Origin of the sequence: Pseudacidovorax sp. RU35E (genome assembly GCF_900156165.1) — a bacterium.
Lineage (GTDB): Bacteria > Pseudomonadota > Gammaproteobacteria > Burkholderiales > Burkholderiaceae_C > Xenophilus.
In genome coordinates, this window is record NZ_FTMY01000019.1 from 1 (window position 1) to 55318 (window position 55318).

Annotated in this window: 56 protein-coding genes and 1 pseudogene (1 of these 57 cut by a window edge); 20 read left to right on the top strand and 37 right to left on the bottom strand. The window is 63.4% G+C overall.

The genetic code is table 11. From position 1 onward, the window contains the following. Positions 1 to 590: 590 nt before the first annotated feature. From BXA03_RS25000 to BXA03_RS25015, 4 genes are all read right to left on the bottom strand, one after another. On the bottom strand, positions 591 to 1463 hold the full coding sequence (locus BXA03_RS25000) for a TIR domain-containing protein (RefSeq protein ID WP_076511894.1): 873 nt from the start codon (positions 1461 to 1463) through the stop codon (positions 591 to 593). A gap of 77 nt (positions 1464 to 1540) precedes the next feature. Next, the gene (locus BXA03_RS25005; protein WP_076511895.1) at positions 1541 to 1873 is read right to left on the bottom strand and encodes a hypothetical protein; all 333 of its coding nucleotides are present in this window, start codon (positions 1871 to 1873) and stop codon (positions 1541 to 1543) included. Positions 1874 to 1935: 62 nt separating this feature from the next. After that, complete coding sequence (locus BXA03_RS25010; RefSeq protein ID WP_076511896.1) at positions 1936 to 2796, bottom strand: Kiwa anti-phage protein KwaB-like domain-containing protein; 861 nt, start codon at positions 2794 to 2796, stop codon at positions 1936 to 1938. After that, positions 2793 to 3335: a hypothetical protein gene (locus tag BXA03_RS25015; RefSeq protein ID WP_076511897.1), complete on the bottom strand. Its 543-nt coding sequence runs from the start codon at positions 3333 to 3335 to the stop codon at positions 2793 to 2795. Before BXA03_RS25015 ends, BXA03_RS25010 begins: the two co-directional genes overlap by 4 nt. Positions 3336 to 4061: 726 nt before the next feature. On the opposite strand from BXA03_RS25015, the gene BXA03_RS25020 reads away from it, so the two are divergent. The 5 genes from BXA03_RS25020 to BXA03_RS25040 all read left to right on the top strand — a co-directional run bounded on the left by BXA03_RS25020 (position 4062) and on the right by BXA03_RS25040 (position 8643). Beyond that, on the top strand, positions 4062 to 4475 hold the full coding sequence (locus BXA03_RS25020; protein ID WP_234983833.1) for a complement resistance protein TraT: 414 nt from the start codon (positions 4062 to 4064) through the stop codon (positions 4473 to 4475). Positions 4476 to 4546: 71 nt separating this feature from the next. Next, complete coding sequence (locus BXA03_RS25025; protein WP_076511898.1) at positions 4547 to 5512, top strand: DUF932 domain-containing protein; 966 nt, start codon at positions 4547 to 4549, stop codon at positions 5510 to 5512. 197 nt (positions 5513 to 5709) lie between these two features. Further along, positions 5710 to 6729 carry a YqaJ viral recombinase family nuclease gene (locus BXA03_RS25030; RefSeq protein ID WP_076511899.1) on the top strand — a complete coding sequence of 340 codons (1020 nt, stop codon included), beginning with the start codon at positions 5710 to 5712 and terminating at the stop codon, positions 6727 to 6729. 323 nt (positions 6730 to 7052) lie between these two features. Beyond that, on the top strand, positions 7053 to 8021 hold the full coding sequence (locus BXA03_RS25035; protein WP_076511900.1) for a recombination directionality factor: 969 nt from the start codon (positions 7053 to 7055) through the stop codon (positions 8019 to 8021). A 319-nt stretch (positions 8022 to 8340) separates the two neighbouring features. Next, complete coding sequence (locus tag BXA03_RS25040) at positions 8341 to 8643, top strand: hypothetical protein (protein ID WP_076511901.1); 303 nt, start codon at positions 8341 to 8343, stop codon at positions 8641 to 8643. Here BXA03_RS25040 and BXA03_RS25045 read toward each other — a convergent pair. Then, positions 8627 to 8959, bottom strand: coding sequence for a helix-turn-helix domain-containing protein (locus BXA03_RS25045; RefSeq protein ID WP_076511902.1), 333 nt, complete (start codon positions 8957 to 8959; stop codon positions 8627 to 8629). The two genes, BXA03_RS25040 and BXA03_RS25045, sit on opposite strands and share 17 nt — an antisense overlap. Positions 8960 to 9112: 153 nt before the next feature. Here BXA03_RS25045 and BXA03_RS25050 point away from each other — a divergent pair, with 153 nt between their 5' ends. From BXA03_RS25050 to BXA03_RS25060, 3 genes are all read left to right on the top strand, one after another. Beyond that, positions 9113 to 9322 (top strand): hypothetical protein, encoded by a 210-nt coding sequence (locus BXA03_RS25050; protein ID WP_076511966.1) that lies wholly within the window; start codon positions 9113 to 9115, stop codon positions 9320 to 9322. Positions 9323 to 9330: 8 nt separating this feature from the next. Beyond that, the gene (locus BXA03_RS25055) at positions 9331 to 9657 is read left to right on the top strand and encodes a hypothetical protein (protein ID WP_143476459.1); all 327 of its coding nucleotides are present in this window, start codon (positions 9331 to 9333) and stop codon (positions 9655 to 9657) included. Between the two features lie 68 nt (positions 9658 to 9725). After that, positions 9726 to 10886, top strand: coding sequence for a J domain-containing protein (locus BXA03_RS25060; RefSeq protein WP_143476460.1), 1161 nt, complete (start codon positions 9726 to 9728; stop codon positions 10884 to 10886). Positions 10887 to 10896: 10 nt separating this feature from the next. Here BXA03_RS25060 and BXA03_RS27085 read toward each other — a convergent pair whose 3' ends face one another. From BXA03_RS27085 to BXA03_RS25095, 9 genes are all read right to left on the bottom strand, one after another. Continuing rightward, positions 10897 to 11082, bottom strand: coding sequence for a hypothetical protein (locus BXA03_RS27085; protein WP_143476461.1), 186 nt, complete (start codon positions 11080 to 11082; stop codon positions 10897 to 10899). Further along, on the bottom strand, positions 11022 to 11480 hold the full coding sequence (locus tag BXA03_RS27605) for a helix-turn-helix domain-containing protein (RefSeq protein ID WP_076511905.1): 459 nt from the start codon (positions 11478 to 11480) through the stop codon (positions 11022 to 11024). Before BXA03_RS27605 ends, BXA03_RS27085 begins: the two co-directional genes overlap by 61 nt. 17 nt (positions 11481 to 11497) lie before the next feature. Further along, positions 11498 to 11647: a hypothetical protein gene (locus BXA03_RS26950; protein WP_159444755.1), complete on the bottom strand. Its 150-nt coding sequence runs from the start codon at positions 11645 to 11647 to the stop codon at positions 11498 to 11500. A gap of 281 nt (positions 11648 to 11928) precedes the next feature. Then, positions 11929 to 14460: a DNA ligase D gene (ligD, locus tag BXA03_RS25070; RefSeq protein WP_234983834.1), complete on the bottom strand. Its 2532-nt coding sequence runs from the start codon at positions 14458 to 14460 to the stop codon at positions 11929 to 11931. Positions 14461 to 14468: 8 nt separating this feature from the next. Continuing rightward, a complete protein-coding gene (locus BXA03_RS25075) occupies positions 14469 to 14654 on the bottom strand; it encodes a DUF3606 domain-containing protein (protein ID WP_076511907.1) in 186 nt (61 codons plus the stop codon). A 400-nt stretch (positions 14655 to 15054) separates the two neighbouring features. Beyond that, a complete protein-coding gene (locus BXA03_RS25080; RefSeq protein ID WP_076511908.1) occupies positions 15055 to 15459 on the bottom strand; it encodes a RidA family protein in 405 nt (134 codons plus the stop codon). After that, complete coding sequence (locus BXA03_RS25085) at positions 15449 to 16588, bottom strand: DSD1 family PLP-dependent enzyme (protein WP_076511909.1); 1140 nt, start codon at positions 16586 to 16588, stop codon at positions 15449 to 15451. Before BXA03_RS25085 ends, BXA03_RS25080 begins: the two co-directional genes overlap by 11 nt. Positions 16589 to 16638: 50 nt before the next feature. Beyond that, complete coding sequence (locus BXA03_RS25090; RefSeq protein WP_076511910.1) at positions 16639 to 17628, bottom strand: tripartite tricarboxylate transporter substrate-binding protein; 990 nt, start codon at positions 17626 to 17628, stop codon at positions 16639 to 16641. 36 nt (positions 17629 to 17664) lie between these two features. Then, positions 17665 to 18330, bottom strand: a complete 666-nt coding sequence (locus BXA03_RS25095) for an HAD family hydrolase (protein ID WP_076511911.1) — start codon at positions 18328 to 18330, stop codon at positions 17665 to 17667. A 71-nt stretch (positions 18331 to 18401) separates the two neighbouring features. On the opposite strand from BXA03_RS25095, the gene BXA03_RS25100 reads away from it, so the two are divergent. The 5 genes and pseudogenes from BXA03_RS25100 to BXA03_RS25125 all read left to right on the top strand — a co-directional run bounded on the left by BXA03_RS25100 (position 18402) and on the right by BXA03_RS25125 (position 22888). Beyond that, a complete protein-coding gene (locus BXA03_RS25100; RefSeq protein ID WP_076511912.1) occupies positions 18402 to 19343 on the top strand; it encodes a LysR family transcriptional regulator in 942 nt (313 codons plus the stop codon). 165 nt (positions 19344 to 19508) lie between these two features. After that, positions 19509 to 19785: pseudogene (locus BXA03_RS27390) on the top strand (transposase); the annotation flags it as partial. A gap of 727 nt (positions 19786 to 20512) precedes the next feature. Continuing rightward, positions 20513 to 21400, top strand: a complete 888-nt coding sequence (locus tag BXA03_RS25110; RefSeq protein ID WP_255377230.1) for a tripartite tricarboxylate transporter substrate-binding protein — start codon at positions 20513 to 20515, stop codon at positions 21398 to 21400. Positions 21401 to 21870: 470 nt separating this feature from the next. Further along, on the top strand, positions 21871 to 22215 hold the full coding sequence (locus tag BXA03_RS26775) for a hypothetical protein (protein ID WP_143476462.1): 345 nt from the start codon (positions 21871 to 21873) through the stop codon (positions 22213 to 22215). 232 nt (positions 22216 to 22447) lie between these two features. Then, positions 22448 to 22888 (top strand): PAS domain-containing protein, encoded by a 441-nt coding sequence (locus BXA03_RS25125; protein ID WP_076511915.1) that lies wholly within the window; start codon positions 22448 to 22450, stop codon positions 22886 to 22888. A 492-nt stretch (positions 22889 to 23380) separates the two neighbouring features. On the opposite strand, the gene BXA03_RS25130 is transcribed toward BXA03_RS25125, so the two are convergent. From BXA03_RS25130 to BXA03_RS25140, 3 genes are all read right to left on the bottom strand, one after another. Beyond that, a complete protein-coding gene (locus BXA03_RS25130) occupies positions 23381 to 24082 on the bottom strand; it encodes a carboxymuconolactone decarboxylase family protein (protein ID WP_083716524.1) in 702 nt (233 codons plus the stop codon). A 49-nt stretch (positions 24083 to 24131) separates the two neighbouring features. Continuing rightward, positions 24132 to 24599 (bottom strand): (R)-mandelonitrile lyase, encoded by a 468-nt coding sequence (locus BXA03_RS25135; protein WP_234983842.1) that lies wholly within the window; start codon positions 24597 to 24599, stop codon positions 24132 to 24134. A 67-nt stretch (positions 24600 to 24666) separates the two neighbouring features. Next, positions 24667 to 25092: a (R)-mandelonitrile lyase gene (locus BXA03_RS25140; RefSeq protein WP_076511918.1), complete on the bottom strand. Its 426-nt coding sequence runs from the start codon at positions 25090 to 25092 to the stop codon at positions 24667 to 24669. A 93-nt stretch (positions 25093 to 25185) separates the two neighbouring features. On the opposite strand from BXA03_RS25140, the gene BXA03_RS25145 reads away from it, so the two are divergent. From BXA03_RS25145 to BXA03_RS25155, 3 genes are all read left to right on the top strand, one after another. Then, positions 25186 to 26091: a LysR family transcriptional regulator gene (locus BXA03_RS25145; RefSeq protein WP_076511919.1), complete on the top strand. Its 906-nt coding sequence runs from the start codon at positions 25186 to 25188 to the stop codon at positions 26089 to 26091. A 218-nt stretch (positions 26092 to 26309) separates the two neighbouring features. Then, positions 26310 to 26864, top strand: coding sequence for a hypothetical protein (locus tag BXA03_RS25150; protein ID WP_143476463.1), 555 nt, complete (start codon positions 26310 to 26312; stop codon positions 26862 to 26864). A 98-nt stretch (positions 26865 to 26962) separates the two neighbouring features. Continuing rightward, complete coding sequence (locus BXA03_RS25155; protein WP_076511920.1) at positions 26963 to 27457, top strand: hypothetical protein; 495 nt, start codon at positions 26963 to 26965, stop codon at positions 27455 to 27457. Between the two features lie 277 nt (positions 27458 to 27734). On the opposite strand, the gene BXA03_RS25160 is transcribed toward BXA03_RS25155, so the two are convergent. From BXA03_RS25160 to BXA03_RS25185, 6 genes are all read right to left on the bottom strand, one after another. Beyond that, complete coding sequence (locus BXA03_RS25160) at positions 27735 to 28763, bottom strand: amidohydrolase family protein (protein ID WP_076511921.1); 1029 nt, start codon at positions 28761 to 28763, stop codon at positions 27735 to 27737. After that, positions 28747 to 29340, bottom strand: coding sequence for a carboxymuconolactone decarboxylase family protein (locus BXA03_RS25165; protein ID WP_076511922.1), 594 nt, complete (start codon positions 29338 to 29340; stop codon positions 28747 to 28749). The genes BXA03_RS25160 and BXA03_RS25165 overlap by 17 nt, the downstream gene beginning before the upstream one ends. Before the next feature lie 2 nt (positions 29341 to 29342). Next, positions 29343 to 30221, bottom strand: a complete 879-nt coding sequence (locus BXA03_RS25170) for a beta-keto acid cleavage family enzyme (protein ID WP_076511923.1) — start codon at positions 30219 to 30221, stop codon at positions 29343 to 29345. An 80-nt stretch (positions 30222 to 30301) separates the two neighbouring features. Next, positions 30302 to 31321: a Bug family tripartite tricarboxylate transporter substrate binding protein gene (locus BXA03_RS25175; RefSeq protein WP_143476464.1), complete on the bottom strand. Its 1020-nt coding sequence runs from the start codon at positions 31319 to 31321 to the stop codon at positions 30302 to 30304. A 1-nt stretch (position 31322) separates the two neighbouring features. Further along, on the bottom strand, positions 31323 to 32150 hold the full coding sequence (locus BXA03_RS25180; RefSeq protein ID WP_076511924.1) for an SDR family NAD(P)-dependent oxidoreductase: 828 nt from the start codon (positions 32148 to 32150) through the stop codon (positions 31323 to 31325). A 20-nt stretch (positions 32151 to 32170) separates the two neighbouring features. Then, positions 32171 to 33946 (bottom strand): flavin-containing monooxygenase, encoded by a 1776-nt coding sequence (locus BXA03_RS25185; RefSeq protein WP_076511925.1) that lies wholly within the window; start codon positions 33944 to 33946, stop codon positions 32171 to 32173. 197 nt (positions 33947 to 34143) lie between these two features. On the opposite strand from BXA03_RS25185, the gene BXA03_RS25190 reads away from it, so the two are divergent. Further along, the gene (locus BXA03_RS25190) at positions 34144 to 35055 is read left to right on the top strand and encodes a LysR family transcriptional regulator (RefSeq protein ID WP_076511926.1); all 912 of its coding nucleotides are present in this window, start codon (positions 34144 to 34146) and stop codon (positions 35053 to 35055) included. 389 nt (positions 35056 to 35444) lie between these two features. Here BXA03_RS25190 and BXA03_RS25195 read toward each other — a convergent pair whose 3' ends face one another. Further along, entirely contained in the window at positions 35445 to 36419 is a 975-nt protein-coding gene (locus tag BXA03_RS25195; protein WP_076511927.1) for a Bug family tripartite tricarboxylate transporter substrate binding protein, read from the bottom strand. Positions 36420 to 36719: 300 nt separating this feature from the next. Here BXA03_RS25195 and BXA03_RS25200 point away from each other — a divergent pair, with 300 nt between their 5' ends. Beyond that, positions 36720 to 37712, top strand: a complete 993-nt coding sequence (locus BXA03_RS25200; RefSeq protein ID WP_076511928.1) for an Ldh family oxidoreductase — start codon at positions 36720 to 36722, stop codon at positions 37710 to 37712. Positions 37713 to 37729: 17 nt separating this feature from the next. Here BXA03_RS25200 and BXA03_RS25205 read toward each other — a convergent pair whose 3' ends face one another. From BXA03_RS25205 to BXA03_RS25235, 7 genes are all read right to left on the bottom strand, one after another. Continuing rightward, positions 37730 to 38092, bottom strand: a complete 363-nt coding sequence (locus tag BXA03_RS25205) for a cyclophilin-like fold protein (protein WP_076511929.1) — start codon at positions 38090 to 38092, stop codon at positions 37730 to 37732. A gap of 20 nt (positions 38093 to 38112) precedes the next feature. After that, positions 38113 to 39306, bottom strand: coding sequence for an arabinose transporter (locus BXA03_RS25210; protein WP_076511930.1), 1194 nt, complete (start codon positions 39304 to 39306; stop codon positions 38113 to 38115). A 119-nt stretch (positions 39307 to 39425) separates the two neighbouring features. Further along, positions 39426 to 40598 carry an MBL fold metallo-hydrolase gene (locus BXA03_RS25215; RefSeq protein ID WP_234983837.1) on the bottom strand — a complete coding sequence of 391 codons (1173 nt, stop codon included), beginning with the start codon at positions 40596 to 40598 and terminating at the stop codon, positions 39426 to 39428. A gap of 322 nt (positions 40599 to 40920) precedes the next feature. Further along, positions 40921 to 41664: an SDR family oxidoreductase gene (locus BXA03_RS25220; protein WP_076511970.1), complete on the bottom strand. Its 744-nt coding sequence runs from the start codon at positions 41662 to 41664 to the stop codon at positions 40921 to 40923. Positions 41665 to 41785: 121 nt separating this feature from the next. Further along, entirely contained in the window at positions 41786 to 42295 is a 510-nt protein-coding gene (locus BXA03_RS25225; protein ID WP_234983838.1) for a cyclophilin-like fold protein, read from the bottom strand. 20 nt (positions 42296 to 42315) lie between these two features. Continuing rightward, a complete protein-coding gene (locus tag BXA03_RS25230; protein ID WP_076511931.1) occupies positions 42316 to 43539 on the bottom strand; it encodes an MFS transporter in 1224 nt (407 codons plus the stop codon). After that, a complete protein-coding gene (locus BXA03_RS25235) occupies positions 43539 to 44570 on the bottom strand; it encodes an alpha/beta hydrolase (protein WP_076511932.1) in 1032 nt (343 codons plus the stop codon). Before BXA03_RS25235 ends, BXA03_RS25230 begins: the two co-directional genes overlap by 1 nt. Positions 44571 to 44839: 269 nt before the next feature. Here BXA03_RS25235 and BXA03_RS25240 point away from each other — a divergent pair, with 269 nt between their 5' ends. Both BXA03_RS25240 and BXA03_RS25245 read left to right on the top strand, forming a co-directional pair. Then, positions 44840 to 45745: a LysR family transcriptional regulator gene (locus BXA03_RS25240; protein ID WP_076511972.1), complete on the top strand. Its 906-nt coding sequence runs from the start codon at positions 44840 to 44842 to the stop codon at positions 45743 to 45745. Positions 45746 to 45831: 86 nt separating this feature from the next. Then, complete coding sequence (locus tag BXA03_RS25245; protein ID WP_076511933.1) at positions 45832 to 46644, top strand: IclR family transcriptional regulator; 813 nt, start codon at positions 45832 to 45834, stop codon at positions 46642 to 46644. A gap of 2 nt (positions 46645 to 46646) precedes the next feature. On the opposite strand, the gene BXA03_RS25250 is transcribed toward BXA03_RS25245, so the two are convergent. The 6 genes from BXA03_RS25250 to BXA03_RS25275 all read right to left on the bottom strand — a co-directional run. Further along, entirely contained in the window at positions 46647 to 48878 is a 2232-nt protein-coding gene (locus BXA03_RS25250; protein WP_076511934.1) for a PQQ-dependent dehydrogenase, methanol/ethanol family, read from the bottom strand. A gap of 202 nt (positions 48879 to 49080) precedes the next feature. Further along, positions 49081 to 51414 (bottom strand): xanthine dehydrogenase family protein molybdopterin-binding subunit, encoded by a 2334-nt coding sequence (locus tag BXA03_RS25255; protein WP_076511935.1) that lies wholly within the window; start codon positions 51412 to 51414, stop codon positions 49081 to 49083. Further along, positions 51411 to 51878 (bottom strand): (2Fe-2S)-binding protein, encoded by a 468-nt coding sequence (locus BXA03_RS25260; protein WP_076511973.1) that lies wholly within the window; start codon positions 51876 to 51878, stop codon positions 51411 to 51413. Before BXA03_RS25260 ends, BXA03_RS25255 begins: the two co-directional genes overlap by 4 nt. 280 nt (positions 51879 to 52158) lie before the next feature. After that, complete coding sequence (locus tag BXA03_RS25265) at positions 52159 to 54168, bottom strand: TonB-dependent receptor domain-containing protein (protein WP_083716516.1); 2010 nt, start codon at positions 54166 to 54168, stop codon at positions 52159 to 52161. Positions 54169 to 54284: 116 nt separating this feature from the next. Then, a complete protein-coding gene (locus tag BXA03_RS25270) occupies positions 54285 to 54593 on the bottom strand; it encodes a high-potential iron-sulfur protein (protein ID WP_076511936.1) in 309 nt (102 codons plus the stop codon). A 60-nt stretch (positions 54594 to 54653) separates the two neighbouring features. After that, on the bottom strand, positions 54654 to 55318 hold the 3' portion of the coding sequence (locus tag BXA03_RS25275; protein ID WP_076511937.1) for a Bug family tripartite tricarboxylate transporter substrate binding protein. It continues 346 nt past the right edge of the window; the window shows 665 of its 1011 coding nt (coding positions 347–1011); the start codon falls outside the window, past its right edge — the gene reads right to left on this strand; it ends in the stop codon at positions 54654 to 54656.

Here is a 55318-nt window from a genome sequence, read left to right on the forward strand (position 1 = left end):
TTGCTCGTCTGTGAATCTGCTCTTGCGCATCGCGCTTCCTCTCGGTTGCGCGGATTTTCTCTAGTGCCATGGTAAGGATCACGGGGAGCAGGTCACTGCCAGGTTGGATGCTGTGTACGTCGGGATCTAGCAAGCGGCGAGCGTAGATCCTGACATAGCCCGCAAACGATCGCAGAGGCCCTCCTTGAGGCGGGGGGGTTAAAGAGGCCGACGTGCGGTGCCGTCCTCCCCTGAGGGCGCAGTTGGGGGGTGCGGCGCTGGACGAAAGACGAAGCATCCGCGGGCTGATGCCGTACTCGCCGGAGTGCAATCCGATGTGTGCAGGTGACCGCCGACGCGCCTAGGAGGCAGAACAAGCGCAACTTGGCAGCTAAATTGTGGAAAGCCAAAGTCAATGGTGTCATCTGACCCGCGACCACTATTGCCCAGCGTCCCCAGCGATTAGCCTGACGCGACACCGCCCACAGTAGCTTCAGCAGCCCGCGCTGCACCCTTCTCAATGTTGGACGTGCTAGTCCAAGCGGGCTTTTCGAGCGCGTTCCTCCTGAGGGAAGACTTCGTCACGCGCACTGGGCAGCCGCAGCCGGTGGCTAAAACGGAATGTCGTCATCCATGTCGTCGAAGCCGCTGGACGGCTTCTTGGGCGGACGAGGCTTGAGCATCTCGGTGATACGGGCCTCGTGCTTCAAGAACGCGTCCATGCCATCCTCGGTCGCCGCATAGGCGAAGAATTCGTAATCCCCGTTGTAGCTTTGCTCGATGGTCTTGGCGACGTATCCCAGGCGGTCGAGCTTGATTGCGCTGATTGCCAAGGCGTGGCTCTGGCAGCTTTTCAGCTCGCGCTCGATCTGGTCGAAGGAGCGGCCTATTGGGCTGCTCACCTGGCTCTTCACGCATTCCCCGAGAAACATGAGGTCGACGTCTCCCAGGCGGTAGTCCGGCGGATTCGCCACGTGCCTTAAAGGACGCGCGGTCTCGGTGAAGGGAGCGCGGTCGATGGAGCCAATCTCCTTGATCCGGTCCCGGATCAACTTGCAGGCGTAGTTGAGGGCGGACTCCAAGTCGCCATCCGGGCGGTCCGCCGCATAGTCCGCGGGGTTCATGCCCACCAAGTCCGACGGCAGGTGCATGTCGAGGCCGCGCGGCTTCACGATGTAGCACCGCTCCTTGCCGATCGAGCCGATAAACAGGCCCATCTCGAACACTACGTTGTCCCGGGCGATCGCCTGTTCGTGCTTGCGGATGGTCGCCAGGTCGTCCGGGGTGAACACGAAGACGGCGAAGTCGATGACCGACGACTTCTTCATCAGGTCGTCCACCGACTGCGAGCTCAGCTTGAACGTGCCCGAGCGCCAGATGGTGCAATGCGCCTCGTGCTCCAAGTTCGCGTTGATCGCGTCCGCGATAGGCAGGCCCTCCACGGAGGAGGCGATGAAGACTGCGGGCTTGGCGCTTGCGTTCATCCAGATTGGGCCCAGGCTGTTGCTATGGCAGCATTGTCCTCGGTATCCGCGGAGCCTCGCACCGCTTCGCGCTCCCGTTAGCCTGGCTTCGCCCAGCCGACGTCGCGGAGCGCGAGGCCGAGGGCCCGCGGGCTCGCGAAGACGCGCGCGCTATCGTCGGGATAGGGAGCACCGCTCATTGACTGGAAGAGCCGACCTCTACGGGTGCGCGTGACCGGGTCGAAAGAATTCTCCCGAAACACCCACACGTCTTGGCCGGCGCGCGCTCCCGCGGGGAGCCCCGCCCAATCCTCCGGCGTTTCGATAAGCTTCGCGAGGGTGATCGTCGGCAGCGGCGAGACTAGGCGGTCCGGCATGGAGCCCGCGCCCTCGTAGACCAGCCCTGTGTTGTCGTCGATCCCCAAGAACATGGTGGGTTGCTCCTCGCGAATCTGGTGGGGGAGTGCGGGCCGGCCAGCGCCCCCAGCTGCCCTCAGTCGGCCACGCGCTTGGAGTTGGACAGGAAACGCGTCTGCGACAGCGTGGACTCGTAGTAGTCCTCGTCGAGGAATCGCAGCAAGCGCAGGAGCTCGGTGCGATTGGTCGGCAACACGATCTTGCCGTTCTGGGTTTGGACCGGCACGTCGAAGGCCTGCGCGGCGGTCGCGATCGTCTCCGCGCTGAACTTGTCGAGGACGCCCGACTGGGCGATCAGGGCGATCTTCTTGCGAATGAGTTGGTGCGCGGAGCTCAGGAACTGCGGCACGTCGGGGACGTGGAGCTTCTCGTGGGCAGCGAACGCCGTCATGTCCTCGTTGGTCGCCTCGTTGAAGTAGTCCGTCACCTCGAAGACTCTGCGCAGGAAGTGGAAGCTCTGAAATTTAAGCGTGCTGCCTTCGAGGACCGCCAGCAGCTTGGTGTCCAACGTTAGACCCGCGTCGCTCATCTTCTGGAAGGTGTTGCCGCTGTAGAAGATTGCGAGGCCCTTGGTGGCGATCAGGCGCCGGGACTCGAAGCACTGGATCAGGATGCGCTCGAACCCGTCGAGCTCGTGGCTGGCGAAGAGGGCCTTCACGGCGTCCAGCGAATGCTCCGCCGGATCGAACTGGTCGACGCCGACCGGGTTGGCCACCGCGTCGGCCATGCCGTCGACGTCCTCGAAGTTCTCGATTTTCAGCAGCTCGCCAGGCTCGGGGGAATACCGGCCGTCGAAGGCCACGACTTCGTGGATGCCGTTCAAGAAGGCCTGGTGCTGCGCGGCGAAGACAGCTTCTATCTCCGTTTGAAGCGCTTGAGTCAAGGGAAAGCGCACGATCCGCGCGCCCGGGATCTTGGTCAATGCGAACAGGTTCATGCGCCTCTCGCCTCCGTTGTGTTCTTCGCTTCGAGTATTCCATACTCACTGAGCTGCACCACGCGCGAGATCGACAGTGCGTTGTTGATCTTGCGGCGCGTGATCAGCAGGAAGGTGATCCCGTCGGATGTCTCGACCTCGTAGAAGTGGAAGCCAAAGAGGCCCAGAACCGGGTTCACTTGGATTGCGTGTGTGCTCCACAGCACGAACAGGAGCAGGGCGGCGGCCAAGCCCCATGCCCCCAGGTCCGCGCTGACTTCGCCTTTGAACAGCAGCGGCAGCGCGTACGCCACGAAGAAGCCGATGACCTCCTTGTCCGCGCTCTTGGCTTTCTTGATGGTGATCGGCAGCCGCTCGAGACGCGCGCGGGCGTTCTCTACGATCCACAGGGCGAGCGCGCCCATAAGCAGGCAGCAGCAGAACGCGATGAACGCCCAGCGCAGGTTCTGGTCCTTGACCGCGAACACGTAGGCCACCGAGATCGACAAGGGGGCGATCGCTGTGAGCGCGAAGACGATGCGGACGAGGTTGCCTAGCACCGGCGCGGGCCAATCTTGCTGAACGCTGGTTGTTTCATTGCTGCATCGTAGCGGGAGGATCGTCGCTGTCCCCTGACGGCGCGAGCCTAGCCGCCGCGGCTGCCTCTTGCTCCATGTTGCGCAACGTTTCGGTCTGCCAGATGTAGGTGGCCGCCTTTCGAGCTCGGAGACCGCGGCCGTGCGCCATCGCTGTCCGAGGCGCTAGGCGCACCTGGCGATCCATTCCGACGGACATAGGGTCGAGGGGCTAACGAAACTGTATGAAGATACAGTATAGAAAACTCACCGGGTGCGACCTGCGCTCCCCACCCAAGTCGCTCGCGAGCACTCCGAGCAGCCCGAATCTGTGACAGCGAATGCGATCGCGCCGGCGATGCGTCCTGCGGCGGTCGCTCTCAGTGGCGGTTAACAGGGTGCCGACTCGGGCAATGTCGACAACACCTCGAGGCGTTGGCCTCGCAATGGTGCGCAGCTCAATGACTGCATAGATGCCGAGACCGCGCACTTCACATCCTCCACCGACTGACTGCAACCGCTGCGTAGCTGTCCTCCAACAAACTTCTCGCTGATCCTAAATTCTTTCAACCACATATGTCGTTGATGAGCAGGCGCCCGTAATCGCCTGACTTTCACCAAGCCCCAGCTCGCTTTGGAGCGAGCTGGGGCTTTTTGCCGTCTGGTCGGTTGCTCGAAGCAGTCAGGCCCTACCCCTCAACGAACCTGCCTATGCCATCCACTTCAAACCTGTACGACGATGACGAATCCCTGTTCGACCGCGCTGCCAGCATCTCTTCGTCGGCGCCCATGTGCCCTTCATGCGGTTCGACCCGCCTGTCTTCCCGCGACCTCGGAAAGAAGACTGGTGCCGCCATCGGCACCATCGCCGGAGCCGCTGGCGGCATGTCCGCCGCGCTCTCGGGCGCCGTCGCCGGTGCCCACCTAGGCATGAGCCTCGGCGCCGAAGCCGTTCCTTCCATGCCTCCGCTCGGCGCCGTCGCAGGCGCGATCCTGGGCGGCCTGAGCGGCGGCATCGCCGGCTGCGCCGTCGGCGCCGCCCTGGGCGAAGCCATCGACGGCGCCGTCCTGAGCAACTGCCGCTGCCTCAGCTGCGGCCATGTCTTCTCTCATCCCAGGGCGTGACGCTGGCTTCTACCCAGCCCGCGCCCGCTCATCACCTCTCCTCACCACCCTCCACCTTCAGATCAACGCCCATGGCACACCTCCTCCAACAAATGGCCTACGTCGGCCAAACCCCCTGGCATGAACTCGGCAACCAACTGCCGCCCAAGCAGCCCATCGAGGTCTGGGCGCAGCAGGCTGGCATGGACTGGACCATCTGCGCGACGCCCGTGCGCTACATGGCCGAGCAGGCCGGCGCCCTCGGCTCCATCATGACCTTCGACGACCAGAAGGTGCTCTACCGCAGCGACACCAAGGCGCCGCTGTCCGTCGTCGGCGGCCGGTACCAGGTCGTGCAGCCGCGCGAAGTCCTGGAGTTCTACCGCGACCTGACGGAGGTCTCCGGCTTCGAGCTCGAGACCGCGGGCGTCCTCAAGGCCGGCCGCAAGTTCTGGGCGCTGGCGCGCACCGGCAAGGAATCCGCCCTCAAGGGCAACGACACCGTCAAGGGCTACATCCTGCTGGCGACGTCCTGCGACGGCACCCTGGCGACCACCGCCACGCCCACCACCATCCGGGTCGTGTGCAACAACACGCTGTCCATCGCCCTGCAGGGCGCGGTGAACGCCGTCAAGGTGCCCCACAGCACCAGCTTCGACGCCCAGGCCGTCAAGAAGCAACTCGGCATCGCCGTCTCTAGCTGGGATGCCTTCATGTACCGCATGAAGACGCTTTCCGAGCGCAAGGTCAAGACGCACGAGTCGCTCAATTACTTCCTGAAGGTCATGTGCCAGGCGGACGGCCATGCCGAGCCGCAGGCCCTGACGAACGAGCGTGCCCTCAAGAAGGTGCAGGAGCTCTACGAAGGCAAGGGCCGCGGCGCCGAGCTGCAGGCCGCCAAGGGCACCGCCTGGGGCCTGCTGTGCGCGGTGACGGAATACGTCGACCACGAACGCCGGGCCCGCAGCCAGGAATACCGCCTGGACAGCGCCTGGTTCGGCCAGGGCGCCGGCATCAAGCAGCGTGCACTCGACGCTGCCCTGCAACTGGTGGCCTGAGCATGCCGCAGTCCTCATCCCCTCCGACCTTCCGGCGACGACCCGGATCACCGCCATCACGGCACCCCGACGGCACAAAGCCCCGGCTCCCCACAAGGGACCGGGGCTTTGTGCTTCTGGGCGTCGGCGCGCGGCGGGGGATGCGGCGACTTGCCTTCCTTTTTTCTGAACCTTTCTTTCAACCTAAGGAGAACCCCATGGCAGAAGCCCATCGGGCGGGCGAGCCATCGGCCCGCGCCCGCCCTGCGCTGCGCCTGGTGAAGCCGCAGGATTTCCGCAAGCTGGACCGCGCCCAGTGGCTCGACGTGCGCAAGCAGGGCATCGGTGGCTCGGACGCCGCGGCCGCCATCGGCCTGAGCCCATACATCTCACCGCTGGAGCTCTGGCTCGACAAGACCGGCCGCGATGCCGAGCTGCCGAAGGTCGACCCCAACGACGAGACCAGCCCCATGTACTGGGGCACGCTGCTGGAGCCCATCGTGGCGGCGCACTACACCCGGCGCACCGGACACAAGGTGCGGCGGATCAACGCCGTTCTGCAGCACCCGGAATACCCCTGGATGCTGGCGAACCTGGATCGCGAGGTCCTTGGGGCGCCGGATGTCCAGATCCTGGAGTGCAAGACGGCCGGCTACCACGGGGCTCGCCTCTGGGAAGACGGCGTGCCTGAGTACGTCCAGCTGCAGGTGATGCACCAGCTCGCCGTCACCGGCAAGCAGGCGGCGGATGTGGCGGTGCTGATCTGCGGGCAGGAGCTTCGCATCCACCGGATCGAGCGCGATGAGGAACTCATCGCGAAGCTGATCCAACTGGAAGGCCGGTTCTGGTGGCACGTGGAGACGGAGACGCCCCCGCCAGCGGACGGGTCCGAATCCGCCGCCCTGGCGCTCAAGGCTCTCTGGCCGCGCGACAGCGGCACGGTGCTGGACCTGGCGGACGACCTGGAGTTCGGCGGCGCGTTCGCCGACCTCCTCGCGCTGCGGCAGACCATCGCCGAGGCCGAGCAGCAGCAGGAGATCCTGCGCCAGCGGATCCAGCAGCGTATGGGAGAAGCCACGGTGGCCCGCTTCGACGGCGGGGAAGTCCGCTGGAAGCGCAGCAAGGACGGCACGGCCCTGGACGTGGAGCGGCTCCTGACCGACCACCCTGAGCTGCTGGCGGACTATGGCCTCCCCAAGGCGGGCACCCGCCGGTTCACCGTCAAGGAGCGGCAATGAACACGTCCATCGGCGCCAGCCCACTGGAGTTTCTGACGGCCTATGCACTCGTGCTCGGAATCGGCGTGGTGCTGGGCTACCGCCTAGCGCTGCGCCGCTCACCGCCGCTCTGACTTCCTGTCCATCACCGCCTGCCTCGGTGAAGGCCGCCCTCTGCCGCGAGGGATCGCAGCAGCCCGCCCCAGCGGATTGAAGGGGCGGGCCCGCGCAAGGCGGCACCAGCGTTTTCCGAGTTTTCCAGAGTTTCCGTGACCGGTCTTCCACGGTTTCCGGCCTTCTTTCCTCGGTTTCCCCAACTTTCCTCAATTTCCCAAGGACCCCACATGCTCAAAGGACTGGCCCTCACGCCGCCCGTCATCGGGCGCATCGCCATCGGCAAGGTCGTCATCAAGGACGGCAAGCGCTTGCCCGAAAAGGACGACGAATTCACCATCACCACCCAGGTCCAGCGCCAGGGCGGCTGGGTGCTTCACCCTCTGGACCAGCAGCTGCGCGCCAAGCTCGCCGAAGGCCTCAAGACCGACGGCGACAAGGAGGTCGCCAAGAAGGAGGCCAAGCTGCGCGCCATCCCCGTGCGCTTCCTCTTTGACGACCCGGACCTCAACCTGCGCGCCAACTACAGCGTCTTCGACCGGGCCACGGGCCGACCGCTGTGCGTCGGCAACGGCCAGACATGCAAACGGGCCACCGCGTCCGGCATCCAGGCCCTGCCCTGCCCCGCGCCGGAAGGTTGCGAGTTGGGCGCCAAGTCCGGCTGCAAGCCCTACGGGCGGCTGAACGTGCGTATCGGCGACGAGGACGAACTGGGCTCGTTCATCTTCCGCACCACAGGCTTCAACAGCATCCGCACGCTGTCGGCGCGCCTGAAGTACTTCCAGGCGCTGTCTGGCGGGCACCTGTCCACGCTGGCGCTGGAGCTTCGGCTGCGCGGCAAGTCCACCACGCGCTCGCACCGCACGCCGATCTATTACGTAGATCTGACGGTGCGCGCGGGCAGCAGCCTGACGCAGACGCTGGAGGCAGGACAGGCACTCTGGCGCCAGCGCGAGGAAGCAGGCTTCGACCAGGAAGCCCTCGACCAGGCAGCGCGGGGTGGTTTCGCCGCCGGGGCGTTCGAGGAATCGCAGGAAGACGGCGCGGCCGTGGTGGACGAGTTCTACCCGGACGCATCGACCACTGCGGCCCCCTCGGGCACCAGGCAAGCGAAGCAGGCGCCGCCGCCGTCCCTGGGCGAGCGGATGGACCGGCTGCTCTCCCGTTCGGAGACGCCCGATGCTCAACCCGGCGGATGACCACGTACCGGCGCAGCTCCTGCACCGGTATGTGCCGGGCCTGCGCTTCGACACCACGTTGGCGCTGGAGCAGCCCGGCACCAGGGCGCCACGCCGACTCTCAGGCCGTGACCCCTGGGATGAGGTGGACGCCGTCAGAGGTCTGCTGACCGCTGCTACCGCATTTCTGCGGATCCCACCGAGGCGCCCGCCGCGCTGGACGACGACCGACCCTGCCGATCCCCTCAGCGTTCAGGCGCTGGCAGCCCGCTGGCTGCCGGAGCTCGACTGCAGTTGGGAGTCTGAGCCGCCACGCCTGAGTCCGACCAGCTTCCGAGCCATGCTGCTGTGCCTGCACCACCAGGACGGCGTCCGCTGGGCGCTGGTCACCGGCGAGGAATGGCTGTCTGGCCGCCAGGAGCGCCCTCGGGCACTTCTGGTGCTGGACGCCCTGCTGCCCTCGCCCTGGGCCACGGGCTACAACGCCCGGCTGGAACTGCAGCCTAGATCGGCACGCGCCCTCGGCCTGCGCGCCAACCCGCTGAAGCTGCCGCTGGCCTACCGCGGCATCGACGGCATGGCGTTGGCCGTCGAACTGAAGGGGACGCTCCGTCTGGAGCACCGCCTCACGACTGCGACTTAGCGCGGGGCCGCCGCTCGGCCGGGTAGACGCGCGCCTTGCGCGGCGCCCGCGTCGCCGTCTCGTCCAGCCCGCGCAGCTTCGGCAGCGCGGGATCGAGCAGCTCGTGCGGCAGCGTGTCGATGGCCTTGGCCAGCCGCTCGATGTTGTCGATCGAGATGTTGCGCTCCCCGCGCTCCAGCGAGCCGATGAAGGTGCGGTCCAACTGCGCCTCAGCGGCCATCGCCTCCTGCGACATGTCCTTGCTCACCCGCACGAGCCGCACGTTGCGGGCGAACACCTCGCGCAGGGTCTTCGGGGGCAGCTTGGCTTGCGGCATCGCGCTGATCGTCCAGCGCTGTTGCGTTTGAATACACTGTGTTTAAGTACCATTTAAAGTCAACGAAAGGCTGGTCTTTCTGCACTTTCACTCTTGCTCCCCGTCGTCCTCCCTCACCTTCCGTCAACAACCCTTCACTTCACCTGCACCACCATGACCCTCAAAGGAAAAATCTTCTCCGGCTACGGCGCCATCGGCCTGCTCTTCTGGGCCTACTTCGTTCTCGTGGACGGCCATCGGGCAGCCTTCGCTTTTGGCAAGGCCCTCGTCTGGCCCCTCACCATGTTCCCCGCCCTAGGCGCCTTCATGGGCGTCGTCGTGCTCTTTCTCATCATTGGGGCCATCGTCCTGCTCTACCGGTGAGCGACGGCATGCGACGCACTGTCCTGACTGTCGCCGCCCTTGCGGCGGCCGTGCTCGCGGCAGGCTGCTCCAGCGATGAGCGCCGCTTCTACGAGGCCTACAAGTGCGCCAAGGTGGCGACCATGATGGCGCGCCCTGCCGAGGCCGCCATGGCAACGGCCCGGATCGCCGTGCTCATCCAGACCAAGGACGTCAGCAACATCAGCATGGCGCGCATGGCGCAGCGGCTGGACGACGACCTGGCGCTGCACCGGCTCAGTCCATCGGGCCAGGCCCGCGCGCTGCTGGATGTCTACGACTCCGGCACCTGCACCAAGCTCTACGCGCCGTCATAAAGCCGCTCGCCCACCCTGGTTCGTCCGGGGTGGGCGAGCGTGCTTTGTCTCTTCTCTTTTTTTGCGTCATGAACCACTACGAAGTTCTTGGGGTGCGGCCCACGGCGTCGCCGCAGGAGATCGAGCTCGCCTATCGGGCGCGGCGCACGCAGTACCACCCGGACAAGTATCCGCAGGCGGACGAGGCCACGGTGCGATGGGCGACCGAGCAGATGCAGCAGGTCAATGAGGCCTTCGAGACGCTGTCGGACGCTGATGCCCGGGCACGGTACGACGCGGGGCGGCAGGCCGAGGGAGGCAGGGCCACCGACGCTCGGCCGCAGAGGCCGCCGAAGCGGGAGGCAGCCGCTGCGCCGGCACCAGCGCCAGCCCCCGCGCCCGTATCGCTCGCGGCCTTGCTGAAGCAGCGCCTGGGCGGGGTGACGTTCACACGGGTCTACCTGGCGCCTTACATCCCGCCCAAAAAGCTGACCGGTGCGGGCAGCAGCATCGTGCTGGGTGAAGGCGATGACAAGGTGCTCGTGCTGATCGACGCGACCGTCTTCGGCGGTGCGAAGGAAGGCATCGTCCTCACCGAGGAGGGCATTCACTTCAAGGAGCTCGGCTCGTCCGCGCAGCGGCGATTCTGGGAGGACATCCGGGAAGTGGAAGTGCGCGGCACCAAGGTGCTGGTCAACGGCAGCGCGATCGCCGACTGCACGATGTGCGAGAAGCGCGAGCTCCTGCAGGTCTTCGGGGTAGTGCGGGAGTTCCTGCTGGCACGGCATGCGGCGACGAGCTCGCCCGCCCGGACGGCCGAGATGATGCGGCGGGCGCAGCAGTCGGACACGCCCTGGACAAACCCGGTGGTGTGCCAGGAGATCTTCAACATCGCCAGGCAGAGGGTGCTGCAGCTGTCGGACCTGATGGAGCCGTTCGAGGCCGAGTACGGCGAGGAAATCCTGAACCGGGAGGAATTGGCGGAGTTCTTCGCGACGGCCGGTGCGGCGATTCAGGATCCGTCCAAGGCGCAGCGGGCTTTTCAGTTTTTGGTCGACACGGGCTCGCTGTGCGAGCTGGCCATCGAGTGCGCCGAGGAAGACCAGCCGCCTTCAGATCGCGATGCGCTCAATGGTCCATTGCAGGAGCCTCAGGCAGTGCGCCATCTGCGGCAGATTGTTCGGGGCATCGTAGAAAGTAGAGACCAGAACCATCGATCAGCCCAGGCACGGCAGTTCTTCGACCGGTAGCGCAGGCGTCCTAGTCGTCGCCTGCGTCGACCAGTTCGCGCTTGAGCTCGCTCACGGGCTGGGCGTAGACGCAGTTGTAGATCGTCTCGTGCGACACGCGGTAAGGGTGCCTCTGGAGGCAGAGGCTCGCCAGTGTCAGGGCAATCTGCTCGGGCGACCAGCGCAGGCCCAGGCAATGACGGATGACACCGAACATGACGCCCTGGGGATCGAGCTTGCGGGCGGGGCGCCCCCGCGCCTGCAATGCTGGCAACGGCTGCGCGCAGTGGTGCTGGCGTAGCCTGAGAAGTCGGCGTTGCGTTGCAATTCACGGCTGACGGTGGACGGCGAGCCTTGCAGACCTTGCGCGATGGCACGCACGCCCAGGCCCTGCTGGCGCGACTGACCAGCGTCACACGGTCTTCGGGCTGGAGTTGGCGGTATCTCTTCGAGGCAAGTGGCATCTTCTGACCTTAGCGGGGAGCAGGTGCTGCACTTCAGGTTTGAATCCGCCGATTGATGAGTAGACCTATTTGATTCGGTCGCCTGGTCCAAAGTGCGCCCGCAGGCGAAGGAGCGGTGGATGGCGGGCCTCTCGCGCAAGCACGACTGCATACGAGAAGCGGCGTGCCTCAGCCGCCATCCATGTATCGCCGTACGATGTCGAACTCATTGCCCTCAGACCAGCATGCGTTGAAGCATCCCAGGGCAGATGCATCAAGCGTAGCCAGCACCCGGCTGCGGCCGAGTCGAAAGCTGACGCAGTAGTCTCGTCCGGTCATGGCCACTCTCCAAGAGTGCGAGGTACGGCGCTGCTCACGGGCCGCCACGTCAGGACAAATGCAGGTCTTGTTGCTGGCTTGCTGATCTCATGCAGGACTTGTAGTGTTGGGATCGCCGGTCCGTGTCAGACTTTCCTCGCGCGGCTTGCGGAGCAACGCTGTTCAAGAAGGTCGACAAGTTGGCGCGCAGCATCAAGGCTGGAGCGCTTTCCGCAAGGAGCTTTTCCAAAGTCGAGGCGACACAAGGAGGTCGCTCAGACAGTCCTCTTGAACAACCCTCTTCACCGGTGTGCAGCAGCCAGTATCTTGGCCGCCTGCGCAATCGCCTGCCGGCTCTTCCAGTACGCCGCCCACGGATCGCTCTTCTGAAACGACAGGTACTCCCGCGTCGTAAGCACGGTCCACTGTGCACCGCTCTTCACATCGCCGAGTTGCTCCCAGGCGATGGGCATGGACACGCCCATGCCCGGTCTTGAACGCGCAGAGAAGGCCGCGGCCGTGGTCTGTCCATGCCCGTTGCGCAGATAGTCGATGAAGATCCGGCCCCTGCGGTTGCTCGGTCCGCTCTTTGCCACGAAGCGCTGCGGGATCACGCGTGCCATGTGCGCCACGACGTCCAGCGAGAACTGCTTAACGGCGTCGAAGGCCAGACGGGGCTGGATCGGCACGACCACATGCAGGCCCTTGCCGCCCGAGGTCTTGAGCCAAGCCTCGAGCCCCAGCTCCTGCAACAAGGTCCGGGTCAGCAGGGCCGCTTCCTGCAACTCGGCCCAGCTCACGCCCTCCCCCGGGTCTAGGTCGAACACGATCCGGTCCGGCCGGTCGATTTTTCGGGCGGTCGAATTCCAGGTGTGGAACTCGACGGTGTTCATCTGTGCCGCCGCCACCAAGGCCTTTGCGCTGTCCACCACGAGCAGGGCCGCATGCCCGGGCCAGAGTTCGGGGTCGAGCTGGCCGAGGCCGGGCACGCGTGTCTCTGGATGCTTCTGGAAGAACAGCTGCCCGGTCACGCCTTGCGGTGCCCGCACCAGGGACACCGGCCTGCGCGCGAGGTGGGGCAGCATCCACTCGGCCACGCTCTCGTAGTAGCGCACCAGGTCCACCTTGCGCAGGCCCGTCGAGGGGTCGATGACGCGCTCCGGGTGCGTCACCACCACAGGCGTGGTCAACTTCGCCTTGCGCGGCCTGGCCGTTTTTTTCGCCGGCTGTTCGATCCCGATGTCCTGCGGCGGCTTGTCGGCGCGCACGCCCTTGAAGATGGCATGACGCACGTGCCGCTCGGGCGTCCATTCGGCGAACGCGACCTCGACCACCATCTCGGCACGCACCCACTGCTCGCTGCCGGCCGTGCGCCGGGACCAGCGCCCCGGCTTCACTGTGCCAGGGTCGACCGCGGGCGTGTCGGTCGCCAACACCTGAAGCCTGTCATAGAGCACCCGTGCCGTCGCCGAGTCGAAGCCAGTCCCGACATTGCCCACGTATCGCAGCGCATCGCCCTCGTACACCGCCAACAACAGGCCGCCCACCGCATTGGTCGTTCCGCCTCGCACCGTGTAGCCCACCACCACGAACTCCTGCCGCTTCTGGCACTTTAGCTTGAGCCACGTGTCGGAGCGTTCGGACACATACGGGGCCCGCGGATCCTTGAGGATCAGGCCTTCGAGGCCCAGCTGACAGGCCGCACCCAGCAACTGCGAGGGCTCGGCATCCAGGGCTTCGCTGAAGCGCACCCGGTCGGAGCCTCGCTCCTTCATGAGTTCCTTCAGCACCACGCGGCGGCTTCGGAGCGGCACGGCGCGCAGGTCCGTGTCGCCCACATAGGGCAGGTCGAAGACGAAATAGGTGATGGCTTCGCCCTTCGCGCTGTCGATGGCGTTCTGCAGCGCGTTGAAACTGGGCACGCCCTGGCTGTCCGCGACCACGATCTCTCCGTCGATCCAGGCATCGACCAGGCCCATCGCATCGACGGCATCGGCAAGGCTCTGGAGCTTTTCCGTCCAGTCGTGGCCATTGCGCGTCAAGAGTCTGCTGCGGCCTTGCTCGATGCGGGCCAGCAGGCGGTAACCGTCGAACTTGTTCTCGGCGATCCAGTCGCCCTCCGGCACCTGCTCGGTGAGCCGGGCGAGTTGCGGCGCGAGGGTCTTGGGCAGCTTCCTGATCGACAGCGCATTGGTGAGGTCCGGCGCTTCGTCCTTGCGGGGCGGCGGCGCTCTGGGCTCACGCTCTTCGACAAGCCCCAAAGGATGCGCGACCACGCTGTCCGGCAATGCGGTGACGACGTCGTAGTCGGTGGAAGAGCGTGCCCAAGCGTCGCCCTTCTTCTTGAAGAGCATCCACTGGTCCTGCTTCTTCTCCCGCGGCTTGGAGATGCGAACCAGCTCCCAGAGGCCGGCCAGCTTCTGGCCGTGCAGTCGGAAGAGGATCTTGCCCACCTCCAACCCCTCCCGAGCGTCGCCAACCGGCTCCCAGGTGCCCCGATCCCAGACGATCACCTCGCCAGCGCCATACTGCTTGGCAGGAATGCTGCCCTCGAAGCTGTTGTAGCCAATTGGATGGTCTTCGACCTGGATGGCCATGGACTTCACCGCGGGGTCGTAGGAGGGCCCCTTGGGCACGGCCCAACTCAACATTACCCCATCAAGCTCTAGCCTGAAGTCGTAATGCAGTCGGCTCGCCCAGTGCTTCTGGATGACGAAGCTCAGCGCCGTTGAAGCGCCCTGCTCCTCCTGCCCACGCGGCTCGGGCGTCAGGGCGAAGTTCCGCTTGGCGGTGTACGCCTGCAGCCCGCGCTTCTGGCGCATGGGGGCGGGCATGCGCGGCTCTAATTCTTCTCTGCGCTCAGGTACTGCTCGACGTTCTTGGCTTCAGGACCCACAGCCTTCACCGCCGTGCGCAACTGGTCCGGCGTTACGCCGAACTTTTTGGCCCAGTCATGGACTTCATAGTCCTCGTGGATGTTGATGCGGCTGCGGTCCTGCCCATGAGCTTGCGTGCGGTCGTCAGACATAGTCATCTCCTTTGGATCTGAAGAAGACCATGCGTCCCGTCAAGCCGCAACTGCGGCAGGCAGATCTTGGTGCGCGCCCCGTCCTACAGTCCCCGATCACCAACTCCGCGTGAACATCCTCATAGCCGTGGGGCCGCTTTCACGCAACAAACACCGGTGATGCTTGGTTCATGGTTCGACCTGTCCTGCTGCGCCGTCAGCGCGATGCGTCGATCCTAGCCTCGGCGCCCCGTTCCGCACGTGGGAGCACCCGACCCTTACACAGGTCCCACCCCAGCCCGAACTGACTCAGGGCAGATAGCGTTTGGCAATTCTGGCTTCAGATCGAGGAAGGCTTGGACGGGATTTGCAGACCATCCAAGCATTCCCGATGCTGATTAACCAATCCGGCCGGCCGGCATCAGGCTAATGCCAGCGCGATCGCCTCGATCTCGACCTTCAGGCCGAAATGCAGCGCGCTCGTGGGCACCACAGCCCGCGCCGGGCGCGAGGCACCGGCCCATTCGGCGTAGATCGCATTGAAGGCCGGCCAGTTGCCGATATCGTCAACATACACCCGCACCTGCAGCAATCGGTCGATGCCGCTGCCCGCGGCTGCGAGCGTTGCGGCGAGGTTGGCGAGCGTCTGGCGTGCCTGCATCTCGAAGGGCGCATCAGTAAGGCGGGTGCCGTCTGGTTTAACCGGCAACTGGCCGGAGACGAACACCAGCCCGGCCCCCACGCTCGCTTGGCTGTAGTGGCCACCGGGCAGCGCGAGCGCCGGCACGTCGATGGCGCGAAGGTTGGTCGTTGCATCACCAGCCATGGAAGCGGCTCCAGGTCTGGACCGTGCCGTCCTCGGCTAGGGCGTGGTATTCGGGAAACTGCGCGCCGGTAGCACAGGCGTGGTTCGGCAAGATGCGCAGGCGCGTGCCGATCGGGAAGCGTGTGGCGACGTCAGGCTCGGGCGTGCCCTCGCGCGACACGATGCCGTGTTCCTGGTTGGCGCTAGACAGCAGGTAGCCCGTCAGGGGTTCACCATCGACCGTGCAGACCTGGCCGTAGCAGAAGTCCTGCCCCATGCGGGCGGTGCCACGGTCGCGGCTCATGGCCATCCAGCCAGCGTCGACGATGGCCCAGCCCTTCTCGGCCTGGTGGCCGATCACGGTGGTGAGCACGCTCAACGCGATGTCGTCGGTGCGGCACACGCCGACGTTGTGCATTACGAGGTCGAAAAACACGTACACGCCGGCGCGTAGTTCAGTCACGCAGTCCAAGCGCGTGGCCCCCAGCGCGGTGGGCGTGGAGCCGACGCTGACCACCGGGCAGGGCAGCCCGGCCGCGCGCAACCGCTCGGCCGCCTGCACGCAGCCGGCGCGTTCCTGCTCGGCCAAGGCACCGAGCGCGGCGGGCGTGTTCAGTTCATAGCTCGACCCGGCATGGGTCAGCACGCCGCCCAAACGCATGCCGCCGTCATGCAGCACGCGGCCTATGTCGAGCAGGGCATGTTCCCCGGGGCGTATGCCGGAGCGGTGGCCATCGGTGTCGATCTCGATCAGCACCTCGAAGGCCTCGTCGTGGTGCCGGCCAAAGTCGGCGATGGCCCGCGCGCCGTCGAGGCTGTCGGTGATGATCTTCAGGTCGCAACCACGCCGGCGAAGCGCCAGCGCATGTTCCAGCCGGTGCGCCGCCATGCCGACCGCATAGAGGATGTCGGTCACGCCTTCGGCGAAGAACTGGTCGGCCTCTTTCAGCGTGGACACGGTGATGCCCCGCGCGCCGGCCGCGATCTGCGCGGCGGCCACGGGGGCACACTTGGTGGTCTTCACGTGTGGGCGGAAGCGCACGCCCAGCGCGTCGGCCTGCTGCTGCATTCGGGCGATGTTGCGCTGCATGCGCGGCAGCGAAATGATCGCGGCGGGGGTGTCGAGGGTGTCGAGGGATGAGAAAGGCATGGGTCGGGTCGGATGCACAGCGTGCCGTGGGGTGGTGCGAAGAAGCGTGCTCAGTCCAAGTACTCGCCTTTGGCCTTAAGCGCCGGCACGTCGTCGCGCAGGCCGATCGCGATGCGTTGCGCGATGGCGGCCGAGGTCGCGTCCGCCGGCCTGGGCAGCTCGACGCCCACACCCTGAAGCTGGCGGATCAGTCCCGCCTCGCCGACGGCATTCTGCAGGGCCTGGGTCAGCGTAGCGAGCACGGGTGCGGGCGTGCCGCGCGGCGCGAACAGGGCGTTCCATGAACGCACGTCCAGCGGATAGCCCGCCTCCGTGGCCGTACCGGTGCGGGGCAATGCGGCGAGGCGGTCCTTCGACAGCACCGCGATCGCCTTGATGCGGCCGCCCGCAACCTGCGGCAGTGCGGTGGTGGTCTGGTCGCACATGAAGTCGGTCTGGCCGCCCATTAGATCGTTCATCGCCGGTGCCACGCCTTTGTAGGGCACATGCGTCGCGGTCTGTTTGATCGACGAAAGCAGCATCACGCAGCCATAGTGCGAGATGGAGCCGACCCCAGCACTGCCGTACGAGGCCTTGTCCCGGTTCTTGCCCAGCCAGGCGATGAACTCCTGCAAGGTGTTCGCGGGCAGGTCGGCCCGCGCGAGCAGCAGCATCGGGGCGCTGCCCGCGGGGCCCACGGGCACAAAGCTTTCCACCGGATCGTAGGCCAGCTTCTTGTAGAGCGCGACATTGGCTACGTGGGTGCCGATCCCGCCGAAGGCAAGGGTGTATCCGTCAGCCGGCGCCTTCAGTGCCTTGGTCAGGCCGATCACACCGTTCGCGCCGCCCAGGTTCTCGATGACGATGGGCTGGCCCAGATGGTCGGCCATCTTCAGCGCCACCGCACGGGCAAGTGAATCGCTCGGCCCCCCCGGGGGGAAGGGCACGACGAGCGTGACGGGCCGGTTCGGGAAGGTCGGCTGCGCCGATGCGGCGCAGCCGAAGAGAGTGGCAGCGCCGGCCGCCACCAAGGCAAGTACGAACCGAGTGCGACGAAACATGGCTATCTCCAGGACAGGATGAAAAGGGATGGTGGTTCAGGCCGGCGTATGCCCGAAGGCGCGCAGCCATGGCAGCACTGGCGCCAGCGTCGGCGCTTCCTGCTCGGCCATGGCGGCGCCCTCCGGCCGGGCCAGGCCCACGCGGTTGTGCCAGAAGGTCCGAAGGCCGATTGCCGATGTGCCAAACAGGTCGTAGCCCGAGCCGGCGACGAAGGCCGCTTCGTGCGGTGCCACATCCAGTTGCTGCAGCGCCAGCCGGTAGGGCCGCGGATCGGGCTTATAGAAGCCCGCGGCCTCGGACGTGACGACGACATCCCAGTCGACGCCGAGCAGTGCGGCGGCGCGGCGTCCCAGCCGTTCGGAGCAGTTGGTGACCACGGCTAGCTTGCAGTTCGGGCGCAATGCATGAAGGAGGTCGATGGCGCCACTCCACGGCGGCAACGCATCCCAGTGCGCCTCGAGCGCTTCCGGCGCTGTCGCCTGGAGGCCGACCTTGCGTGCCGCGTCCTGCACCAGTTGCTCGTAGGGCACGTAGGCGCCGCAGCCGTAGGTCAGGCGCAGGTATTCGGCGCGCCATGTGCGGCCGGCGGCCTCGGAGCCGGCGGCGGCATTCCAGACGGTCCATGAATCGAGCAGCGCCGTGAGCAGATCGAACAACACGGCGCGGGGGTAGGCAGGGGGTATCGAGTCAGAGGCTTGCATGGCGCTGACTGTAGGCAGGAAGGCAGCCTCTGTGGTTCACTGTACGATCATCTATCGTTAAGCTGCGCTGAATGATCCAGATCGAAGACCTGCAGCTCGCGGCAGCCCTGCTGCGCGAACCTTCCCTCAGCGCCGCGGCGCGCTCGCTTGACGTCACGCCGCCAGCGCTGTCGATGCGCCTACGCAAGCTGGAAACGACCCTGGGGCTGGTGCTGGCCACACGCACGGCGCGCCGGCTGAGCCTCACGTCGGAGGGCGAGCGCTTCGGCCGCGAAGCGCAGGCACTGCTGGCGCAGCTCGACGGCCTGCGCGATTCGCTGCAGCGCGACGACCAGCGCCTGACCGGCACGCTGCGCGTGGCGGCACCCTTCGGCTACGGGCGTGCGCGGGTCGCGCCGCTGCTCGCGCGCTTCGCGCGACTACACCCGGGCCTTCGCGTGCAGCTCGACCTGCGCGAGACGCCTTGGCCCGACAAGCATGACGCCGACGCGATCGTGCACGTCGGCGTAGTGCGCGATTCGTCGTGGGTGGCGCGCACGCTGCAGTTCAACGCACGCTGGCTGTGTGCCAGCCCGGCTTACCTGCGGACGCACGGTGCGCCGAAGACGCCGCGCGACCTGGCGTACCACGCCTGCATATCGATCCGAGAGAACGACGAGGACGTGACTTTGTGGCATGTACGCCCTGGCCAAGGGTCGACAGGCGGCCGCGGCGAGACGCTGCGCATCCAGCCGGCCTTCGTCACCAACGACGGCAGCGTGGCCCGCCACTGGGCCGAGCAGGGCCTGGGGCTAGTGCTGCGTTCCGAATGGGACGCAGCCGAGGCGGTGGCAAGCGGATCGCTGGTCCGTGTGCTCGCTGACTGGGACTTCGAAAGCGCGCCAGTCGTGCTGCTGGTGCCCTCGCGCAAGGGCCGTACCGCGCGGGTCCAGGCGCTAGTGGCCTTCATGGAAGAGACGGTAAAGCCAACACTTGGCGGTAATCCCCAGAGCTTGCGAAAGCCCTCGGAATGAACCGTGGTCAGTCCGCCCTGAACAACCTGCGAGCCGTTGATCTTGCGCAAAGTGTGCGGCTGGGTGGGCGCGGGATTTGCAAAATAGAGGCTCAGCAGAACCCGTTGTCCTGCAAATTCCTCCGAGGAGTCCAAGGGACCCAAAACCTTCGCACGAACGGCCGAGCTGTTCCGTTCCAGGGCTGGAAGAGCAGATTAACATGAAGCACCACCGGTCAGGCTGGCGGCGCTGATCGACCGGCCGGGATCGAGCGCGCGTTCGCGGTTTCGTTCACCTCCGGGCGCAGCCGCCCCACGTTGTCGTCGCGCCTAACGCTGGGCTACTGTACCTGCAGCACACCTTCGCTGCTTCCGATGAGGCCCTGTTTAACACCTTGGTCGAGAACCCGTACTGGCAGTTCTTCTGTGGCGAAACCTACCTGCAGACGGAGGCACCCATTGATCGTGATTGCCACTAATCAATGAGAACGCTAGACTTTTGAATGGCTGAACTAGCATCGTTTGCTGCGCTAGACACTTGGCGCGTGGAAGGGACGTCGCCCAGTGTGAAGGACTTGTGCTTATTGGCTGCGTTGTTGGCGAACGGCGCGACTGGCGGGCCGGGGGGCACGAGATGGCGAATCGCGGTCCGAAATGAGGCGGGGCAGGTCTACCGAGTCGTGTTAATTGAAGGCCAAGGCCAGGCCAGGAGCTTGGCCGCGCTCCTGAACGACCTGGGCTTTGTGGAGCGACCAGGTCCTGAGGCAGCGCTCATGTTCGATTGCGTCGCCACATATTGGCCGGCTCCGTATTCCACTGCCTTGCATCTGAAATAGAAGCCCAACGCTTATCACCTTTGCGCAAAGCATCTTCTTTCCAGGGATTTCACGAGGCCTTCACGACGTGTCGTAGAAGGGGCTACACGCCAAGGAACGGGGTGGCGGCACGGCGTTACTTAAGCGAGCGCTGCGAAGGTTCACTTCTGCGTCTTCGCGCAACGCTGTAAGTGCCAACCGCGCCGGCAGCTTCTTCCCCGAAAGTGCTGCAATTGCATGGCGCGCCCTTCGGCCACGCGGGGCGACGGGCCCTGCTGTGCATTGTCAGCCTGCCGCTGGTTGCCGTGGCCGTACTGCCCGCCGTCGCGGCAGCCTCGACGCATCGGGTCGACTCACCCGCCTGACGGACAAGACGTTGTCCCAGTCGACCAAGACGGCCATTAGGGTTTCGGCAGTGTTCGCGGGGGTGCCCATCCATGTTTCTGTATTTTTGGAATTGACTGTTCCGGGCAGTAATGCATTCAGAGCGTCCGCGGCTTGCTTGGTAAGCATGACCAGCCGAGTCGCCACGCGGCTTTACTCAACTGCATTCAGCGCTAGGCTACGTTTTGGACCGCTGCACGAAACCTTGGACTTTTGTTCCTATGCTAGAACGCGCGAACTTGTGGTCGTCAGGGATGGAAGCCCGTCAGGGGCGAGGCAAGTTGAAGGCGCCGGTGGACAAATTGCTGCGCAGATACTCAAGGGTGCCCCCGCCGATGGCAGGACCTACTTGCTGTCCAACGACCACACAATCTCAATCATTCCCCAAGTCATGAGAAACCCGGGATTCGACCCGGCAAAGGACTTTGTGCCAGTCGCCGGCTTTGCAAACAGCATAAATGCGCTGGCGTTGCCTGCTGGCAATCAGGTATCAACCGTGGCCGAATACCTAGCATGGGTGAAGCGGCAGCTTGGTGCTCGCAGCTCCATGGGAATTCCGGCTCCTGCATCAATCCCGGAGTTTCTCGTGCGAGGGCTGTCCGCCAAGTATCAAATTGACCTCCAGCCGGTGCCCTATCGAGGCAGCAGCCCAATGATCGTAGACATGCTAAGCAATCAAGTTTCTGCAGGGATTGGTGCGGTCGCCGACTTCATTGAGCACCAAAAGGCGAAAAAGATTCGCGTCATTGCCGTAATAGGGCGAGAGCGACAGTCATTGTTTCCCGATGTGCCGACCTTCAGCGAACTTGGAATTCCTGGACTCGAGGACCTCCCTTATTACGGCTCTTCGCACCGCGCGGGACACCGTCGGCGGCAGTAGACCGCTTCGCGGCGGCACTTGCCAAGGTGCTGTCGGCGCCCTCGGTACGTGATCGAATCTCCGCTATGGGCTGTCTTCCCGAATTCATGGATCAAAGTCAGTTTGGCGACCGCGTGAGAACCTACACGGCGCAATGGGCCCAGACGATCAAGGCGAGTGGGTATCAACCACAGTAAAATCTCTTTAGTCCGCCCTTATAGGGGCGCCTCCCGGAATGCAAGAACTCCTGTTTGTGATGAATCGGGAGGCAGGGCTGCGGTCTCGTGTTCGGCCTGTCGCGCTCACCCTACGATCGGTGCCCGGCTCGACCGCCTCAAGCTTGAGCGCCCAGCTGAATGTCCTTCTTCTCTCCATGAGCCAGCTACCGCTTCATCTTCCACCTTCAAAAGGCGTCCTTTAAACCTGCGATAGCCCAAGCCCTAGGACCAGAACTAGCTTTACCTCGCCTTAGCACGTTACTGAACCTAGTCATGCCCATCGAACGCTTGGACTGGACCTGGGCCGCCTGTTTGAGCCTGAACGAATTGGTCCTTCGCGCGCATCATGTGTTGACTTCCCAATGCGCGGGCCAACTGCCGTGTCGCCTCAACACGTCTGCGAACCTCCCTCAAAACCTCGCTGTCCTGCGATTCGAGGAACAAGGCCTGGAAGTCAGAAGCAAAGCTCTCAACCCGCTGCAGAACACCCTGCTGTTGTCCGAAGGAAAGCTCGGCCATAACACTTTCAACTACGACGCGCAGCGCCCACACGCTCACGCGCGCATGCTCCTGTTCACCTCGGTCCAACATTTCTTGCGGCATGTTCTCTCGTTATGACAACTATGTGTTGGACAACGATTCTCTCTCACCCATCCGAGTCGATGTGGATGGCGCCACGAAGGAAACTTCCTGATCGGGTCGGAGCCTAGACAGCGCCGTACAGCGCGCCAGCAACCACCAGTGCGCGACGTCGGCGTTCACAGTTTGAGCGACAGAGGTGGTCGCCGTGACTGTTGATCTGCATGGACTGGGCTCGTAAGAGCGGCTAGATGTACCTGACAATCGGAGAATGAGCCAGCGAGCACTTGGCGCGAACATCGCCACCCTTTCCCTAGAGCAGCGCGAGGAACAACTGCGGCTCGCCATAGAGGCGGCCGAGGTCGGACTTTGGGACGTGGACGTGCCGACGAACACGCTGTATTGGCCTGCTCGTGTGAAGGCCATGTTTGGAATCTCCTCCGACGCCATTGCCACGATGGACGACTTTGCGACGTGCCTTCATCCAGACGATGTCGCTCGCGTGTTGAGGGCGTTCGCAGAGGCTCAAGATCCAAACTTGCGGACCATATATGACGTCGAGTACCGCACCATCGGCAAGGAAGACGGGCGTGAGCGCTGGGTGGCAGCGAAGGGCCGGGGGCTTTTCGACGAGAACGGGATCGATGTCGACCGTGCGTTCACGGCCATTGATATTGAGAGCGCTCATGTTGGGGTGCAATTGGGCAAATGAAGTTGTTCCACAAAGGCGCCGAGATCTTCGGTGGCCAACAGCGACCGGACGCACACATACAGCCTCCCGCCTTCGACGATGTCGGGGTGGCGGATCTGCATGTCCGTCACTAAGACCGCGACCACACTGGGCCAGCGACAACTCTATCCAGCGAGTCGGTCACTGAATAGTTGGCAAATTGCGCATGGCTCTATTAGCGGCGCTCATCAATTCTGAACCGCGCACTTCTCGATCAAGCGAGTGTCGGCGGCTTGTCGAGCTTGGTCGGTCAGTCGCAGACCTACGCACCGGTGGCGTTGTTGGCTGCAAAGGCGATCGCCGCCGCCACGTCGCAGATCCGGGGTTCACCGATACCCCCGCCTTCGTTGGCGTCATGTCGTGGAAGATCGGCATCAACGCAGCCACTGCGCCCATCAATCACTTTGCTGCGCGCGGCATGCGGACCAAGGATGCGCCCGGCTGTGCAGCTCGCCAGCACTCTCTGTCGCTGGGCTAAGGCTCCTGTCGGGTGGCGACCTGCCGCGCCAAGGCGCCTCGGGCCCTCGCAGCAGATGCAGCGTCAACGCGGTCTGCAAGCACCTGCGTCAGCTGGGTCAATTGGCTCACAGTGAGCCCCACGTTCATGCTGAAGCCCATGTGCGCCTGCAACTGCGAGTCGGCACCCGGCAACGCTGACAGCATGCCCACGGTTGCCAGTTCGCGACTTTGCCAGTCGAAATTGTCGCGTTCGAAGATCGCGCCGAAAAGATGGCTCTTCAGGTACTGATCCATAGCGGGCGCAAACTCATAAATTGCTCCGGTCGCGGGACCGCCCAGCAGCCGCATCTGATTCTCTGTGCCTGCAGCCAGTAACGCGTCGCCCGTCGGGATTGGGCGCGTTGGCTCCCGCCCCGGCTCATCCCGCATACCGCGTTGCTTGCGCGCCTCGACGACTTTCATCAGCTCGGTCAAGGCGTTCAGGCTGCGCGGGAAGCCTGCATACGCGTACACCTGAATCAGCACTTCCTTCGCGTCGTTGACGGTCATGCCAGCATCCAGCCCCTGGTTCAGCGCCGTTGCGAGACCGGCCATGTCGCCAGCAGCAGCGAACGCTGCGATTGGGACGATGGCTTGCTGGCGCGTCGAAAGCGGCTGCGATGCAGGTTCGCGCTGTACCGTCGACGAAGCCTGCGCGGCAGCCGGCGAGTGCTCCATCATCGCCACGCTGCCGATCGCGAGGCCGAATGCAAGTTGCAGGATGCGCTTAGCGTGATGTGTACTGTTCATCGCTGACCTTCTCCATCCATTCCACGTTCTTGCCATCGAACATTCCTGTCACAGCGAGGTGCGTCATGGCCACCCCGGGCGAAGCACCATGCCAATGCTTCACACCCGGCGGGCACCACACCACATCGCCAGCGCGCAGTTCCTGAATGGGCTTGCCCCATTCCTGCGTCCGGCCCACACCTGAAACAACGACCAGCCGCTGCCCGGCCGGATGGGTGTGCCACGCAGAGCGCGCGCCCGGCTCGAATGTGACGTAAGCACCAGCCGCGGTAATTCCGCTGCTGGCCGGCCACAGTGGATCAACCCGGACACGGCCCGTGAACGTCGCATCCGGGCCCGGCACGGATGGCGTGGAGCCAGCGCGGACGATCTGCTGCGTACTTGCAGGTCGAGGGGAGTCGGCGGCGTCGGCGTTACAGGCCTGCACCACGACAAGACCTGCGATGAGCGGACCAAGGTATGGATTCAAATCGGACTCCTGGTTACTTTGAAGCTGCTTCGACAAGCGCAGGTCAACCGCGCATTGCGCTGCTGACCGGCGGGCCCTTGAAGTACTCGTCGTCGGTGACGTGCGCCAACCAGTCGACGTTGCGGCCATCAAGCGCCTCTGCTACCGAGATGTGGGTCATTGCCGTCGTAGGCGTCGCACCATGCCAGTGCTTGTGGCCGGGCGGACACCAGACGACATCGCCTGCGCGAATCTCGACAATCTGCTCACCTTCGCACTGGGTCCACCCGCAGCCCGCCGTGACGATCAAGGTCTGGCCAAGAGGGTGGGTGTGCCAAGCCGACCGAGCTCCGGGTTCGAAGGTGACGCTGGCGCACGATGCGCGTGCCGGCGGCGGTGGGTTGTTCAACATGTCAATCCGGACCGTGCCGGTGAAGAATTCGGCTGGCCCCTTGACGGATGGCTGCGTGCCGGGTCGGGTAAGTTTCATTGGGTGTACCTGTGCATGGCTTCCAATGTATTGATGCGCTATGCGGATGAGAAGACTGCAAAATCGGGATGCACATGTGCAAACCAATCACCAATGGCCAAAGTCAACCTGAATGACCTTCAGGCTTTCGTGTTGGTTGCGCGCGAGCGAAGCTTTACCCGTGCCGCCGCCCAGTTGGGGGTATCGCGTTCGGCGTTGAGCCACGCGATGCTCGCACTGGAGGCGCGCCTCGGCATGCGCCTGCTCACCCGCACCACGCGAAGCGTCTCGACAACCGAAGCTGGCGCTCGGCTGCTCGCCACGGTGGCGCCGCGTCTGGAAGAGATCGAAACAGAGTTGGGTCAGCTCAGTGCGATGCGCGACAAGCCCGCCGGCACTGTGCGCATCACGGCACACGACCATGCCATTGGCACTGCGCTATGGCCACGCTTGATGCCCTTGCTCAAGCAGTATCCGGACCTCCGACTGGAGTTCAGCGTCGACTACGGCTTCACCGACATCGCGGCCCAGCGCTTCGACGCCGGCGTGCGTGTCGGCGACCGCATAGACAAGGACATGATTGCCGTACGCATCTCGCCTGATCTTCGGATGGGGGTAGCGGCATCGCCTGCCTATCTGAAGGGCAGGACGGCGCCGAAGAAGCCGCAGGATTTGACCGAACACCAGTGCGTGAACCTGCGCCTGCCGACGCGCGGCAACCTGTACGCGTGGGACTTCCAGAAGGGCAAGAAGTCGATCAATGTGAAGGTTAACGGTCAGACCGTGTTCAACAACACGGCGCTGATGCTTCAGGCGGCAGTCGACGGCATGGGCTTCGCCTACGTGCCTGTCGACCTGATGAAGCCACACATCGATACAGGCCGGCTGATCCCGGTATTGGAGGACTGGTGGCCGCGCTTCCCGGGGTATCACCTGTATTACGCCAACGGGCGGCAGACCGCCCCGGCGCTGGCGTTGGTGGTTGACGCATTGAGGTATCGCGACGCTTCCCAGCGCTAATCTTCTGCACATCAGCAGCCGCCCTCTATGGCAGGCCTCTCCCTCATAAGCGATTGATTAGGTTGACTAATATGCGCTAGTTGGACCAGATGGGTAGTCAGGTCGCCGTTCACGCCACTAGGATGCAAAACCAGAGTAGATATCGAAGCGCCGAGCTTTGACCAAAACACCTTGCGTCGCAGACACGCAGCATCCCACCTGACAACGGAGAGATATGAATGGCTAACACTGATTGCACGCGCATTCAATCCAACGATCGAGTGTCTCGCGATCGTCGATGCCTGATCCTCGGCACGGTAGGACTGGTAGCTCTTCTGCCAGCAGTCCCTGCATTCGCGCATCATGGATGGCCTGGTTTCGATACCGACCACCTCATGTACGTCGCGGGCGTGGTCTCGTCAGAGGGTGTGTGGGGCAATCCGCATTCGCTGTTCGATGTGACTCTGGCTGCGGACCTGCCTGCCCGCACTCCAAAACTCCCGATCCCAAAAGAGCTCCAAGATCCAGAAGACAGCCGTCGAGTCAGCGCGGCTCCTTCGTACACAGGCCAGCACAAGAAGTTGCAGATCATCATTGCGCCGCCTGCTTGGTCCGGCAAGTGGGGCCTGGGCCGCGCGCTGAAGGTCGGCGAGCGCTTTCAGGCTGTCGGATACATCAACCGGAGCGACGACGGTCTCTTTCGGCCAGTTGTGTTTTGGTATGGGGACGACGCCGTGCCGGTGAATCAGGTGCTTGGAAACACGCTTCCGGTCCGAGCGCCGCTGCCGAGATGAGGCTTTCGGCGCATATGGTAGGCACCGCCGAATCATAAGCGGCAGTGACATGACGTACAGGTTTGTCAGGTTGACGCAATACGCAGGATCGATGGTGTATGCCTGATGTTCTCAATGCGTTGTTGAATGTGCTGCAGGGGTCCGCACTTGGAGAGGTCATACGGGGCGCCGAATACCTCTACCCGGTGCTCGAGGCCGTCCACATTCTCGGGATAGCCCTGCTGGTCGGACCAGCATTCGCCTTCGATCTTCGGTTGCTGGGATTCGGGCATCGCGTGGTGTCGGTAACCACGGCCGCACGTTGTCTACTTCCGGTTTGCCACTTCGGCTTTGTGGTGGCCGTTACCACGGGAATTGCACTTCTGAGCGCGCAGGCGACCGTGGTCGCTGGTGCTGGAGCCGCTCCGTGGAAATTCGGCCTATTGCTCGTTGCTTGCGTCAATGTGCTGGTGTTCCACAATGGCGTCTACCGTCGCGTCGGTGAATGGAACAATGCCGCATCTGCTCCGATCGCTGCGCGCGCTGCGGGGGCAGCATCTCTTGTCTCGTGGACTGGCGTCATCTTCGGAGGCCGGCTCCTCGCCTACACCTGACGGCGATGCTGCTCCGCCAAATAAGGTGGCCGGCTACGTTCCTGCCAAGTGCAACCAAACCTGTAGGCCGCCGCCGGTTTGAAAGATACTCTTTCAAGGTGCAAGATCAAGCCAGAGGTAGTTTATGGAGCGAAGACAGACAGTCGGCAGCGCCTTTGAGCTCTAGGCAGTCAAACTGGTCACTGAGCGTGGAACGTGAATCTGCTCTTGCGCATCGCGCTTCCTCTTTGCCGCGCGAATCTGCTCTTTTGCCGTGGTACGGATCTCAGGTAGCAGTTCACGCCAAGGCTGGCAGCCGATAGAACGTGCATGCACTGCGCCAAAACAGGTCCGCCTTTTCTGCCGGGCTTGCGCTCATCGCCAACCGTTTGAACGCATTCCAGCCCTCGACATAGGCATAGCCAGTTCTGTCAGCAGGGAAATTGCTCTCGAACATGCACCGCGACGACCCAAAGGCATCAATGCATTCTTCCATCCACGGACGCCAAGCACTCGCCAAGTCAACCGACAGGGGCACATCATCGCGCCTGTCAGGAGCTAGGCCGGACTGTGGCATTCCCAGACCACCGAGCTTGACCATCACGTTAGGACACAACGCAAGCTCGCGCAGTGCGGCGCTCCACAGGCGGAATACCTCGGCAAGCCTTCGTTCATAGCGTCCTCTTCCCAGGATGCCTCCGCAATGGTTCAGAACGATCGGGGTGTCAGGAAATGCACGGGCAAGCGCCGTGAGGCGAGGTATCTGATGGAAGTACAGCCACGCATCGAAGCTCAGCCGAAACGGGGCCAGGTAGGAGAACCCAGCCCGAAACTCGGTCTGGTCGAGCAGATCCTCACTCGTCGGATAGGCCGGGTTGAGAAACGCAGGCTCGGGGTCCCACGCCGCAACGTGCCGGATCCCCCTGAAGCGCCCGCCGCTTTCGCCTGGCCCTCCAGCCGCAGCGAGATGGGCTTCCAACACGCTCCGAACATCGTGCCCAAGGCGCAGGTCCGCCTCGCCAACAATCGCAGCACAGGCTCGGATCGGCCCGTAGGTCCCGCTGGCGCACATTGCTGCAACACCGTTCGCGAACTCTGTTTCGCCCACGGGTTTGAACCTCTCGTCCCCGTCTTGGCGCAGCATGGCGCGCGCCTGGACATAGACCGTCGCCCGCACGCCATGACCCGACCCCACATCGGCCAATAGGTCGTCGAGCAGATACCTCAGTCCGGGCCGGTCATAGAGATGGTGGTGCGCATCGACGATGGGCTGATTGGGTTCAAGCACCATCTCCTTGCACGCGGTGCGCTCAGCCGGCTGCGTCATGCGGCCGTGGACTTCCTGGGAAGTGTGGGTCCTGAAGTTCAGGAGCGACGCTCTCTGGAATGCCCAGCTCGAACGCATTGAGCGTCAACGCGACAAGGCAGTAGTACCCGAGCACGCTAACGAGTTCGACCATGCCCTTTTCCCCCAACTGAGCGGTTCCAGTCTCGTAGAGGTCCTCACCGATCCTGCCGTTCGTCAGCAAGGCCAAGGAGACTTCGTACACGGCACGTTGCCGGTCGCACAGAAGATTTGGCGAGCGACGGGCGGCGATATCGGCAATCACGCCGGCCTCCAGCCCGGCCTTCAGGGCCAGGGCCTTGTGCGCCGTCCATTCGTGGTGGGACGTCCAGTGGCGCCCGCATACCAGAATCGCGAGTTCGGTAAGCCGCGGCTCCAGCGAGGTCTCGAAACGCAGAAGTTCGCCGAGCTTCTGCCCGCGTCGCGCCAACTCGGGGTTGCGGAGCCAGGCAATCATCGGCGCGGGAATCTTGCCCCGAGGCCCGGAGCGCGCTTCCGCGCACACCATGGCCTGCTCTGGGCTCAGGTCCGTGTCGGGTATTGGCTTCAGTCTTGGCATTTCTATTTCCTCGACAGGCCCAGGAGTTCACGTGTCTGAGCGGGAGTCGCAACCACTGCGTCCAGCTCTTCTACGATGCGCGCCGCTCGATCCACCAGCGAGGCATTGCCGGGCGCGAGTTGTCCGCGGGTCAGGTACAGGTTGTCCTCCAGGCCGACGCGCACATGGCCGCCCAACAGCACGGCCTGCGCCACCATCGGGAACTGGTGCCGCGAAATGCCGAATGCGCTCCAGCTAGCGCCTGGTGGAAGCAACTGCCGCATCGCCATCAAGGACTCGACAGAAGCAGGAGCCCCCCACGGCACGCCCAGGCAAAACTGAAACCAGAGCGGGCCGTCCAGCAGTTGCCGGTCGTACAAATGCCGTGCATACGCCGCATGCCCGAGGTCGAAGATTTCGAGTTCAGGCTTGACGCCTGCTGCGCGGATCGCTGCGGCCATTTTCTCCACGCCCGCAGGCAGGTTGAGAAAGGCGTGGGCACCGAAATTCATCGTCCCGATATCCAGGCTGCAGATGTCCGGCCGCAGTTCGAGCACATGCTCCATCCGCTCTTCGGACGTTGCCATGCCGGCAATCGCGTTCCTGTTGGGGTCGGCCTCATCAGGCACATACCGGCCGCCGGCGCCGGTGGTCAGGTTGATCAGGACATCGCTGCCGACGTCACGAATCCGATCGACGACCTCGCGGTACAGCCGCAAGTCACGGCTGGGCTTTCCCGTGTCAGGGTCACGCACGTGGATGTGGACGATGGCCGCCCCGGCGGCGCGGGCGGCCAGGGCTTCACTCGCAATCTGTGCGGGAGTCACCGGCACGTACGGGCTGACTCCGGTGGTGTCTCCGCCTCCGGTCAGGGCGCAGGAAATGATGGTGGGTTGGCTCATGGGGTTCCTTGCTAGATCGTCGCGCAGTTCTCCAGGGCCGCAAGAGACGACCCGCCGAAGTGGACTGCTGCGGGGTGTCTCTATTCGATTGTTGCGCCGGCCTCGCGGACCGCTACAGCCCACCGCGTGATATCGGACCTGATCGTCTCGGTGAACTGCTCGGGGCTGCCGCCGGTGGCGGTTGCCCCTTCGGCTGCAAGCCTTGCTCTCAGTTCAGGCTGTTTCAGCGCGTCGTTGACGGCTGCCGAGAGCATCTTGACGATCGCTTCCGGCGTACCTGCAGAAGCAAGCAGCCCGAACCATGTGTTGGCCTCGAAGTTTCCGAAGCCGGCTTCTGCCATGGTCGGGGCCTCGGGCAAATCCACCGCACGGCTGGAGGCCGTGACTGCAAGCGCCCGCAGCCTGCCGTTGCGGATGGCCTGACGCACGGACGGGACCGACGTGAAATAGCTGTCCACGGTCCCGCTGATGACGTCGATCAGCGCCTGGCTGGCGCCTTTGTATGGAATGTGCCGAAGTCGGACCTTCGCGGTGGTCTGAAGCTGTTGGCCTGTGAGGTGGCCGAGCGAACCATTGCCGGATGACGCGAAGCTCACGGAGTCAGGAGCGACCTTCGCTGTCGCCAGCAGGTCCGACAGCGACTTGTACGGCGACGCGGCCGGCACGACGATGACCATGGGCGCAGTGGCGACCGAGACGATGGGCGCGAGATCCCTCAATGGGTCATAGGGCAGCTTCGCGTAAAGCGAGGGATTGATTGCCAGATTGCTGGTTTGCCCTAGCAGCAGGGTGTATCCGTCGGCGGCGGCCTTGGCAACGGCATCCACTCCCAGGCCGCCACCCGCGCCGGGCCGGTTCTCCACCACGAACGTCCATCGATGCGTCGATGCCAGCCGCTGGGTCATCTCTCGCGCGATGATGTCGGTGGCACCTCCCGGGGGGAACGGAACCACCACACGGATGGGTTTGCTCGGATAGTTCTGTGCGTAGGACACGCTGCCCGAAGCCAGCGACGAGATGGCGACTAGAAGACCGGCGATGAGCGCTCCGGTCCCCTTGGCACGCAGGCGCTCAAGCGAAATTGATGCGACATGCTTCATCTCATGCTCCTGGACGCGCTGCCGTCATTCCACCATCCACGACCAGTTGGGTCGCCGTGATGTAGCCGGCCTCATCGCTGGCGAGGAAAAGCACCGCATTGGCCACGTCCCAGGCATCACCCATCCGCCCCATGGGCACACTGGCGTGCCGCGTGGCGATGAGTGACCGCGCGTCCTGCGCGCCGAGTTGCTTGACCAGCCGATGCTCGACAAGAGGGGTATGCATGGTGCCGGGGACGACGGTGTTGACCCTGATGCCCTTCTTGACGTAGGCGATCGCGGTCGAACGGCTGAATGCGAGGATGCCTGCCTTCGATGCGGCGTAGGCGGCGCTGACGCGCCCCCCGACCTGAAAGCTCATGCAGCCGATGCTGGACACGTTGACGATGGCGCCGCCTTTGCCGCTTTGCGCGAACTGACGCTCCATCACTGGGAGCACGTGCTTGCACCCCAGGAAGGCGGTCTTGAGGTTGAGATCCAACTGGGCATCCCAGGTTTCCTCGCTCATGGACACAGGATCGCCGGGGACGCTACCGCCCACGTTGTTGACCAGGATGTCGATGCGTCCATAGCGCCGCACGCAATCCTCCACCGCAGCCTGAACCTCATTGCTGCGGGTCAGGTCGCACGCATGCCCGCTCCACGCCGTCAGTCCCTCCTGCTGCATCACCGCACCGGTATCCTGCAGCGCTTGCTGATTCACATCGACGCCATAGACCGTTGCACCCTGCCGCGCCATCAGCACTGCGGTCGCCTTGCCATTGCCCCAGCCTTCGCCGACTGAGCCCGCGCCGGCGACGAAGGCAACTTTGCCAGTCAGATCGAGCATGTGGTTCTTCCTTTCCACGCTCACTGGACCAGCCCCGATTCGCGTGCCTTGATCTGCAGTGCGATGTAGTGCGAGTAGATGCGGGTATGGGCAAGCCCGCCGCCAATGAACCAGAGACCGGGCTGGGGTGTCGGCCGAAACATGTTGGCGAGTTCACCGTCTGCAGCGATGCCCCAGATTTGACCCACCTTCTCTGCGATGTCCGGCCCGAGGATGTCCCGCACAACTTCCTGCTGGTTGTGATAGCCGGTGGCCGTAACCAGCAAGTCCGCCTTCACGACGCACCCATCCTTCAGCAGAACACCGTCCGCGACGAAACGGTTGATGTCTTCGTATTGCAGCAGTCCGATCTGGCCGCTGACGATCATGTCGGAAGCGCCGCAGTTCAGGTAGTAGCCGCCGAAACGCCGGCGCAGTTTCATCTGGTGCCCGGTTTCGTCCTCTCCGAAGTCGAGTTTCATGCCCTTGGCCTTCAGCCCTTCGAGCAGATCCTTGTCGATCTCCTTCATCTTCGCGACGTTCATCTGGTAGCCGCGAACCAGCAATGGATACGTGCTGGATGCGGCGATCAGGTCTGTGTCTTCAAGCGGCAGGCCCTCGTTGTAGTAGATCGCGTGGTTGAGTCCTGCGGCCTGCACACTGGCTACGGTGATGGAGCCGCGCTGGATCAGCTTGACCTCCGCACCGCTGCTGGCAAGGTCCTGGGCGATGTCGTGGCCGCTCGTGCCTGCTCCCAGCACGAGGGCACGCTTGCCGCGCCACGGTGCACCGCGCTTGAACGAATGGGTGTGGATGACCTCGCCCTGGAAATCATCCAGTCCGGGAGCGACGGCCTTGCGCGGTGCGCCGACCACGCCATTGGCGAAGACGATGTGTCGCGGGCGAAGAACGCGCTCGCTGCCATCGGCCCGGCGCACGCACGCTCGCCATTGTTGGTGCTCTTCGTCGTAGGTCCCCGACACCAGGGTCGTTTCGGTCCAGACGTTGCACTCCATGGCCTTGGCATAGGTCTCCAGCCATTCGCCCACCATGTCCTTCGGTAGGTATTTCGGCCAGCTCGGCGGAAATGGCAAGTAGGGCAAGTGGTTGAGCGCAACCTGGTTGTGCAGCGCGAGTGCGTGGTAGCGGGTACGCCAGACATCGCCAACGCGCGGCAGCGAATCTACGACCAGCGCATCGACGCCGAGCAGCCGCAGCCGAGCAGCCACCGCCAGCCCGGCCTGGCCAGCTCCCACGATCAGCACGGCTGGGTCCCGATCACGGAACTGCTGCTCTTCCACCCTGCGATCTGCCCAGTTCGGGCCACCGAACATGCGCATGTCCTCGGCACCGGTGGGCCGCCTTGCGCCGACGGGCTCCTCGCTGCCTTTGAGCTCCTTCAACGATGTCATCAGCACCCACGCCTTGCCGGGCTGCTCTTCCGGCAGGCGCACGACACCCTCAGCACGGCCAACGGCCGTTTCGAACTCGAAGATTGCCTCGATCACCCAGACGCCGAGCCGCTTGACCAAGCGGGGCTGCGTGCGGGTGGCAGGCACCGCAAAGTTCTTGGCATGGACGCTCGGCTGCGCGTTGAGAAGCTGCTCGACAATCGCCGCCTGGCTGTCATGAGGAGTGATGTTCCAAGTGAACGCCAGCAGGTCGCGCCAATGGCAATCATCCGCGAACAGCGCCTTCAGATCCTGCTCGGAGCGTTGAGCCAACGCTTGCTCCAGTGCGAGCAGCCAGTTGCTGACGTGCTCGGTTGGCGTTGTCGATTGCTTGGCGCTCCTGCGCTCCAAAGTCGTTGCATCCATATTTCAGTCCCAGCTTGGAAGAGAGTGCTTTAATGAGCGAAATTGACTATAGGGAGCCCGGCCTGCAAGCGATACGCGCCAAAACGGCAAGCGCCATTGCAGTGGATGCAAAGGCGACCACGAAGCAAGGCAACCATGGTTGCCGTAAGCGGTCTCGCAGTGGCATCCGGGAATCTTCGTAAAGGTTGTGCTGATACATGGAAGAACTCGCTCGGATACAAACTTTCATCAACGTCGTGGAGGCCGGTAGTTTTTCGGCGGCGGCCCGCGACAGTTCCTCTACGAGTTCCGTGGCTCGGCAAATCAAGTCGCTGGAAGATGAGCTGGGTGTACGATTGCTCAACCGCAACACGCGGGGAATCTCGCTGTCAGAACCCGGACGGCTCTTTTATGAACGAGCATGCAAGCTAACTTCCGATCTCAACAATGCAAAGTCGGAGGCGCAATCGTTTCAGCAGAGCGTCAAAGGCCTGCTGAAGGTCTCATTGCGGGTTTCCACGGGCACGACGGTCATCATTCCTGCGCTACCCGCATTTCTTGGGAAATACCCCGAGTTGTCTCTGGACATCACACTGACCGATGAGCGACAGGACCTCGTGGCAAACAACATTGATGTCGCGGTATGGATGGGCCAGCTACCCAGTTCCGAGATTGTTGCGAGACGTCTGATTCCCAGCCAACGAATCGTGTGCGGCGCGCCGAGCTATTTCAAGCGGTATGGCACACCCGTCACCCCTCACGAGCTAGAGCGTCATAGCTGCCTGCTGTTTACGGCGCCACAGTATGGCACCACCTGGCGATTTCACCGCGACGGTGTTCATGAAGAAATACCAGTCACGGGGAAGCTGCGTACCGGCAACGTGCTGGCCCTGCTGTCCGGTGCACTCTCCGGACTGGGCATGGTCATGGTCCACGAGTGGATGGTGCGCTCGCAGATCGAAGCAGGCGCATTGGCCCGCGTGCTGCAGGACTACACAGTGAGCCCGATCTCCACGGATGCAGATCTGCACGTTGTATATCCAAGCAGCAGAGGCATGTCGTTGAAGGTCCGCGTTTTCGTGGACTTTCTTGTTCAGCTCTTCGACGGAAGACGCGCCCCGCCGCCCTAAGACGATTACGGGGGCGAAGACGATTGCATGTTGCCGGACTTGCTTGGTACTGACGCGCCTCTTAGTTGTCGAGCGCGCATTGAATTGTCTTGGCCGTGACTTGGAAATTGCCGCTCCACACGCCAGACGACATCAAGACGCCCTACCAGCCGCTGGAAGTGACGCCAGGGATACCTTGATCCCCGAGAGTACGCACGCTCGGAAGAAACGGCGACGGATCGTCGGCCGCCACGCCGAGTGCCTCGATTTTCTGCTTGATAGCTGGCGCCGCAGACATGGCGAGTCGCTGAAGAAGTGCTCGCCCCAAGCGTCGGGACTGTCGCCGTCTCACTTTCTTGATGTGGGAAAGTTGCGGCACCAACACAGGCGCCTCAGCGAGGGAATCGCCTCTAGTTCGTCCGGGCCAAGCGGGCTACGTCCTTCCAGCGAGCGACTTCGCGCACTATCTCCGGCCGGAGGGCATCGGCCTCGACGGTTTCCTGGGTCAGCACCTGCTTCTCGCAGAACTGCTTGAACTCCGAGGTCTGCGCTATTTCCCCGATCTGCTGGGACAGCACGCGAATGATCGGCTGTGGCGTGCCGCTCGGAGCCATGAAATCGAGCTGCGAAGAGACCTCAAACCCTGAAACGCCTGCCTCGCTGACCGTGGGCGTGTTCGGCAGCGCATCCCACCGCTTCGATCCGGTGACCGCCAAAGCTCGCAGCTTGCCGGATTGGACCAGCGGCAATACCCCGGTGGACGTTTGGCACGTGAAGGAAACTCTTCCGCCGACCACATCGGTGACGGCCACTGTGGTTTCCTTGTAGCTGATATGTTGAGCCTGGGTTTTGCTCATGTCATTGAGGATGACCGAGCAAAGATGCGCGCTGCTTCCAACCCCCTGCGACGAATATGTCAGGGTATTGGGGTTCTTTTTCATAGCCGCGATCAAATCGGGCATGTTCTGATACGGCGAATCCGCAGGAACCACGATTGCGAACGGAACACGCGCGACGCGCGCCACCGGCGCAAAATCCTTTACGGGGTCAAGCGGCGGCGGCGTAATGTCAGAAAACAAGGGAAGAAGATAAAGGGGAATGCCTGTGAGAATCAGTGTGTAACCATCTGCCGGAGCGCGCGCAGCGGCTTGGTAAGCGATCAGGCCACCGGCACCCGGGCGATTCTCGACGACCACGGGGGTATTGAGCCGCTTTGAAAGCGGATCGGAAAAGAAACGCGTGATGGCATCGATCGAGGTTCCCGCGGAAGCAGGAACGATAATCTTGATTGGCCTGGATGGAAATTGATCAGCGAATGCCGCCCCAACCCCTAGCAAGGGAAACGCCCCCAGAAAACTCATGAAGCATCTTTTGCCCTGATCCATGTGAAGTGTCTCCTTTGTACAGCCGTGGCGCGCTTGTTCGATGTACATCGCGCATTTTGAGAAAGTCTAGGTTTAACTCAAAATAGGGCAATCTGTTCCAACGGCAAGGTGCTTTGCACGAGGCGGCAAGCGCCCGCCTGGGCAACGTTCCTTTTCGCCCGAGGGCATGCGCGGCAGGACATGTAGGTGGCTGGTCCAGTCAATGGCGTGCAGCGCAAAGCTGCTTGCCGCCTTGGCGGATAGCGTCGAAAGATGGCGTTCTTAGACTGTTCCGGTTCAAGTCAAACATCAGTGAACGCCATGAAAACGAAGCTGTCCCTCGCCGAGGCGAAAGAAGTCGCCGTTTCCTACCTCGTACATCACGGAATGCCGCTGGGGCATGCCGAGATGGTTGCAGACCATTTGGTCTATGCCACCTTGGCAGGCCATGACTTTGCAGGCATGTCCCGCCTGCAGCCGATAGCGGCCATGTTGAAGGAGCGAGGTGCGGGCGGAGCAATCACCACCATCCGTGAAACGCCCAACTCCGCCCTCCTCGACGGAGCGAACGTCAATGGATACGTGACATCCGTACTGGCAATGGACAAAGCGATCGATCTTGCCAAGCGGAGCGGGATCGGAGTCGTTGGCGTCAGCAACAGCTGGTTCTCCGGCATGCTCCGATACTACGTCGAGCGCGCAGCGGATGCCAATCTGGTCGGCATGCATGCAGCCAACTCCACTGCCCGGGTGGCTCCGTTCGGGGGCATAGACCGGCTCCTGGGCACCAACCCCATCGCGTTCGCCTTCCCATCCCAGGCTGCTCCTCTGATTGTCGATTTCTCTTCCGCATCGATGATGTGGGGGGACGTTCTCTATCACCAGCAGATAAACGCACCCCTGCCGGAAGGACGTGCAGTTGACCGCACCGGCACACCGACCGTCGATCCGGCGTCTGCGCTACAGGGTGCCATTCTGTCCTGGGGAGGCGCTCGTGGCTCGGCGCTTTCAGTCATCGTGCAAGCACTGGGCATTCTTGGAGGCAGCGATTCCGTCATTCGCGATGGCGATGGAAAGTGGGGTTACTTCTTCATGGCCATTGACCCCGAATTGCTGATGCCTCTGCATGAGTTCAAGTCAAAGATCAGCAGCCTTCAACAGCAGATAGCTGACTCCCGGCCCATGCCCGGAGGCGGCCCTGTGAGGACACCGGGCAGCGCTGCCGCAAACCGAGTGCGCGAAGGCCGCGAGCGCGGCTGGATCGAGGTCGATGAGCCCATCTACCAGGCGATCACCAAGCATCGGATGAGCTAGATAAATTCCAGGCAGCGTCATTCCTCCAACAGCGTGATCTCTACGGTGTGTGCAGCCCCGACACTTCCAATTTCGGCAATGCCCGATTGCAACCTCCCCAGGCGCACAAGCCCGGGCGACAAGTGGCCGTTCTCGTAGAAGAGCGCGAGATTGCCCCAGGGCGCGTAGAAGCTGATGTCGCCGGCCACGGGCGTGCAGGCGTCCGGCGCGCCATGGGTGGTGATCGCCCGGGGCAGGTCCGAGATCTTCTCGGTCTCTGCATAGTCCATCAAGGTCAGCGTCAGAGGCAGGAGCGCTGCGAAGTCCCGAGCGCTTGGGTGGTCTTCGAGCATGCCGGTCGCGATGACCATGCCGCCGTTCGAGGTCAGCTTGATTTTCATGTTGGAACTCCTCGTCGAATTCAGGCCGACTGACGTACGGCCAATTTGATCGCAATGGCGGTCGCCGACAGCACGGCAAAGGCCACACCCACGAAGACCATCGGAAGACCGGCCGACTCGCCGAACCATCCCATCAACGGGCTGGCAAGACCGAGAGACAGATCGAGGAACGCCGTGTAGATACCCATCGCCAATGCGCGATTGGCTGCAGGAACCCGCTTGACCGCTTCGACACCGAATCCGGGAAAGACCAGGGAAAAGCCGAAGCCCGTGAGCGCCGCGCCCAGGAGCGCCAGCGACTGAGTCGTTCCCAATCCCAGCAGGGCAAGGCCGATGGCTTCGATCACGAGAAATGCGAGGGCGACCCGCGCCCCGCCGAAGCGATCGACCAGGTGGCCCAGCGCTACGCGTGCCAGGATGAACGCCACCGCGTAGCTTGAAAATACCGGCCACACCGGCGACCAGCTCCGCTCGACGAAGAGCAGGGATCCAAACCCGACGATGGCGCCGAAGCCGGTGCAGCTCAGGGCGAGACCGAGTCCCGGCAGCCAGACAGCCGAAAGCACCGCCCGCGGCGAGTTCCGCTCTGAAGCGACCGGCGGGCCGCTTCGAACCAGCGCGACCACAAGCAAGGTCAACAAGGGGACCACCATGGTGCCTACGGCCACCGCCCCCAAGCCAAAGCGCTCGTACAAAGTCGCTCCGGCTGGCGCTCCGACGGCGAAGGCCGCGAACATGGCCGTCCCAACCCACGCGATGACTCGGCCGGTGTACTGGGCGCTGGCCATGCCCAGGCCCCAGCCCAGCGCGCCGGTGATGATGAAGCTTTCGGCACCGCCAAGGACGCCCCGGCCAATAAGAAGCACGGCTGCCGAGACCAGCGGCAGGTGCACGAGATAAAGGGAAGTCAGGTACAGCACGCCGGCCACCGCGGCAGCGCCGAGGCCGATGGCCACCGCCAGCTTGCCGCCGCGTCGGTCTGCAAATCCACCGGCCCACGGCCGGCAGAGTAACGACGCCATGAACTGGCTGCCAGAGATCATGCCGACGACGAAAGGGCCCATGCCCAGCCGCTCGCGCACGTGCAGGCTAAGCACGGGCAAGGCCATGCCGATCACGGCGAAACTGAGCAGCACGATGGCCATGATCGGTGCCATGGCGCGCAGGACGGACGGCTCGCTGGGTAAAACGTTCTTCGAAGATGCTATGTGCATCGAAGGACCTCACCTCCCGTCCGGTCGAAGCCACGACGGCCGCGCAATTCTGGCGCACTCAGGTGCGCACGGAACCTGGGCTAGCCGTGCTGGAAGTCGGCCGACGCAATTAGGTTGCATCACTTCGCCTCGATCTGCAGTATTCGCGAACTCGGAGTGCCCTTCGCGACACCCTGCCACCAGGCGGTAAATGACTGTGTGCGACCGTCCAGAAAAACAGGTTGTCCCATCGTGGGCGTCCACAACGCGTAAGCGCGGTCCCGGCTGACCGCCGTGATGCGTTTGAACGGATCGTCCCAATCGTGGGGAGCGATCGAGAACCGCCCTACATGCCCCGGCGTCAGCACCTTCGCGCGCAGGTCTTCGGCTGCCTGCGCGGCCTGCTCAGGGTTCATGTGCACGTTCCCCCAGCGCGGGTCGTACTGGCCCGCATCGAGGGTCACCCAGTCGAACGGACCGAGCCGCCGGCCGATATCGGCAAAGTGCGGCCCATATCCCGAGTCGCCGCTGAAGAAGAGGCGGCGTTCAGGGGATACCAGCGCATAGCCGACCCACAGCGAGCGGTCGCGGGTGAAGGCACGTCCGGAAAAGTGCCGGGACGGCGTCACATGGACCTTCAGCTGCGGCGTCAGCGCGACGACCTCGTTCCAATCGGCCTCGCGCACCCCCTGCGTGTCGTAGCCCCAGGCCTCGAAATGCGCCCCGACGCCTAGACCGACGATCACCTGCCGAACCTTGGGGCGCAAGGCCTGCACGCTCGGGTAGTCCAGATGGTCATAGTGGTCGTGGCTGATCAGCAACGCATCGACCTCGGGCATGTCTTCGGCCGTGTAGACACTGGTGCCCTCAAACGCCCGGTTGGCCAAGGGGATCGGCGCAGCGTTGGTGCTGAAGACCGGATCGATCAGGATGCGCTTGCCGCCGAGTTGCACAAAGTACGAAGAATGACCCAGCCAGACCACCAAATCCTGCGCCGCGTCGAGTGCCTTGAGTTCGGTCTTGACGATCGGCACGACACCCGGCGGCCGAGGCTGGCCGTTCGCTGCCAAGAGCGTTTCCATCCACATCGACCACTCCGACTGGTCGGTGGTCAGCATGGGGGTCTCGACCTGGTTGCGAAACACGCCATCAGCCTGATTCGGCGATTGCTTGATGCGCATGAGCCGCTCGCCGACAGGCAGCGCCCCGAACACGGGAAGCTGCAGATAACCGACGGCGCCGGCTAAGCCGAGGATCGCGATACCGAGAAAGACCATGAGGAACCGACTCCAGGATTTTTTCACGCGGGGCATGCGTCGGCTGCCTTCAGTCGGTCCTGCGACCGCACGTACAAGACGACATCGTGGCCTTCGGCAAGCGAGGTCGTGGCTGCGCTACAAGACCAAGCCCGTCAGCCGAACCGGTGATGAACACAGGCCGCTGGTTCCCCGCCGTGGTTCCACCTTGTGCGTCGGTCATGGTCGACCCCTGTTTGGAAATCAGCGCCGTCTGTGCCCTCGACCCCACCGGAATCGCCAGCAGCGAGCCAGGGGCCAGCATCAAACCCAGCGCGGCGTCGACACCGAGGAGATTTCGACGATCCACGGGCGTGCCTGTGCGGGTCATCGGAAGATCTCACCAAGGTTGATTCGCTGGACCGATCGTGAACTCGTTGATCGTCGTATCCTCGGGCTGGTCGATCGCGAAGGCGACAACGCTGGCAATTCGATCCGGGGAGATGCCGAACTTGTCGTAGATGGCTTTCATCTGGTCGAGCGACGCCTTGTCGCTGAAGGTCGACAGGAGTTCGGTATTGACGGCCCCGGGATAGATGGTTGCAGTGCGGATGTTGGTGCCTTCCATGGCTGACTCCATGCGCAAGACTTCCATGAAGTCGCGCACGAACCACTTCGTGCCGCCGTAGACAGCCCCGCCCGGATAAGCCTTGAGCCCGGCCACCGATGAGGTGGCGATGACATGGCCGGACTTCTGCGCGAGGAACTCGGGCAGCACCGCGGCGACACCGTTGAGGACGCCCTTGACATTGACATCAACCATCTGGTGCCAGTCGTCGGTCTTTAGCGCGGACAGTGGCGAATTCGGCATCAGTCCGGCATTGAGAAAAATGGCGTCAACGCGCCCAAAGCTTTCCGTGGCCAGTTTGACGACGGCGTCATTCTCAGATTGCCGCGTGACATCCAATGTCTGGTACACGGCTTGGCCGCCCTGCTGCTCGATCTCGTCGGCGATTTGCTTGAGGTGCTCAGCGCGTCGCGCGCCGAGCACAACCTTCGCACCTTTGCTGGCGAGCAGCTTGGCAGTGGCCTCGCCAATGCCCGACGATGCGCCGGTGATGATGACGACTTTGCCTTTAATCATGATGTTCACGGCTTTCTGTAGATGCCGGCACATAGGGATGCCGACGTAACTTCAATACGCGGGGAGTCGTTACCGGCTCAGCCCAACCAGCAGCAGTGGAGCAAGCTCATGCGTGCACCCCCTACTCGTCAGAAAACTCGACATGGACATCGCGTCGCCCGAGTGCCCGATCCAGGCCGACCGGATCGTCCACGCGACCAAGCCGTGTGTAGGAGTAAGGAGAATCGAACGTCTCGTAGAACAGCACGATGGTCTTGGTGCCGTAGAGCATCAGGTCTCCACTGCGGATCGTTCCCGGCCTGCTCGCGTCGGCGGGCAAAGGTGCTGCCAGATCGACATGCTTTTCATTGCCATTGAGTTCCGCCATTTCCAACCTCATCGGAAGGCGAGCAGCGAACGCTTTGCCGGCGGCAGTGTCGGCGACGGTGATGGCGAAGCGGCGCTGGCCGACCGTGATCCATATGCGCTGCGTTGTCTGCTGACTGGGCAGGGTTCCGGCGACGGAAGCGCTGGCCTTCGTCGAAACGGGGGTCGACTTTTCGCTGGCGCCAGTGCCGCCGGCCATGAGCACTCCGACAAGCAGGCTCGCGAGTTGCAGGCGCTGGCGATAGGCATCGGTCATTGTTTGCATGGTGGTGATGGGATGTTGAATCAGGCGGAGCGCGCACTTTCCGCGCGATACGTCATGACGACCAGGATCGCGCCCATGAGCAAGATCCCTGCGCTAAAGCCGAATGTGCTTCTGTATCCACTGGCATCGAACAGAAAGCCACCGACCGTCGAGCCCAACCCGATGGAAAGTTGCACAACCGCCACCATCAACCCGCCTCCTGCTTCGGCGTCATTGGGCAATGTGCGTGCAATCCACATCCACCACCCCACGGGCGCGCCCGTCGCGACAAGCCCCCACAGGCCCAACAACCCCGTGGTTGCAGGCAAGGAAGTGCCGACGAGCATCAGCACCACCGCAATGACGGCCATCAACAGGGAGATGCTCGCCAGAACGCGATAGACACCGCGACTCAAGAACCACCCGATCACGGTCGCACCGACGAAGCCGGAGACACCCATCGCCAAAAGGAGGAGCGACAAAGTCGAACTGTCGACCGCCGTCACGCTCTCCAGAAATGGACGGAGATAGGTGAAGAGCGCGAACTGCCCCATGAAGAACGAGCCGATTCCGAGCATGCCCACTGCCACGAGCGGATTCCTCAATAGTCGGAAAACGTTGCCTGCGCCACGCGCACGCGGCTGCGGCTGCATCGAAGGGAGGCTGGCCCACTGCCAGGCGAACGCGACCAACGCAATCGGCACCAGACAGAAGAACGCCCCGCGCCACCCCACGGTCGCACCGAGATAGCTACCGATGGGCGCTGCGACGACGGTCGCGAGCGCATTGCCTCCGTTGAAGATGGCGAGCGCGCGCGGCACCTTCGCAGGTGGCACAAGCAGCATGGCTGTGGCAGCCATCATCGACCAGAACCCCCCTACCACAACGCCGATGAGCGCCCGACCGACCAGGTAGACCGCATAGCTGGAGGCAAGCCCGACGATCACGCCGGACAGGCACATCATGGCCGTGAGCACCAGCAGCAAGGTCTTGCGGTTAATTGTCCCGGCGATCTTGGAAATGCACAGGCTGGTGAGGACAGCGAATGCGCCCGAGATGGCGATGCCCTGGCCCGCCATGCCTTCGGTGACCTTGAGGTCGGTGGCCATCGGTGTCAGTAGGCTCACCGGCATGAATTCAGAGGCGATCAACGCGAAGACGCACAGCGTCATCGCGAAGACGCCGCTCCAATGCGCCACCTGTGCGCCGTCGGTACGCTCGGTGGTGTCGTCGCCTGCGTCCGCGGAAATGATCTGCGTCGTCATCAGGCGCTGGCCGACACAAGGTGCCTGGTGAAGAACGCCGTGAGCTTGTCGAACGGGATCAGAGTCACCCGGTCGTATAGGTCTACGTGGCCCGCGCCTGGAACGACATACAGCTCCTTAGGTTCGGCAGCGCGCTTGTAGGCGTCCTCGCTGAACTCCTTGGAGTGAGCCTGATCCCCGGTGATGAAGAGCATCGGGCGCGGCGAGATCGTCTCGATGTCGTTGAACGGATAGAAGTTCATGAACTTCACGTTGCTGGTCAGGGTTGGCATCGTGGTGGTCCGCGACGACACGCCTGTCGGCGTGAATTCACCGCGCGGCGTGCGGTAGAACTCGAAGAACTCGCGTTGGATAGGATGCGTGTCCGCGTTCAGCGCGAGCACGGTGCCGCCGGTGTACTTGATGGCACCGCCGTTGAACTCAGCCTGACGTTGCTCGGCGGCCGCCGCGATGATCTGCTTACGCTGCTCCACCGTCTGCGAGTGGTTTAGCGCGTTGCGATTGGCTGCGCCCATGTCGTACATGCTGACCGTCGCGATGGCCTTCATTCGCGGATCAATCTTCGCCGCACTGATGACGAAACTTCCGCTGCCGCACACGCCGATGGCGCCGATCTGCCGCCGATCCACGAATGCTTGGCTGCCGAGAAAGTCGACCGCCGCACTGAAGCTTTCAGCGTAGATGTCCGGCGAGACCGCGTTGCGCGGCTGCCCGGCGCTGCCGCCCCAGAACGGCAGGTCGAGCGAAATCGTCACGAAGCCTTGTTCGGCCATCTTGGTGGCGTAGAGATTCGCGCTTTGCTCCTTCACCGCTCCCATGGGGTGACCAACAACGATCGCCGGGGCGCGCTTCTTGCGATCCAGCGACTGGGGAATGAAGAGATTCCCGGCGATCGTCATCTGATACTGGTTCTTGAAAGTGACCTTCTGCACAGTGACCTTGTCGCTTGTGTAGAAGTTGTCGGCGCCATTGGCCATGGGGGCGCCTTTCTGCGGTGGTGCCGCCCATGTCGGACCGGTCGCGGACATCATGCCCGCCGCAACAAGGCCACCTCCCGCCGTTTTCAAGAAGTCGCGTCGATCGGAACGGTCGGCGTTGTGCGCGGTCGACACGGCTCTATCGATATTCGTCATGGTTGTTAGTCCGGTAAAGCGCGTACCTGAGTCCGCGCGTTGTTTGTTGGATGTTGGCTCTTCAGCGATGAGGACAAGTTTGTCGAGCTGCGTCCAACTTGACTAGATAATGAATACTTAATAAACTTATTAATCTGACTAATTAGTTAATGTTTGATTGGATTGCCGTGCCAAGACGCAATTTCAAGGATCTGCTGGCGTTTGTGACCGTCGCGCGCGAGGGCAGCTTCACCAAGGCGGCCGGCACGCTAGGCGTGACGCAGTCGGCGCTCAGCCAGGCAATCCGAGGCCTTGAGGAAACACTGAAGATCCGCTTGTTGACGCGTACCACGCGCAGCGTCGCTCCGACGCCAGCCGGCGAGCGGCTCATGGCGGCCATTGGTCATCGCTTCGACGAGATCGAGAGCGAGCTGGAGGCGCTGACAGAACTGCGCGACAAGCCTGCAGGCACCGTTCGGATTACGTGCGGCGACAACGTGCTGCACTCCGTACTGCTCCCAAAGCTGGCTCCACTGTTGCGCGAGTATCCTGATATCAAACTGGAGTTCGACATGAACTACGGTTTCCGCGACATCGTGGCGGACCGCTTCGACGCCGGCGTTCGGATGGGCAGCACCATCGACAAGGACATGATCGCCGTGCCCATCGGCCCTCCTTTGAGGATGGCAGTCGTCGCCTCCCCGGACTATTTCTCCGCCAACGGCATCCCCAAGACACCCGCCGACCTGACCACGCACCGATGCATCAACCAGCGTATGCCGACCTCCGGCGGTCTGTATGTATGGGATTTCGAGAAGCGGGGCCGGAAGGTCAACGTGCGTGTCGACGGCCCTTTGATCTTCAACACCGCGCCGCCTCAGGTGGATGCATCGCTTGCCGGACTGGGAATCTCGCTGCTGCCGGAAGATGAATTGATGCAGCACCTCGTCTCGGGTCGTCTCGTGCGCGTGCTAGAGGACTGGTGCCCAAAGTTCGCCGGGTATCACCTGTACTACCCTAGCAAGCGCCAGCCTTCGCCGGCTTTTTCGCTGGTAGTGAAAGCGCTTCGGTTCAGCGGACATGGCCAGCCGTAGTGGCGCATCGGCCGACCCATCCACCTTGGCGACAACTCCAATCAAATCAGTCCCGGCCATCGCGGGCGACTCACACCGAACAACTCATGGCAACCCAAAGACTCCGCACGATCGCGTCCACTTCGGGAGCGCCATCGGGCACGCAAAGCATCCAGCGCGTCGTCATGATCCTTCGCCATCTGGCCTCTCGCAATCGGGATGGGCTGCGTCTCATCGATCTCGTCGACGCATTGCAACTTGAGCAGCCGACTGTGCACCGGATGCTCAAGAGCTTGGTCGCCGAGTCTCTGGTGATGCAGGACCCACAGAACAAACGCTATTTCCTGGGTAGAAGCATGTACGAACTCGGCTTGGCCGCAAGTCAGCGCTTCGACTTCCGCTCGCTGTGCAGCCCCATCCTGAGCAACTTGGCCAGGCAAACCGGAGATACGGTGTTCCTGACAAGTCGCTCTGGAGACGAGAGCGTATGCCTTGCGCGCCACGAAGGCACCTCGCCCGTGAAGGTCTTCACCCTGGCACTCGGCGACCGTCGGCCGCTGGGTGCGGGTGCCAGCAGCATGGCGCTGCTCTCGGCTTATCCCCTTGCAGAGATTCGACAGATCATCTTCTCGAATGCAGAACGCCTAGCCGAGTTCGGTGAGCCCGAACCGGAGGACTTGTTCCGGCGCGTCGAGAAGGCAAAGCGCCTGGGCTATTCGGTAAGGGATCTGCCTCACTTCGAAGGCATCCGGGCAATCGGCGTTCCAGTTTTCGACTTCGAAGCCCAGCCCATCGCTGCCATCAGCATCTCGACGCTGACAGCCAGACTGACGGGCCACGGCTTCGACGAACGGCTACACCTGCTACGTGAGCACGCTGACCAGATCCGTAAACTCACAGAACCAACCAGTGGTGGATGAGCTCAGGGAAAGATGCCCACCGGACCTCTGGACGCGGCCCCTGCCGGAGCACTCTGCGGCTGATTAATCACCGGCATAGCTGAGGGCCCGGTCGGCCCCGACGGAACCGAAGGCCGGGTCGACCCCGAAGCCTTCTGCATCGCCTGCTTCTCGACAGCCTGATCCGCCTCCAGCACCTTGGCCGTGCTCTGAATGTAGGCTCGCAATGCTTCCGTATCGTCTGCTGACAGGGTGCTGGCCCAGCCCTTCATGCCTCTGTCTTCGAGAACGCCCTTCAACACGATGGCATTGAAGGTTTCGCGGTTCGAGGGAACCATCGAGCGCCGCAGGTCCGGCAGCATGTTGTTGGTGTTCATCCCCTTGCCGTGACAGCTTGCGCAGTTGCTGTAGTAGAGCTTCTCTCCGATCGCGATCTGCGCAGGCGTGAACGTCTCCGGAGAAACGATAGCAGGGCCGTACGGCTTCGAGTTGTCGGCAAGCTTGGCGGTGCCACCGAGTTTGAACACAAGCACACGCCCATTCGTCGCGGCCTTAGCGCTCGTGAAAGGTACGTGGATGGCGTTGGCGCCGCCGTAGCCCGACAACACGGCGATGTACTGCTCGCCATTCAGCATGTAGCTCATGGCGCCCGCCACGATGCCATCGAAGCCCTGCCAAGACCAGACCTTCTGCCCGTTGTCGGACCGGTACGCCACCAGCCGCCCGTCCGCCGTGCCCTGAAAGACCAGATCGCCAGCGGTGGCCAGCACACCCGCCGACGAAACGGCGCCATGGTTGACGCGCCACACCTCCGCCTGACGGATCGGGTCCCACGCGAGCAGATAGCCCTCGGTCTGCAAAGCGCCCACCTTGCGATCGGACTCATTGAAAGGTGGGGTATTGCGCGCCGAACCTGTGCCGAGATTGTAGGAGCCGTCCCCACCCTTGTACTTATAGTTGGGGTTGTCCTTGTACCCGTAAGGGATGTTCTGTACCGGCAGATAGACCAGGTTGGTCTTCGGGCTGAACGCCATCGGATGCCAGTTGTGCGCGCCCGTGGATCCAGGCGTCGCAAGGAAGTCGGTGTTGTTGACACCGTATCTCGCCTGCGGGTAGACGATCGGGCGGCCCGTCGTCTTGTCGATGCCCGATGCCCAGTTGACCACCGCGAATTTCTCCGCCGAAACCAGCTTGCCATTCTGGCGATCGATGACATAGAAAAAGCCGTTCTTCGGCGCGTGCAAGGCGACTTTCCGTTTGGCTCCGTCGATGGCCAGATCGGTCAAGATGATCGGCTGGGAAGACGTGTAGTCCCAGTCATCTGCAGGAGTCTCCTGGTAATGCCAGCGGTACTCGCCAGTGTTCGCATCCACTGCGACAACCGAGCCTAGGAAGAGATCGTCGCCCTTGGCACCTGAGCGCGTTTTCCAGCTCCACGGAGAGCCGTTGCCGCCGCCGATGATGACCTGGTCGAAGTCCGGGTCGTAAAGGATTGCATCCCATGCGGTTCCGCCACCGCCGCTCTGCTTCCAAACGCCATCACCCCATGTCGGGTAGGCAACATTCATCAGAACCTTGTCGGAAGCCGCGCCATCGGGTTCATTGTTCGGATTGGGCGTGAGATAAAAGCGCCACGCCTGCTTACCCGTCTCCGCGTCGTAGGCCGTGACATAGCCGCGTACGCCAAACTCTGCGCCGGCGTTGCCGATGACGACCTTGCCCTTGAAGGCTCGTGGTTGTCCGGTGATGGTGTATGGCTTCGTCTGGTCGACAGTTTGTTGCGACCACACCTCCTTACCGGTCTTCGCGTCCAGCGCGACGAGGCGCCCATCGAGCGTGCCTACGTAGATTCTCCCGTTCCAGGCCGCGACCCCACGATTGGCCACATCACAGCATGCGTTCTGCGCGGAGATGGGCCGAACCTTCGGGTCGTAGCGCCAGAGTTCCTTGCCGGTCGCAGCGTCGTAGGCGAATACCTTCGACCAGGCAGTGCTCGTGTAAAGGACGCCGTCGACCACCAATGGGGTCGCCTGTTGCCCGCGATTGGTGTCGAAGTCACCGACCCAGGCGAGCCCGAGTTGCGAAACGTTTGTCTGGTTGATCTTGTCGAGCGCACTGTAGTGCGCTTCGTAGTACGACCCCCCGCTGGTCATCCAGTTGCCCGGCTCCTTTTCAGCGGCCGCGAGACGCTCGGCATTCACCCGCGCGTACTCCGCTGCGGGCGCGGCATCTGCGTGCGCGAGTCCCAGCGTCAAGCCGAGTGCGAGTGCGATCGACCTAACGCGTCGTATGTAGTCAGTGCTTTTCAAAGTTGTCTCCTATTTGCTTTAGTGAATATCTGGGCGGAGCGTGGTCGCCCGTTGCAACGCGAACCTGGCCAGGTTCGAACACTCGGGTGAATGGCCGCGGCCGCGGTACTTGCCGCAGACCCGACATCCCGACCTTCCGGCGAGCGTGCTAGACCGGCGCCAGCTGATTTCCAATCGGCAGTTGGCGGATACGGTTGCCCGTGGCGGCGAAGATGGCGTTGCACAACGCAGGGGCAACGGGCGGAAGTCCGGGTTCTCCGACGCCGCCGGGTGCCACCTCGTAATCGGACGGTGCCAGGTGAACTCGAATCTGTCTCGGCGCTTGGTTGTGACGCAACATTACGTGGTCATGGAAGTTGCTCTGCGTCACCCGCCCGTCCTTGAACGTGATCTCGCCGTGCATAGCAAGACCCAGCCCCATGATCACCGAGCCCTCGACCTGCGACCTGATGCGCTCCGGATTGACCTGCGGGCCGCAGTCGAGGGCCATGTCGACGTCGACGATCCGCACGTTGCCCTTGCCGTCCACTTCGACCTCGATCACGGCTGCTGCGTAGGTCATGAAGGAGTACGCCATCGCCAGCCCCAGACCACGGCCCTTGGGGAGCGTTCTGCCCCAGCGCGCACCTGCTGTCGCGAGCTCGATCACGCGGCGCATGCGACCCGTGTCGATCGGATAACGCTCGGGTGACTCGCCGTAATTGACCTGGTCGCCCAACGTCCGCGGATCGATGCGTCGGTCAGGTCCGAGCAGACCCAGCAAGTACGCCTTCGGGTCCTTGCCTGCGGCGACTGCCAGTTCATTCACGAAACACTGGACCGCAAACGCATGCGGCACGTTGTAGACCGCCCTGAACCAGCCGATGCGTGTGTGGGCCGACACCTCCGGCGTCTCGATGCGCACGTTCGGAATGACGTAGGGAACGTTGATGGCGGTCATGCCCATTTCGAGCGGCCGCAGCACCTTGGTCGCGAGCGAGAACGTCCACCCGATGGACGGCGCCGCAGACCGATGCAGCCAGGCGACCGGGTAGCCCTCGTTGTCGAGCGCAGCCTCCAGCCGCTCCACTGCGACGGCGTGGTAGTAGTCGTGCCGGAGATCATCTTCACGCGTCCATTGCACCTTGACCGCCCGCCCCCCCATCTCCTTTGAGATCAACGCCGCTTCGGAGATGAAGTCCGACTTCGACTTGCGGCCGAATCCACCGCCGAGCAAGGTGGCATTGATCGTGACATCCTCCTGCTTGATGCCCACGTGCATCGCAACGTTCTCTCGCGCGGTCTGCGGCGCCTGTGTCGGGGCCCAGATCTCGCAACGCCCGTCCTTGAACCGGGCGGTAGCGACAGGAGGCTCCATGGTGGCATGTGCCAGGTGCGGCAGGTAGTACTCTGCCTCGACGCGTCGCGTGGCCTGAGCGAGTGCCGCCGTGGCGTCACCGTCGCTACGCACCGACTTTGACGGTGTACGCGCTGCGGCCTCCAGTTCTGCTTTGTAGGCGACGCTGTCGTAGCTCCCGTGCGGCCCGCTGTCCCATTCGAGCACCAGCGCTTCGCGACCCTTTATCGCGGCCCACGTGTTGCGGGCGACCACGGCGACACCGCCCAGCGGGTGATGCGCTGCAGGCAGCGGTGTGCTCTTGAGTTCCAGCACGCGGATCACGCCGGGCACCTCGAGCGCCTTGCCGGCGTCGAACGACTTCAGTTTGCCGCCAACCACCGGAGGGCGTGCAACCACGGCATAGACCATCTTGTCCAGCCGAGCGTCGATGCCGAACACTGCGCGGCCACGCACGATGTCGGCGCCGTCGATCAACGGGGTGTCCGACTTGCCGATATAGCGGAACTGGGAAGGCGACTTCAGCCGCAGTGCATCGCGCGCGGGCACTGGCAGGCCGGCGGCCGCCACGGCGACACTGCCGAAGCCAAGCCTGCGACCGCTCGGCTGATGGACGAGTTGGTGGTTGGCAGCGCGAACCTCTTCGGCCGGTACGCCCCAACGCGCCGCAGCCGCCGCCTCCAGCATCATGCGGGCAGCCGCGCCGACGCGCCGCATCGGATCCATCGAGTGGCGTAAGCTACGCGAGCCGTCGGTGTTCTGATTGCCGTAGCGCTTCTCGTCGCCCTGCGCCTGCGTCACTCGCACGCGCCGAAGATCGGCTTCGAGCTCCTCGGCGACCACCATCGGAATGCTGGTGCGCACGCCCTGGCCCATCTCGGCACGGTGGCAGACAACAGTGACGGTGCCGTCGGGTGCGACGGATACGAAGACCAACGGATCGTCAACCACACCACCCGGCATCCGGTCGCCGCCGTATTTCGGCGGTGGGGCAGGCGCTGCAGGCGCCGTCTGGGCCAATACTTCACCGGCCGCACTCACGACCAGTGCGAGCCCACCCGCAAAGCCTTTGAGCACGCGGCGCCGGGATGCATCAGATGGGGCCTGAGCTGCTGCGGCCTTGGGGAAATGCATTGTGCGGGTCATGCCTTGCTCCTTCGCTGGGTCGCCACCTGCTTGATCGCCGCCCGGATGCGGGTGTAGGTCCCGCACCGGCAGATGTTCCCGCTCATCGCGTCGTCGATGTCGGTGTCAGACGGGTTCGGGTTGCGCTTGAGCAGGGCCACCGCCGACATGATCTGCCCGCTTTGACAGTACCCGCACTGCGGAACATTCAACGAGGTCCAAGCGGCCTGGACGGCCGCACCCAGCGGGTCGGCCTCCATGCGCTCGATGGTCGTCACCCGCTTGCCCGCGGTGGCCGAGATGGGGGTGATGCAGGAGCGGATCGCGTTCCCGTCCATATGCACGGTGCATGAGCCGCACAGCCCGGCACCGCAGCCGAACTTGGTGCCCACCATCCCCAGTTCGTCCCGCAAGGTCCAAAGAAGAGGTGTTTCGGCGGGGACGTCCACATCCATTGAACGGCCGTTGACATTGAGTTTCATCATGGGTTTGTCTCGCTTCAGTTTTGAGAACGGGCACCGCGACCCCGTCCAGATGCACTCCAACATCTGGGTCTTCCATTAACCCACATTATGGATTTCATAGAAACAATCACGTGCGGCTCAAGTATCTTTCTGCAGAAACTCTATGGCAATAGCTCAGCAAAGCAGTCATCAAATAATTTCTTTAAAGTCCATCATGTGGGTTACTGCTTGAGGAATCTTGGTTCATTGCCTTCGGGACGGTTTCGCGCTTAGCCCGTCTCTCCTGCCGGCGCGACAGAAGTCAGAAGCGGTACGAAGCACCTGCCCCCACGGTCCAGGTACGGCCCGGCGCAGGCTCGTAGTAGCGGCCATTGCTCTCGTTGACGACCACCGAGCCGATGACGCGACGGCCGAACAGGTTGTCAATGCGCGCGAAAGCGTTGATCTCCCAGCGTTCCCAGCGCTTGACATACCCGGCATACAGCGCAACCAGGGCATATCCGGGTGCAAGCGCACCGCTCGCGTCGGCCGCCTGGATGCTCGACAGCGCTCGCAGCTCGATGCCCCCTCGCCATCCTTCCAGGGGCACATAGCCGAACGAGGCGAAGAGCGACTGCTGCGCAAGGCCGGGAATCCGTTGGCCAGAGGCCCGGAAGTACGCATCAAGCCAGGTGTAAGCCACCTGGGTGCGCCAATGGTCAGCGGTTTCGTGCAGCCAGCCAAGTTCCATGCCGTCCCGCCGCGTGCGACCGCCATTCGTGAACGTGGCGCGGCCGTTCACGTTGGTGGCCGTGACGATCTCGTCGGCGGTCTGCGTACGGAACAGTGCCGCCGTCAGCAACCCACCTGCTAGCCGTGCCTTGGCGCCGAGCTCCACGCTGTCGTTGACCGAGGGGCGCAGCGCGAGGTTCAGGCCCGCAAGACCACCGGGGCGGTAGGAAAGTTCGTTCAACGTGGGGGTTTCGAAGCCACGGCCGACCGAGGTATAGACGTTCAGGTCGCGGGTCACCGCAAAACGCAGCGCCGCCACAGGCAGGGACTTCGCGTAGCGCGCGGCGCCGCTGTCGTCCCCATTGCGGCCGAGAACATAGTGGTCCTGCGAATCGAAGCGAACAGTGCTGCGGCGCACGCCTGCTTCGAAGGTCCAGCGCCTCTCGAAATGCCAAGTCGCCTGCACATAGGGATCGATGTTCGACACATCGTTGGTCTCGTTGCGACGCAAACGACCTTGCACGCCAAGCTGTGTGGGCGCAGCGGCGTTGCCGAGATAGTTTTCGTAGCCCCGCCGCTGCTCCGTGAGCGTGTCGTAGGCGAAGCCGGTGACCACCTCGACGGGCCTGTCGGCCAGCTGTGTCCGCGTGCTCCAGCGCACATCGAATCCGGCGTAGTCGCGCTGCAGATCAATCACACCGCCCGCCTGCAAGGGGTTGGCCTGCGCCGACGGCGGAATCGACTGGAACTGCAGGGTCTTGCGCTCACCGCGGTAAACCATCAGTCGCAGACCGTTGTCGGCATTCAGGCGCCGCTCGTACAGCAAACCGATTTGCGTCTGGTCTACCGTCTTGCGCGTGTCGTACTGCTCGGCCAGCGTGGCGCCGCGCCGATCTGACTGCACCTGTGCAGCTGTCAGCCCCAACGGATCCTGCGCGCGGAGTGCGACGCTGTTGAAGCTCAACGCGATCCGGCTGTCGCCGTCGAGCTGCAGGCCGAGCTTGCCATTGACCAGGCGCCGTCGCGCCTCGCTGTGGTCTCGGTAGCCGTCGGCGTGAAAGTCGTTGGTGCTCAGCAGGTAGTCGACCGCGCCGGTGGAACCCGAGGCCTTGGCGCTCTGACGCAACGTACCGGCGCTTGCGGCCGCGAAGGCGTAGCCGACCGTTGGCGGGCCCTCCCCGGTTTCCGTGAACACCTGGAGCACGCCACCCGACGAATTGCCGTACAGCGCCGAAAACGGCCCGCGCATGATTTCGACCCGGTCGGCCGAACCGATGTCGATGTTTGAAGTCTGGCCCTGCCCGTCCGGCAATGTCGCCGGGATTCCATCGACATACAGGCGCACACCTCGCACGCCGAAAGTCGAGCGCGCACCGAAGCCACGCACCGACAACTGCAGGTCTTGCGCATAGTTCTGCCGGTTCTGGATCTGCAGGCCCGGCACGGCGCCCAGGCTCTCCGACAAGTTGACCTGGAGCCGACTGTCACGCAACTCGGCACCCTCGACGCGATCGACCGAGCCTGCCACGTCGAAAGGCGAAACGGTGCCGCTTGGCATGCTCACGGTGACTTCAGGCAGGGTTTGCGCCTGCTGCGCCATTGCGGCAAAAGGCGGAAAGGCACAACAGAGGCACAAAGTGAATGCGCAAGGCAGCGGGCACGAGCCCGGCGGAAGGCCACCTCCCAGCTGCTGAGCGATCGTCGAGGCGGCGTCGGTCAACCCCGCTTGGCCCACGCGCTGCACCAACCTTTACCGGCCACCTGCTTCGCTCCGAACAGAGGGCAGCCGCCGAAGGCATCCGTGGGCTTGCCCTGGAAGAGCACGCAGTTGCTGCAGTCCTGGCCTGGCGCATATTTGGGGAACTTCTTCGGGTCGGTCTTCGTAGCGTCCGCGACGTAGCCGAGCGCCATGGCCTGTGGATCTTTCTCATCGACCTTGGTCTGCGCTTGCACGTCCAAACCAAAGGTCGCTGCCGCAGCGGAACATGTCATCATGAAGATGCGCCGAGTCGTAGGCTTAAACATGAGTTGTCTTTTCGAAATGGGTGTAGACGGGAGTGCGATGGCGTCGCGGAAGCGCTCTGGTCAGTCCAAACGAATGTCCGCAGCCTTGCTTACCTTGGTCCACTTCGCGAGCTCGGACTTGAGGAAGGTTGTTGCCGCGGCCGGAGAGTTGCCGACGCCGAAGGCGCCCATGGCGGCGAACCGCTCCTTGGTTTCGGCGTTGGGGAGGATCTTGGCGACCTCTGCGTTGAGCCTGTCGACAATGGGTTGCGGCGTCCCGGCCGGCGCGACCAGCATGAACCAGGTCTCGGCCGTATAACCCGGCAGGCCCGCTTCGGCGAAGGTCGGCACATTCGGCATGTTGGGCAGGCGCTGATCGCTGGCGACAGCCAGCGCCCTCGCCCGACCGCCCTGCAACTGCGCGTCGATGGTCACCCGGCTGAGCAGGCCAAAGTCCGTCTCCCCCGACACCAGCGACAGCGCGGCCGGGCCACCGCCCTTGTAGGGAACATGCAAGGTCTTCACGTTCGCCTGCATGTTGAACAGCTCGCCGGCCAGGTGGTTCGGGCCGCCGGCTCCGGAGGATGGATAGCTCAGCTTCCCGGGATTGGCGCGCGCATTGGCAATCAGGTCAGCCAGCGATTTGATGGGACTGTCGGTCTTGACGAGCGCAAGCAGCGGCGTACGCGCAACCAGCGTGATCGGCGCAAAGTCCTTGCTGGGGTCGTAAGGAAGCTTAGGGTAGA

Excerpts from the sequence above, each read along its gene's own strand:
- BXA03_RS25000 (WP_076511894.1), bottom strand. The coding sequence starts at position 1,463 with ATGAACGCAAGCGCCAAGCCCGCAGTCTTCATCGCCTCCTCCGTGGAG.
- BXA03_RS25005 (WP_076511895.1), bottom strand. The coding sequence starts at position 1,873 with ATGTTCTTGGGGATCGACGACAACACAGGGCTGGTCTACGAGGGCGCG.
- BXA03_RS25010 (WP_076511896.1), bottom strand. The coding sequence starts at position 2,796 with ATGAACCTGTTCGCATTGACCAAGATCCCGGGCGCGCGGATCGTGCGC.
- BXA03_RS25020 (WP_234983833.1), top strand. The coding sequence starts at position 4,062 with ATGCCATCCACTTCAAACCTGTACGACGATGACGAATCCCTGTTCGAC.
- BXA03_RS25025 (WP_076511898.1), top strand. The coding sequence starts at position 4,547 with ATGGCACACCTCCTCCAACAAATGGCCTACGTCGGCCAAACCCCCTGG.
- BXA03_RS25030 (WP_076511899.1), top strand. The coding sequence starts at position 5,710 with ATGGCAGAAGCCCATCGGGCGGGCGAGCCATCGGCCCGCGCCCGCCCT.
- BXA03_RS25035 (WP_076511900.1), top strand. The coding sequence starts at position 7,053 with ATGCTCAAAGGACTGGCCCTCACGCCGCCCGTCATCGGGCGCATCGCC.
- BXA03_RS25040 (WP_076511901.1), top strand. The coding sequence starts at position 8,341 with ATGCTGCTGTGCCTGCACCACCAGGACGGCGTCCGCTGGGCGCTGGTC.
- BXA03_RS25045 (WP_076511902.1), bottom strand. The coding sequence starts at position 8,959 with ATGCCGCAAGCCAAGCTGCCCCCGAAGACCCTGCGCGAGGTGTTCGCC.
- BXA03_RS25050 (WP_076511966.1), top strand. The coding sequence starts at position 9,113 with ATGACCCTCAAAGGAAAAATCTTCTCCGGCTACGGCGCCATCGGCCTG.
- BXA03_RS25055 (WP_143476459.1), top strand. The coding sequence starts at position 9,331 with ATGCGACGCACTGTCCTGACTGTCGCCGCCCTTGCGGCGGCCGTGCTC.
- BXA03_RS25060 (WP_143476460.1), top strand. The coding sequence starts at position 9,726 with ATGAACCACTACGAAGTTCTTGGGGTGCGGCCCACGGCGTCGCCGCAG.
- BXA03_RS27085 (WP_143476461.1), bottom strand. The coding sequence starts at position 11,082 with ATGTTCGGTGTCATCCGTCATTGCCTGGGCCTGCGCTGGTCGCCCGAG.
- BXA03_RS27605 (WP_076511905.1), bottom strand. The coding sequence starts at position 11,480 with ATGCAGTCGTGCTTGCGCGAGAGGCCCGCCATCCACCGCTCCTTCGCC.
- BXA03_RS26950 (WP_159444755.1), bottom strand. The coding sequence starts at position 11,647 with ATGACCGGACGAGACTACTGCGTCAGCTTTCGACTCGGCCGCAGCCGG.
- ligD (WP_234983834.1), bottom strand. The coding sequence starts at position 14,460 with ATGCCCGCCCCCATGCGCCAGAAGCGCGGGCTGCAGGCGTACACCGCC.
- BXA03_RS25075 (WP_076511907.1), bottom strand. The coding sequence starts at position 14,654 with ATGTCTGACGACCGCACGCAAGCTCATGGGCAGGACCGCAGCCGCATC.
- BXA03_RS25080 (WP_076511908.1), bottom strand. The coding sequence starts at position 15,459 with ATGGCTGGTGATGCAACGACCAACCTTCGCGCCATCGACGTGCCGGCG.
- BXA03_RS25085 (WP_076511909.1), bottom strand. The coding sequence starts at position 16,588 with ATGCCTTTCTCATCCCTCGACACCCTCGACACCCCCGCCGCGATCATT.
- BXA03_RS25090 (WP_076511910.1), bottom strand. The coding sequence starts at position 17,628 with ATGTTTCGTCGCACTCGGTTCGTACTTGCCTTGGTGGCGGCCGGCGCT.
- BXA03_RS25095 (WP_076511911.1), bottom strand. The coding sequence starts at position 18,330 with ATGCAAGCCTCTGACTCGATACCCCCTGCCTACCCCCGCGCCGTGTTG.
- BXA03_RS25100 (WP_076511912.1), top strand. The coding sequence starts at position 18,402 with ATGATCCAGATCGAAGACCTGCAGCTCGCGGCAGCCCTGCTGCGCGAA.
- BXA03_RS26775 (WP_143476462.1), top strand. The coding sequence starts at position 21,871 with ATGCCCATCGAACGCTTGGACTGGACCTGGGCCGCCTGTTTGAGCCTG.
- BXA03_RS25125 (WP_076511915.1), top strand. The coding sequence starts at position 22,448 with ATGAGCCAGCGAGCACTTGGCGCGAACATCGCCACCCTTTCCCTAGAG.
- BXA03_RS25130 (WP_083716524.1), bottom strand. The coding sequence starts at position 24,082 with ATGGAGCACTCGCCGGCTGCCGCGCAGGCTTCGTCGACGGTACAGCGC.
- BXA03_RS25140 (WP_076511918.1), bottom strand. The coding sequence starts at position 25,092 with ATGAAACTTACCCGACCCGGCACGCAGCCATCCGTCAAGGGGCCAGCC.
- BXA03_RS25145 (WP_076511919.1), top strand. The coding sequence starts at position 25,186 with ATGGCCAAAGTCAACCTGAATGACCTTCAGGCTTTCGTGTTGGTTGCG.
- BXA03_RS25150 (WP_143476463.1), top strand. The coding sequence starts at position 26,310 with ATGGCTAACACTGATTGCACGCGCATTCAATCCAACGATCGAGTGTCT.
- BXA03_RS25155 (WP_076511920.1), top strand. The coding sequence starts at position 26,963 with ATGCCTGATGTTCTCAATGCGTTGTTGAATGTGCTGCAGGGGTCCGCA.
- BXA03_RS25160 (WP_076511921.1), bottom strand. The coding sequence starts at position 28,763 with ATGACGCAGCCGGCTGAGCGCACCGCGTGCAAGGAGATGGTGCTTGAA.
- BXA03_RS25165 (WP_076511922.1), bottom strand. The coding sequence starts at position 29,340 with ATGCCAAGACTGAAGCCAATACCCGACACGGACCTGAGCCCAGAGCAG.
- BXA03_RS25170 (WP_076511923.1), bottom strand. The coding sequence starts at position 30,221 with ATGAGCCAACCCACCATCATTTCCTGCGCCCTGACCGGAGGCGGAGAC.
- BXA03_RS25175 (WP_143476464.1), bottom strand. The coding sequence starts at position 31,321 with ATGAAGCATGTCGCATCAATTTCGCTTGAGCGCCTGCGTGCCAAGGGG.
- BXA03_RS25180 (WP_076511924.1), bottom strand. The coding sequence starts at position 32,150 with ATGCTCGATCTGACTGGCAAAGTTGCCTTCGTCGCCGGCGCGGGCTCA.
- BXA03_RS25185 (WP_076511925.1), bottom strand. The coding sequence starts at position 33,946 with ATGGATGCAACGACTTTGGAGCGCAGGAGCGCCAAGCAATCGACAACG.
- BXA03_RS25190 (WP_076511926.1), top strand. The coding sequence starts at position 34,144 with ATGGAAGAACTCGCTCGGATACAAACTTTCATCAACGTCGTGGAGGCC.
- BXA03_RS25195 (WP_076511927.1), bottom strand. The coding sequence starts at position 36,419 with ATGGATCAGGGCAAAAGATGCTTCATGAGTTTTCTGGGGGCGTTTCCC.
- BXA03_RS25200 (WP_076511928.1), top strand. The coding sequence starts at position 36,720 with ATGAAAACGAAGCTGTCCCTCGCCGAGGCGAAAGAAGTCGCCGTTTCC.
- BXA03_RS25205 (WP_076511929.1), bottom strand. The coding sequence starts at position 38,092 with ATGAAAATCAAGCTGACCTCGAACGGCGGCATGGTCATCGCGACCGGC.
- BXA03_RS25210 (WP_076511930.1), bottom strand. The coding sequence starts at position 39,306 with ATGCACATAGCATCTTCGAAGAACGTTTTACCCAGCGAGCCGTCCGTC.
- BXA03_RS25215 (WP_234983837.1), bottom strand. The coding sequence starts at position 40,598 with ATGCCCCGCGTGAAAAAATCCTGGAGTCGGTTCCTCATGGTCTTTCTC.
- BXA03_RS25220 (WP_076511970.1), bottom strand. The coding sequence starts at position 41,664 with ATGATTAAAGGCAAAGTCGTCATCATCACCGGCGCATCGTCGGGCATT.
- BXA03_RS25225 (WP_234983838.1), bottom strand. The coding sequence starts at position 42,295 with ATGCAAACAATGACCGATGCCTATCGCCAGCGCCTGCAACTCGCGAGC.
- BXA03_RS25230 (WP_076511931.1), bottom strand. The coding sequence starts at position 43,539 with ATGACGACGCAGATCATTTCCGCGGACGCAGGCGACGACACCACCGAG.
- BXA03_RS25235 (WP_076511932.1), bottom strand. The coding sequence starts at position 44,570 with ATGATGTCCGCGACCGGTCCGACATGGGCGGCACCACCGCAGAAAGGC.
- BXA03_RS25245 (WP_076511933.1), top strand. The coding sequence starts at position 45,832 with ATGGCAACCCAAAGACTCCGCACGATCGCGTCCACTTCGGGAGCGCCA.
- BXA03_RS25255 (WP_076511935.1), bottom strand. The coding sequence starts at position 51,414 with ATGACCCGCACAATGCATTTCCCCAAGGCCGCAGCAGCTCAGGCCCCA.
- BXA03_RS25260 (WP_076511973.1), bottom strand. The coding sequence starts at position 51,878 with ATGATGAAACTCAATGTCAACGGCCGTTCAATGGATGTGGACGTCCCC.
- BXA03_RS25265 (WP_083716516.1), bottom strand. The coding sequence starts at position 54,168 with ATGGCGCAGCAGGCGCAAACCCTGCCTGAAGTCACCGTGAGCATGCCA.
- BXA03_RS25270 (WP_076511936.1), bottom strand. The coding sequence starts at position 54,593 with ATGTTTAAGCCTACGACTCGGCGCATCTTCATGATGACATGTTCCGCT.